Origin of the sequence: Nostocoides sp. F2B08 (assembly GCF_009184895.1) — a bacterium.
In the GTDB taxonomy this organism is placed as follows: domain Bacteria; phylum Actinomycetota; class Actinomycetes; order Actinomycetales; family Dermatophilaceae; genus F2B08.
Window position 1 is genome coordinate 1 of the sequence record NZ_WESE01000013.1, and the last position, 57086, is coordinate 57086.

Genomic DNA, 57086 nt, shown 5'->3' on the forward strand with positions numbered 1-57086 from the left:
CCGGAGGGACACCCACATCGGCAACGACACGAACAAACAGCTGTCCATCGACAGGGAGATCAACTGTCCGCAGAAAGGGACACCACCTGTCCGCCTACAAGGAGACTGGCATGTCCGCCGTCAGGCAGGACTAGCGTCGCAGGTCTGGCCCAACCTGCGACCTGCATGCAGCCACGACTGAGGGAGCCTCCATGAACGTGGGGCGCATACTGTCATTTCGGATCCTCTTGGCGATGTTGGTCACCGGCATCACGGCACTGGTCCTGGGTGCGCCAGCCACTGCCCAGCCGCTCACCGGCAGCGGTACGGGAACCATCACCCGCCTCGACGTCGATATCGTCCGTGAGGCCGGTGGCAACGTCACCGAGGTGCGGACGGTCGAAGGCGTCGTCGAGGGCGCGATCAACGGCACGTTCGTGGAGACGGTCACCGGTGTTGTGCACAAGTCCGGTCTGGTCACCTTCCACGGCACGATGACCTTTGAGGGTGTGGTTTCTGGCTGCGGTCAAGGCACGTTCATGGTGGGAGTCACGGGCCGTGCGCAGGCCGGTGTGCCGACGGCAGATGCCTCGTTCAGGGTCGTCGGTCAGCCCACAGACACCCTCGCGATCACTGGGACGGGCAGCCTGCGGCAGGTGGGCGCTCAGCTCAGCTACGACGTTCGCTACCACTGCAGTTAACTCGCGCTGTCCACCGATGGCCTCCGGTCGGGCGGAGTCGGGATCCTCGTACGACGCCACGCTCATGGCGCTCGGTCAGTGGTTCATCGAACGGACCGGCCTACGGGTGCGCGTGGCGTCAGGTCCCGCAGAGTTGCAGGCCGTCCAGCAGCTTCGCCGCCATCAGGTCGACACCGCGGGGTGGGAGCCCGGCAGTCGCAGCACCGCCGCCGAAGAGGCCGACGACTATGACCATGACGCCGTGCACCTGGCTGCGTGGGACGGCACCGAGTTGGCGGGAACGGCCAGGGTTCTCCTGCCCGCACCTGGGGTGCTGCTGCCCACCGAGGCTGCCTTCGACTTGCGGTTCGAGCCGGCCGGTGCGGTCGTCGAGTGCGGCCGTTGGGTGGTCTCGGACGGCTACCGTGACGGGGACCACCGCGTCTCGATGGGCCTCTCCGGGCTCGCCTGCCTCGAGGTCGTCTCGCGCGGATACTCGGTTTGGGGAGGCATGACGACGCCCCCGATCATCGAACTGTGGCGCGGCATCGGCGTGCAAATGGAGACGTTAGCCCCGCCGCGCACGGTCCTCGGTGAGCAACGTCTGGCAGTGCGATGCGACCTACGGGCCAGTCTCCCGGGGATGATCAGTGTGCTTGGCCCGCTGGGCGCCCCGGTCCCGCCCGACACACCAGTCTGAGGCATGTATCTGTACACCCCGCCCCGATACACAGCCTTCTCGCCAAGCCCTCGTCAAGGGCCGATACAACGCCACCGACAAACCGCGACGCTCCTATGCTTCGTCAAGCGCCTGGGGCGCCGTTTTCGAGTAGGCGGTAGAGGTCGCGGGCGACGTAGCGTGCGAGGCAGCGTTTGATCTCTCGGCTGGTCTTGCCTTCGGCGGTGCGGCGTGCGACGTAGTCGCGGGTGGCGGGCTGGTACTGGATCCGGCTGCGGACCACGGTGTGCAACGCTCGGTTGAGTTGTCGGTCGCCGTACCGGTTGAGTCGGTAGCGGGTGGTGACCTGGCCGCTGTTGGCGGGGATGGGTGCGACGCCGGCGAGCATCGCGAACGCGGCCTCGGAGTGGACGCGGCCGGGGTGGGACCAGGCGCACAGCACCGTCGCGGCCACGATTGGTCCGACGCCGAACTGCTCGAGCAGGTCGGGGCGCCAGGAGCGGATGATGGCCACCAGCGCCTTCTCCAGTTCCCGGGCCTCTTTCAGCATCGCGTGCGCCCTGCGGGCCAGGGTGCGCAGCGCGACGACTGTGCTGGTTGTTTCGATGTCCCAGGAAGAGTGCACGCGCAGGCCCGCGGCGGTGGTGAGCATCGCGGCAAGCTTCTGGCCACGGAGCCTGGCCCGGATCGTCTCGGGCGCGGCGATGACCAGGCTGAAGACCTGCAGTTGGGCCTCGGTGGAGGCATTTATCGCGGAGCGGCGGGCGGCCAACAGTACTGAGAGTGCTTGGCGTTCGGCGCCGCTGCGGGGCGTTCCCAGCTGGGGGCGAGCCATCGCTTCACGTGCGGCTCTGATTGCGTCGAGGGGGTCGGACTTCGCGCCGTTGCGGCGTGCGGCCCGCTTCGGGCGGTCCAGCTCGATGACGAGCTCGCCGGCCTGCAGCAGGTGACGGCTCAGGCCGGCGCCGTGGCCGCCGGTCCCCTCGATGGCCCAGGCCCGCAACATCGGATACGTGTTGGCCAACTCCACCAGCTCGGCATAGCCCTCGGTGGTCGCCTCGACGGTGATCTCGGCCAGGACACCGCCGGTCGCAGTGTCGACTACGGCCGCGGAGTGGGTGTGGACGTGGGTGTCGACGCCGATGACGACATCGACCACCTCGCGTAGATCGGTCAGACTGGTCATGCGTTCTCTCCTTCGCCGGATGGGACGTGGTTCCGGTCCGGGACGGAGGTTTCGGCAGGACTGTGATGAGACACGCCAGGCGGTGCTAACGCCGGGCGGTCAAGCTCCTGATCAGGCCAGCTCCTCCAGCCGGGCCGGGGCCGGTGACCACGAGTGGACAAGTCGCAGCAGGGCACAAGGGCCAGTCACACCGTGGGTCACGCTCGTGGTCACCAACCACAGCCCAGCACCATCAGGCTGTGAACGCCATCCTCACAGTCACACCGCCGGGGTATGGCTCGTCAAGCACATGCCCTGGTCAGCGCGAGTGGTATCGTTTGATATCGGAGGTGGTTCTGATGGCCGACGTGCTGATCCGCGACATCCCGGAGTCGGTGCTGGCGGCGGTGGATGCACACGCGTCACGGTTGGGCCTGTCACGCGTGGAGTACATCCGTCGACGACTTGCCGCGGACGCGGCGACCTCGGGAGCCTCGGTCTCCGCCGCTGATCTGCGCTCCTTCGCCGACAAGATCACCGATCTCGCTGATCCGCAGGTGATGGGCGCAGCGTGGCAGTAACCGAGTGGCTGATCGACAAATCGGCCCTGGTTCGTCTGGCAGTTAGCCCCGATGCCGAGCTGTGGGCAGAGCGCATCGAGCGAGGCCTGGTCCGGATCACGACCGTGACGCGCCTCGAGGTCGGCTACTCCGCCCGCACCGCCAAGGACGCCCGCTCGATGTTCACCAGCCCGCCCGTCTCGGCGATGCCGGTTGAGTACCTGACCCCGAGCATCGAGGACCGCGCCGTGCAGGTGCAGCTTCTCCTGGCCGGGCAGGGTCAACATCGCGCGCCCTCCATCCCCGACATCATCATCGCCGCAGCAGCCGAACTGGCCGGGCTGACCGTCCTACACATGGACAAAGACTTCGAGCTCATCGCCACCATCACCGGCCAACCCACCGAGCGCCTTCGAACGTAGGGCATTCCGCCGGAAGTCGCCCCTGGGCGCTGAGGTCGTGCCCAGGGCCCAATAGATACGCAACTCGTCAAGACACCGGACGTGACACTTCTTGAGTACGTTGCAAATTATGACTCGAATCGCGTTGAGCGGAGCCAATGAGTTCCGCGACCTCCAACTCCTTTGCGAGGACTACAACCGCCCCAAGGGCGCAAGCCTGGGCCGATCGCGCTGATGAATATGCACTCTGCGACAAACGCCATCCCAGTGCGCGACATGTGGGGTGAAGCGGCATTTGACGAGCGACAACGAGCCCTGAGGCGCTGGGCCAAACTCCAAGCGGTCGACACGGACAGGCTTCTGGCTGTGGAGCGTGCCTTGCGCCACCACGGTTGGCACCCGGCGGACAGCATGCCAGATAGGGCTGCCTACCCAACCTCGAAAGGCGCACCCGCGCGGGCCGCGAAGGAAGCGGTGCTGGCGGGGGTGCTGCCGCGCGAGTGCTTCAACGGCTGGTCGGGTGATAGCGGCGTGCGCACTACCACGGGTGAGCAGGTGTATGCCTGTTTTCTACGACTACAGGCGGCAGATGCTCCGCCCGAAGTACTGGGTCCCCTGGTCGAGGCCTACGGCGTGACACTGCCGGCCGACGCGGCCGGCGCAAATCGGGTCGTCGTCCCTGCGTCCGACGACGTCCTTGCTGAGTCCAGACCTGCGGACGATGCCGAGGTTGCGGCGTTGGCTGCCCAAGTCGCAGAGGGCAACTATGCGGTCGCGGACGAGCGTGTGACAGCCAAGACTCGCGGGAGTGCCCAGCGTGTGTTCGCGGCCCGGGTGAAAGGGAACTACGGCTGGAAGTGTGCCCTAACTGGTATCGCGACCCGCGACTTCCTGGTGGCGGCGCACATCGTCCCGTGGAGTGAAGACGAGTCCATCCGACTCGATCCTGCGAACGGCCTTTGCCTGTCCACCTTTGTGGACCGCGCCTTCGATACTGGCTTCATCCTCATCCACGACGACTACTCGGTTCACGTCAATTGGGATCGGGTCGGTCCCGACGATTCGCTCCGCGATGCGCTCGAGCCGCTGGATGGTCAAAGGCTGACCGTCCCGACGACGGCGCCGCCGAACCCCCAGTTCCTCAGGAGACGATTGGGCGAGTCCTAAAGGCCGCGGCGTCGGCTCAGCTGGGCCATCGCCATCGCCATCACCCTCAACCTCACCGCCACCAGCATCACGATAGAGCAGGCCAGCGAGTTCATACTGCGTCTCACCGCCGGGAGCTGGTCTAGGCGATGGATCGGGTGGCATGGGAGGTGCCGGGGGCGCGAGACCTTCTACTTCTTGATCTACTTGGGGCGCTGCTGGGGCTGCTCGCACGATGCGAAGTACCAGGGTGATGATCAACGAGGCGAAAGGGGTTCTGATGGCCGAGCAGGCGCCTTCAGCGGCCGAGAGGCGCCGTGGTGAGACCGACAGGGTAAAGGCGTTCACCGACGGAGTGTTCGCGATCATCATCACCATCCTGGTGCTGGAGATCAGCGTGCCGCCGAACTTGAGCGAGCAGTCGCTGGCCGAGGCCCTGCGCGAGGTCGAGCCCGAGCTCTCGGCGTGGGTGATCAGCTTCCTGATCACCGGAATGTACTGGGTCTGGCACCGCGACCTGTTCAACCAGATTCGGATCGTCAACCGAGACGTTGTCTGGCTGAACCTGCTCTTCATGTTGCCGGCCGCGCTGATCCCGTTCGCCGCATCCGTGCTGGGGGAGTATCCCGACCAGCCCATCGCGCTGCACGTCTACGGTGCGGTGCTCATCGCCGTATCGCTGCTGCGTTGGGTCCTTTACGCCTACGTCACTCGACGTCCGCAGTTGCTGTACGAGCCACTGACCGATCGGCATCGCCGCATCGGCGGCATGCTCGCCGCCGCCCCCATCGTGGTGTATCTCCTCGCTATGGCTCTGGCCGATGCCGCCCCTACAGTCAGTCGAGGCTTGTACTTCGTCGTGCCGCTGCTGTACTTCGGCCTCATCACCATCCTGCGGCAACGCCCCGGCACACGAGCCGAGGCCGAGAACTACGGCTGAACCGCCACGACCAGGATCGTGCTGCCAGTGCCGCACCCCGCCGTCAATCGGAGTGCGTCATAGCGCCGGATATCGACCGCGGCAGCGGCTCTCTACGGGTTTTGGATCAGCCGCAGGAGTGTGCAGTCGGGGTCGATGAGCGCGCCGATGTACAGTCCGGAATCCTCGAGGGCCGGCCGGTGGACGCGTGGCCAGCCCCGCGACGCCTCGGGGATGCCCGCTGCTAGACATTCCTCGAAGAAGGCAGTCACGTCATCAAGGCGAAGACAACAGGAGAACGCACTGGTTGCCGGGTCGAGCTCTGGGAAGGGGAAGAACTCCAGGGTGACCTCGCCCCGCTGCAGGATCATCCACCCCGGGTCGCGGTACGCGCCCGCGAAGCCCACGTCGGCGAAGAACGCGGCCGTCGTGTCGAAGTCTCGCGACGGCAGATTCGGCGTGGCGCGATCGACCATAAGGGCAGAGTAGCGCTGGGCCGTCCCTGGGCTCTCCTCACAGGCGACGCCTGGCCACGTACACCCTTTTTCCACCGGAAGCTGATGGTGGTCGGAGCGGCACGGCGACAACCCCTTTACGTTGGGATGGAGGGCCGCCTGGAAGGACAGGTTCCGGGTCTGGAGGTAGCAAAGCAGACTCGTCGTCGAGCTCGGTGGGGCCGCGACCCTGTGCGCAGCCGCCGCCCACCGGAAGGTCCGCGTCTTTCCCGGTCGCCTGCTGTGCCTGACGGCGCGGCCGAGGCGAGCCGCCGCTACCCTCAGCTTAGGAACTTGACCGGTGCAGCAGTTTCTCCGTCGTGGCCAGCACCCGGAACGCGGCGCGTTGCAGGGGCACCGGCGGTCCCGCCAGGTACATGTCGTGCGCGAGACCAAGGCGAGCCGTCACCGGCAACGAGGGCATCCCCTTGGAGTTGACCCGCCCCTGGCGGGCGAGGCGGAAGAACTCATCGAAGAACTCCTCGATGCCGGCCCCCGGAGTAAAGGTGATGCGCACCCGGGCAGCGCCATTGTGCGGAGCCCAGGCGTGCGGGGCGCCCGGAGGCACCGCAACGGTCTCCCCCGGCCGCTCATCGACTCCTGACCACGGCAGCGCAACAAGATCTGGCCCTCGAGAACCTGGAACTCCTCCTCCTGGGATCGATGAATGTGTTCAGCCGCCAGAAACGCCATCGGACTCAGCTCGAGGTCCAACTCCGCGAGTGCACCACCGGTCTGTTCGCTCGTGCGAACGAACGTGATCCGCTCACCGGTGACCGGGTTCTCGATGACATCACCAGCGTTGACCACAAACCGAAAGTACACGGCACACCAAGCCCCCCGCGCGCACACGCCCTCCGCGTCCGACAACGTGACCCTTTTCGCCGGCTGCCGGGCTATCCGCTGGGAGGCGAGGGCTGCGGGATTGCCGGGTCCGACTCCGTCCGAACAGTCGACTGTCGTCTCATACGGCTGCGCGTCCTGTCGCGGAATGCCCGTTTCGCGATGATGAAAGGTCCATCACAGGTGGCCGCTTCACTGCGCGGCTGACCTGCCAGGTGGGCCGTGGATTGGCGTCGGGAGCGCCCCACATGGAGCGCAGCGCAGCAGACCTCTTACCAAACAGGACTAACGGTGTTAGTCTGAAACTATCACCGTTAGTTTACGGTCCAGAGAGTGAAGAAGGTGCAGCGATGAAGCTGCGCATACGACTACACAACGCGGGAGCATGCCGAACGACTGCGACAGCCTTCGGCGTCCTCGCCGGACTCGGGGGGATCACCCACGGGGTTGGAGAAGTGCTCCAAGGCGACGTCAGGGTCACCGGCGTCGCGCTCGACTCGTGGACGACCGGCCCGATCGCCGAGCACATGGGCGGGGAGCCGGGGTTCACCGTGCTTCCGACCGCACTGTCCGCAGGTTTGGTGACGCTGGTCCTCGCGACAGCAGTCGTGGGCTGGTCGATCGCTGGCCTAGGTCGTGACCACGGCGGCTCAGCCCTCGTCTTGTTGTCCTTCGGGATGCTCCTTTCGGGCGGGGGCGTCGGTCCGCCGGTCATCGGGATCCTCGCCGGCGCCGTGGGGAGGTGGAGCGCCGACCGGCCGCCGCGTTGGCTCGCTAGGGCGGGGCGTGGCACGGTTTACGGCCTTGCCCAAGCGTGGCTGCCGGTGTTCGTCCTGTCTCTGGTCAACGCGCTGTTCCTCGTGGTGGGGTCGGTGGTCCTCGTCTACGCGACCGGCCTGCACGCACCGACGCTGTTCGAAGGCAGCTTCTACCTGACCGTCGTCCTTCTGTTGGTGCACCTGTTTGCGGCGCCGGCCCACGACGCCGCTCGGTCCATGGCTGGGGATGCGGTCGGGCTGGGAGGCAGCCAGCGCGAGACCGACGTGAGAGCCAGGGCGTCGCGGCCAGCCGTGCCTGTCGCCGGCCTCAGGACCGAGGAGTGAGGAGTCGAGCAGCCCGGGCTCTGAGCCCGGAGTTGCTCGCCGAGCGTGCGCTGGCCATCATCGACGCCGACGGCCTGGAGGCGCTGACGATGCGTCGGCTTGCCGCCGACGTGGGCGTGAAGGCCCCATCCCTGTATAACCACGTCGCCAACAAGGACGAGCTCATCGACGGTGCCCTACGGGTCATGCGCGCCGAGTTCCGTCTCCCGTCACCGGCCCCCGAACACTGGAAACCGCTGCTGGTGGCGATCTTCATCGAGTACCGGCGGGTCCTCGCCGCCCATCCGAACATGATCCCTCTGGCAGGGCGTCGCCTACCCGGGGAGAGCCAGAGCGGACTGGTCTACCTCACCAGCCAAGGCTTCACCACCGAGGAGTCGGTCGAGATCTGGCAATCGCTGCTCGCCCTGACCGTCGGGTTCTCGATGTTCTCCTCCGGGCAGGCCGACACCGACACCCGCGAACTACCAGCGCCCCTGCACGAGCGCGCGGCCCACTGGCGAGACGAAACCTTCGTCCTCGCCCTGGTCAACCTGCTGGCGCCCTACGACCCCGGAGCCGGGGACAGTCCGGTTGCCTTCCGGGGTGAACCCGTCCAATGATGGATTCTCAGGGGAGGTTGATGCCCATGCTGATCGTGCTACGAGTCCTCGTCGGCGTGCTTCTGGTGGCGCACGGTCTGGTGCACCTGCTGTATCTGGCCTCGGATGTCACGGAGTTCTCTCTTGATCGGTCCTGGCTGGTCCCGGAGGCCGGTCGTCGCCCGGTCGCGTATGTGCTGATGGCGGCGACGATCGTCGCATTCGTCCTCGTGGCGTTGTGTGTGTGGCAGGTTGCCGGACTCACGAGTGCGTGGCCGACCATCACCGTCATCGCCGCGGGCCTGTCGACGGTGTTGCTGTTGCTGTTCTGGAACTGGCACCTGGTCTTCGGGCTTGTCATCAACGCGGCGCTCGTGGTCGGGGCCGTGGTGCGGCCTGCGTGGCTCGAACAGTTCATGGGCGGTGGCTGACCCATGCCCATGATGAGTCTGGTGACCGACCGAGGGCCGCTGCCGGTGTATCTGGCCCGTCCCGATACCGCCCCGCCATGGCCCGGCGTTGTGGTGATCCATGACGCCCTGGGGATGACCAGTGACGCGCGGCGGCAGTGTGAGTGGCTGGCCGAGCACGGCTTCCTTGCCGCCGCGCCCGACCTGCTGCACTGGGGTGGGCGCCTGCGGTGCATGATCGCCGCCATGCGGTCCTTGACGCGCCGGCAGGGTCGCAGCTTCGACGAGCGCGAGTCGACGCGAGCCTGGCTGGCCGCTCGCGAGGACTGTACCGGCCGGGTGGGAGTGATCGGCTTCTGTCTTGGTGGCGGTTTCGCCGTGCTGCTCGCCGGCAGTGGCCGCTACCAGGCAGCCAGCGTCAACTACGGCAACGTTCCCGACGACGCGGACGATCTGCTCACCGACGCGTGCCCGGTGATCGGCAGCTACGGCGCGCGCGACCGTAGCCTCAGAGGCGATCCCGCCAGGCTCGAACGTGCTCTGACCACGGCCGGGGTCCCCCATGATGTGAGGGTCTATCCCGAGGCCGGGCACTCCTTCCTCAACGATCACCCGCGCGAGGAGATGCCGGCCTGGGCGGTCGTCGCCGGCCGGTTCGCCACGATGGACTACCACGCCCCCTCCGCCGCCGAGGCTCGCAGTCGCATCGTCGAGTTCCTCCACGAGCACCTCCACCCGGCACGCGGGGTCGACGGACGTGATGGACGGGGATGAACGGTGGGCGTGAACAGGCCAGGGCCGCAGAGCTACTCCTCCCGGGTGGCGTATCGGTCACCCGCGCGATGGTACGCCTGGCTAAACCACCATCTCGGGGCCGCTCTGGCTCGCCTCGGTCTGCTGCCCTCCGGGGTGGTCGCGCTCGAGGTCACCGGCCGAAGGTCCGGCACCACCCGTAGGACTCTGGTCGTCCTGACCGACCATGATGGCGACACCTACCTCGTCGCGCTGGCCGGCGAATCACAGTGGGTGCGGAACGTCCGCGCAGCCAGCGGCCACGCGGTCCTGCGTCGCCGAGCCGCGCATCCAGTACGGCTGGAAGAGCTCGACGCCGAGCATCGAGCCCCCGTCATCCTCGCCTACCTCGCCCAGGCCGAACGTCGGGGCGGGCAGCGCTCCCGGGCCCTCCAGGCCGAGTCCTACTTCGGCCTCGACCCTGAACCCACGGTCGCGGACGTGGAGGCGATCGCCTCCTACTACCCGGTCTTCCGGGTGCACCCCGCGGCAGGGTGAGAAGCACTCAGGTCTCGAGGAACCCGGAGATCTCCTCCCGCACCCGGCCGGTCTGCCCGAGTCCGAGGTGACCGCCCGAGGGCAAGCTCACCAGGGTCGCTGCCGGTATGCGGCCGGCGGCCGCCGCGGCAGCCTCCGGAGAGGCCAGTGGGTCGTCAGCCGCATGGATGACCAACGTCGGCACCGTGATGTCCTCCAGCGGGTACTCGCCCACCTGCGGGTTGGAGACGAAGGCGTCAAAGACGGCACCCTCACGACGAGGCTCCAGCGGGAAGATGCTCTCGAGCATCTCCTCCATCCGGCGCGCGTCGTTCTCGTCCCGCGGGAACCCCACCGGCACGCCCATCAGGCGACCCATCATCGGCGGGACGAAGGTGCGCATCGCCCACATCGCCGGATCGGAATAGAACGCCTTAGCCCACTGCGGCGGCGCCTGCGCGGTCGGGCTGCCCGGCCAGTTCCCCGAGCTGACCACCAGATGCCCCACCCGACCCGGATGCCGCAGCGCGGTCTGCAGCGCAGCCCCGGTGCCGGCCGAGATACCCACCACATCAGCCCGCGTGATCTCCAAAAGGTCGAGAAGCGCGACGAAGGCGTCAGCCTGCTCCGCTGCTGACGCATCAGCAGGCATCGCCGACCCGAGGTACCCGAACCGCGACGGCACGATCACCCGCAGGCCGGTGATCTCCTCCCGCGTGGCCAGCAAGCCACCGTCGCAGCCGTGGAAGATCCCATGACTGACCAGGACCGGCTCACCCGCGCCACGCTCGGCGTACTCCACCAACCCCCAATCGGTGCGCACCGTCTTCCGGTCCACCCTTGCCAGGCGAGCGCGCGCGTTGCCGAGGTCGCGACGGTAGCGATAAGCAACGATCCCAGCCCCGACGGTCGCAACAGCAGTGACACCAACCATCGAACGCATACACCAATGCTGGCAAATGTCATCGCCCTGGCGGGGCCAAACGACTCAGAAGTGACCTGTGTCCTTCCGCCGGGTGCTGAGCGTGCACGTCTCTCGCCGGCAATCCAGCGTCGACCCCAGCGGAGCCGAGTCGGGCGAGCGTCTTGAGTCCTCCCATGAACCGACATAGGTGAACGGGCTTGAGACTTGCGAGCCGGCCGCCCTCTACAAGGTCGGGTCGTTCCCGGCCATGAACGCCAGCCCACTAGTTGACATCCACGTCTCGCCGTGTGGCCCGTCCTGGGAGCCAGCGCTGTACGTGCTTCGGCAGGGCCTCAAGGAAAGAAGGGCCCGACAGCGCGGTGCCTCAGCGGCTGGGGTCGATCCCAGCGTGGATGTCAGCGGCCAGATGGTCCCCGATGACATCGAAATGCGCGGAGTGCTCATCGAAGTGGGACAACAAGGCCCGCGCTTGCGCGGGAACGACGCTGCCGTGGCCATCGCCGCCGGCGAACTCGCGCACGGCATCCCAGTCGTCGAAGGTCATGATCGTCACGAACTGAACTTCCGTTCCCGACGGCTCGCGTTCCCGCAGAATCTCCGTGCCGCGATGGCCCGCGATCCGCCGAGCCGTGATGCCGGGAACGATCGTGGTAGTCAGCAGGTGCTCGTAGGCGTCGGCGTTGTCCACGCTCGTCCAACCATGCCAGACCCGCTTGATCATGACTCCTCCTCACCACGCCATTCCGCTCAAGTGTCCAGGTACGGCCCCAGGCGTGGCAACTATTCGCTTCCGCCCCCCACGGCTCTCGGTTTGCCACCTCGAGGCCCCGTCACGCAAGGCCTAGGAACGCCTCCACGCATGTGAGTCACAGCGCCGGGAGCAGACGCTGTCCTGCCTGACCTCAAAGCGTGGCCCGGTGAACCCGGACATTCAACCCATCGTCGCTAGATCGGACCCACCATGCGTGGCCGGTCCCACTGATGAGCGGCCGACCCTGCCCGATGACGTGCAGGGCCGTGTCCTCATCCAGTGCCACGACATCAACGCGGCGGTCCCTGACCGCCACCGCCATCGCTCTGCCGAGCGTGCCGGCCTGAGCGGCGTGCACGTCCACCGTCCACGGCACCAGATCAAGACCGGCGTCCACGACGATGTCATCTACCCCCTCAGACCAGTCGCGGGGCGAGACCACGGCGCCATCCCAGTGGTACCCACCGAGGATTGCCCTGGTGGACGCCAGCATCGCCCCTGCCGAGAACCCAAGGTAGGGAGCACCCGAGACGACCCGGCCTCGAATGATTGCGGCAACCGGGGCAAGGTGCCGGTGATACTCCCGAACCGGGCCGCCGGCCACGATGAACGCGTCGAACCGCGCGAGATCGCCCAACCCCTCCTCGAGCGGGACCACCTCGACCTGATCCCAAAGCTGCGCAAGGAGCCCTCGGTAGGCGTCGATGAAGCGTGCGCTCCCAGCGCGATCCCCAGCTAGGAACAGGGCGATGTTCGACGCGCCAGTGCGATGGCAAGCGTTGATGAACGGAGCGATGCAGGACGTCGAGGTAGTGGTGTCCGGTCCGCCACCGACAAGAACGATGCTCATCTCCGCACGCTACAAGACCGCATTCTCTTGGCCAGGCCTGTCACCTCGACGTCCCTGGAGCAGCGGCACTCCGCCGGATATCGCCGTGCCGTAGTGCGGGCGGCTGGGGTCAGGCCACTGTGGACGCGAGTGCCTCGAGGTCGGCGCGGAGCCTGGCGATCATGGCCTGGGGCGTGCTCTCTCCTGCCGCGATCTGGGTCATCAGCAACTCCCGGGCGAGCGTCGATGCCGGCACCCCGCGTCGGTCCGCGAGCTGCGCCAAAGCCTGCATCTCATCCTCGTTCAGACGCACCTGCAGAGTCTTGGTCCGGCCGTGCCCCCGGGTCAGCGTCGACCCCGGCTTCAGCTCGGCATCCTTGTGTGCCTCAGATGCGGCGGCCTCGGCCGCGATCAGGTCCTCAACTCCCATCGTGAGCCTCCTCTCGATATCGCCGCCGGTCCGTGGGATTCGACGGCCATGCGTTCACGCCCCACACGGTCTCGCCATCCGGCAGGACGATGACGGTCACCAGGTTGCCCATCGAGGGCGACCAGCCGACCACCCGCACCGTCCTGCCCGACACCGATGACGGGTCCGGTGTGATGACCAGACGGTTCGGATCATCCAGGGCTTCGTTGGCGAGATCCGGCGTCATGGAGTGCTTGGCGATGTAATCGCCGCGATGGCTCCAGTCAGCCGGCCCCTCCATCACTCGACTGTACTACACGCGCACTACGTGGTTGAGGTAGAGGCGACGTCCCCGTCCGTTCACGTCCTCGCAGAAGAGATGGCGCCGAGCGACCTCGATACCTTCACGGACGTACTGCACACCGCCGGGGGCTGGCCAGTGTTATCGCCAGCGTGATGTCTGGTATCAACGCTGATTCGCGAGGGCCTTCGCCGGCTTGTCGCTCAAGCGCCGCCCTGGGTTCGCTCTTAACTACTTCTTCCCGGTCTTCGGCGGCTTGGCCCGCGCTCTGTCCACTGCTGGGCGAACCCACGCATCGAGGGCATCGGCGTCGGAAACGTCCTCGGCGGCCACCAGCACCATGCCGCCCATGGTTCTCTGTCCCATCGTTGCCGGGCGAGCACCGGCCTTGAGCGCCTGGTCAGTGCCGTCCTTGCCGACATGAACCATCAGATCATCAGCGCTGATCCCCACGGTCATGTGGGTGTTGACGGTCCAACAAAGGCCACCGAACATCTTGATCTCTCGAAAGCCCTGCGGACCCGCAGCCGCGGACACCGCGGAACGGATCCGCTCAGCCAGAACATCGTTATAGGACATTGGGTGCCTCCAGCTGCCTGCAGGTTTTGCTCTAGGGAGGAGATGTGCCGACCCTCGTCGGACACATCGCGAATCCGCCGTGGCGAAGTCGCATCGAATTGAGCGTAGCCCCGGTGCGCGCCGTTCCAGCTGGGCGCGGCGGAATGGGGGGATGATCCGACCCTGCGACGCTACCCCGGTCGACGTCGAGGCGCGCGCCGAACGACGAGCCCCCCCCGTCGGTGGGCCCGCATACCCTCTCGTCATGGAGCCCGCCTGGCAGTACACGACTAGGGACTACGACCCGGCGACCGACCTAGACGAGGTGGACTGGGCGCGCGCTGTGGCTCTCGAAGGCTGGCGCATCTGGCATCCATCGGGGGTGTGGGTATAGGTCAACGGGCGCCGGGTGCGCCGGTGGTCGCTGCGCCGCGCCTGCTATCGCCCCGGGAGCGTGCACGACCACGAGAGCCAGTGCCGGGACGCCACAAGAGACGACGCCCCCGACCCGTGAGCGGCCAAGGGTGCCCGTGCCCGCTACGACCTCGTCCGTCTTGTATGGAGTTCCACGGCTCATCTCGAGGGTGTGTCGACGATGGCTCAGGGTCAAGGCGATGAGGATCTTCATCCTCCTCGTTCCCGGGGCGTGACCCGTCTCGAGGTGGGCGCGGCGTCAGCACCATCCATAGGGACGGGCGAAAAACTGTGCCGCACAACACAACTCGCGGGGCAAACATTAGGATCAACGAGTGACCGGCGTCTACGTCAACACGTCACGAACCGTATTCGACTTCCGGGTTCTTGATCCAGATCTCCCCACGGCCACGTCGCGTATGCGTGCCGCGCGCCGAGGCCGAGTCCGCGGTGAGGAGAATCCTCAGGAGGCGCGCTCAACCGAGGCACACTGAACCAATGACACGCTTGATCGCCGTCGAGGGAGACATCACGACCCAGGAGGTCGACGCGCTCGTCAACGCGGCAAACACCGCCATGCGGGGCGGCGGGGGTGTCGACGGCGCCATCCACAGCGCGGGAGGGCCGGCCGTGCTGCGGGACTGCATCGAGCGCTTCCCCCACGGCCTCGGCACCGGCGACGCCGGGTGGACGACGGCCGGTGACCTGCCGGCGCGCTGGGTCATCCACACCGTAGGGCCCAACTATGCGGCAGGACAGCGGGACCGCGCGCTCCTCGTGTCCTGCTACCGACGCGCACTCGAAGTCGCGGACGAGCTCGGCGCCCGGACGGTCGCCTTCCCGCTGATCAGCGCCGGGATCTACGGCTGGCCGCGCGAGGACGCAATCCGGGCCGCCGCCGACACCATCCGTGCGTCCGACTCTGCCGTCGAGGAGGCGCGGCTGGTCGCGTTCGGGACCACCGCATACCGGGAGATCATGGCCGTCATCGGCGAGGACGGCTGACCCGGGGGACCGACCTCAGAGCGGCGGCAGGAGCGGGTGGAATTCCTGGAGAGCGAGAACAGTCGCGAGGGCGGCGGTGGCGGCCTCGTGCCCCTTGTCCTCGCGGGAGCCGGGCAGCCCGGCGCGGGCGAGGGCCTGCTCTTCGGTGTCGCAGGTGAGGACGCCGAAGCCGACGGGGGTCCCCGTGCGGACCGAGACGTCGGTCAGCCCCATCGTCGCCGCCTGGCAGACGTAGTCGAAGTGCGGGGTGTCCCCGCGGATGACGACCCCGAGGGCGACCACGGCGTCGTGCGTCGGCGCGATCCGCGCCGCCGCCACCGGCAGCTCGAAGCTGCCCGGCACCCGCACGACCGGCACGTCCCCGACCCCGGCGTCCGTCAGGGCCCGCAGGGCACCGTCGACGAGGCCGTTCATGACAGTGGTGTGCCACTGCGCGGCGACCACGGCGACCTTCAGGCCGGTCCCGTCCACGCTGATCCTCGGTGCTCCCTCGCCGCTCACGCGCTGGCTCCTCTGTCGTCGGTGTCGATCGGAAGATCATGGCCGAGCCGGTCGCGCTTGGTGCGCAGGTAGCCCCGGTTCTCGACGTTGGCACCGGCGACGAGTCGCTCCACGGCGACGACGTCGATGCCCAGCTGCCGCAGGCCGGCAGCCTTGTCAGGATTGTTGGTCAGCAGGCGAATGCTGTCCATGCCGAGGTCGTGAAGGATACCCGCGGCCGCGGCGTACTCACGGGCGTCGACGGGCAGGCCCAGCCGCACCTGTGCCTCGACGGTGTCGGCGCCCGCGTCCTGCTCGGCGTACGCGCGCAGCTTGGCGAGCAGCCCCACTCCCCTGCCCTCGTGGCCCTGGAGGTAGACGACTGCGCCACCCTCGGCCGCGACCCTCGCCAGCGACCGCTGCAGCTGCGGACCGCAGTCGCACCGCAGCGAACCGAACGCATCACCCGTCAGGCACTCCGAGTGCACGCGGACGAGCGGGGTGCGGCCGGCCTGGGTGCCCAGGGCGACAAGGGCGACGTGCTCGTCGCCGGTCTCGACGTCGGCGTACCCGTGCATCGTGAAAGTGCCGTGCTCGGTCGGGAGCCGGGTCGTCGCACTTCGGATCACCCGGTCGTGCCGGCGCCGCCACGTCGCGAGCTCGTCGATCGTCAGCATCGGCGCTCCCAGCTCGACCGCGAGGCGCTCGGCCTCCGGCCGGCGCATCATCCGGCCGTCGTCGTGGACGAGCTCGGCGATGACCCCGACCGGAGCGAGACCAGCGAGCCGGCACAGGTCGACGGCCGCCTCGGTGTGTCCGCGCCGCGTCAGGACTCCGCCCGGTCGGGCGCGCAGCGGCAGGATGTGTCCAGGGCGCACGAAACTCGTGGGTGTCGCGTCCGGGTCGGCGAGCAGGCGCAGGGTGCGCGCCCGGTCCGCCGCGCTGATGCCGGTGCTCACCCCGTCGGCGGCGTCGACCGAAACCGTGTATGCGGTGCGCAGGGGATCGGTGTTCTCCGTCACCATGAGCGGAAGCGCGAGCCGGTCGGCCACCTCGGCGGGCATCGGCGCGCAGACGTAGCCGCTGGTGTTGCGGATCGTCCAGGCCATCCACTCCGTCGTCAGGGTCTGCGCGGAGAGGATGACGTCGGCCTCGTTTTCGCGGGACTCGTCATCGGTGACGATGACCGGCTTGCCGGACCGCAGCGCGGCCAGGGCGTCCTCGACCGTGTGATGCGCGGCGACCGGTGGTGGGCCGGCTGCGGCGTGGTTGCTGTTCACGGCGCTCCTGCTCATCGGTCCGATCCCGCCTCTCTGCTGTCGAGGAGCCGTTCGACGTACTTAGCAAGCACGTCCACCTCGAGATTGACGGTGTCGCCGACCCGCTTGTGTCCCAACGTCGTCAGCTCGAGCGTGGTCGGGATGAGCGAGACCGTGAAGGTCTTCTCGTCGACCGAGGCGACGGTCAGGCTCACCCCGTCGACGGTGATCGAGCCCTTCTCGACGACGTAGCGCGTGAGCGACTCCGGCAGGGTGAAGCGGACGACCTCCCACCGCTCCCCCGGCACCCGCTCCACGATGGTGGCGGTGCCGTCGACGTGTCCTTGGACGACGTGCCCGCCGAAGCGGCCGTCGGCCCGCATCGCCCGCTCGAGGTTGACCGGGTCACCGGGTCGCGCCGAGCCGAGGGACGAGCGGTCGAGGGTCTCGAGCATGACGTCGACGGTGAACTCCTCCGCGTCGGCCTCGACGACGGTCAGACAGACGCCGTTGACGGCGATCGAGGCGCCATGCACGGCGTCCTCGGTCACGAGCGGGCCGTGGAGCGTCAGCCGCGCCGACTCGGCGCCGTGCTCGACGGCCGCGACGCGGCCGAGCTCCTCGACGATTCCGGTGAACATCAGGATCCTCCACTGTCGGGGACGGACTGTGCGGTCAGGTATGCGGTGGCCCGGTCCGTCGTTCGGCTCTCGGACCGCGTGGCGCCGGTGCGGGCGGGGTCGGCTGCTGCGGCGCGGGGCAGCGGCCGGGCCGTGACCCGCACGTCGCCGCCGACGAGTGCGACGTCGCGGACGTCGAGGCGCAGGGTGTCGGCCATCGTCGTGATGCCGAGGTCGGCCACTGCGGGCCGGCCGGCGCCGAGCAGCGCGGGGGCGATCCAGGCGATGACCTCGTCGACGCAGCCCGCGCGCAAGAAGGCGGCGGCCAGGGTCGGCCCGCCCTCGAGCCAGACCCGGTGCACCCCGCGCCCGGCGAGTGCGGTCAGCACCTCGTGCGGATCGTGGGTGCGCAGGTGGAGCGTCTCTGCGGTGTCGTCGAGCACCGATGCGCCGAAGGGGATCTCGCGCTCACCGACGACGACACGGAGCGGCTGCCGGCCGAGCGGGCGGTCGTCCTCGTCGCGCACGGTGAGCCGCGCGTCGTCCGCCAGGACCGTTCCCGTTCCCACGATGACGGCCCCGCACCTAGCACGCTCGGCGTGGACGTCGCGCCGGGCTTGCGGGCCCGTGATCCACCGGCTCGTCCCGTCGGCTGCGGCCGAGCGCCCGTCGAGGGTCGCCGCGAACTTCCAGACGACCCACGGCCGGCCGGTGCGGACGCGGTGCCGCCATGTCGCGGTCACCTCCGCCGCCTCGTCGGCCAGGAGTCCGGACCCGACCGCGAGACCTTCTGCGGCGAGCCACGCCCCGCCTCCGGTAGCGGCCGGGTTGGGGTCGGCCACCGCATACACGACCCGGCGGACGCCGGCGTCGCGCAGCGCGAGGGTGCACGGACCGGTGCGACCCGTGTGGTGGCACGGCTCGAGGGTGATGTATGCGGTGGTCCCCCGAGCCCGCTCCCCCGCCTGGGCGAGGGCGTCGGCTTCGGCATGGGGTGTGCCCGCACCGCGGTGATGGCCGACCGCGATGACCCGGTCGCCGTCGGCGAGGACGCAGCCGACGCGAGGGTTCGGGTCGTTCTCGGGACCGAGGAGGGCAGCCTCGACGGCACGGCGCATGTGGCGCTCGTCGCTGCGTTCGATGCTCATCTCGTCCTCGTGCTCGACATCTGCGGTCGGCTCCGGGCGAGGGTCGGACGCGCCGCCTGTGCGCAGGCGTCGCCTCGACGGGTCGGCGCGAACGCTCGCGTCGACCCTGCGCGCTGCCTCCCATCCGGACTCTCACCGTCGGTCGCGGAGTTTCACCGCATCCCCCGACCGCTGGCTGCGATCGACGTCGTGGACTGTCACCACCGGTTCGGAATTGCACCGACCCCGGAGCACGCTAGGTGCAAGTATGCCGGATGGGCGGCCGGACGGGTGTTACGGGTGACCGGCCCCACTCACGGCCAGCCGCGAACAGCACCGGGGTCACCGCTCACTCCGCCGTCGCCGCTGCACCCGTGGTTAGGCTCGACGGGTCGACGACGAGAGGAACACCATGAGCACCGACTCCCGATTCGCCGGACTGCGCGCGGCGTTCATCAACTGCACGCTCAAGCGCTCCCCCGAGGAGTCGAACACCGCGGGGCTGATGGCCGTCAGTGCCCGGATCATGCGGGAGCAGGGCGTGAGCGTCGACGAAATCCGCGCCGTCGACCACGACATCGCCCCGGGCGTCCAGCCCGACATGCGCGAGCACGGCTGGGAGCGCGACGAGTGGCCGGCGCTGGCCGAGCGGATCCTCGCCGCCGACATCCTCGTCATCGGCACTCCGATCTGGCTCGGCGACAAGTCGAGCGTATGCACGCGGGTCGTCGAGCGGCTCTACGCCCTCTCCGGCGAGCTCAACGACAAGGGCCAGTCGCTCTTCTACGGCCGCGTGGGCGGGGTGGTCGTCACGGGCAACGAGGACGGCATCAAGCACGTCGCGATGAACGTCCTGTTCTCCCTACAGCACCTGGGCTACCTCGTCCCGCCCCAGGTCGACACCGGCTGGGTCGGCGAGGCCGGGCCCGGTCCTTCCTACCTCGACGAGGGGTCGGGAGGACCGGAGAACGACTTCACCCAGCGCAACACGGAGATCATGACCTGGAACCTCATGCACCTCGCGGTGATGCTCCGAGACGCCGGCGGCATCCCCGCCGCGGGCAACAGCCGCGACGAGGAGGACTCGGACGAGGCGGACCAGGGCGGCGGCACAAGGTCGACGTCGAGTTCTGCAGCCGATACCTCCCGGTCGGACCCGAACCCCGAGTACCGCTCGTGAGCGACGCGACCCGGTCTCCGCGTCACGCACTGCGAACCGGGTCAGGGTGGCCTCAGACGCGCACCGACCCCGCGATATAGGCACTGGCCGGGGTCGGGTCGATCCCGGCGTCACGCAGCGGTGCGTCGTCCCACTCGCCGGGATGCAGGTCCGTGTGCAGGGCCATGCCCATGAGCGAGGCGAGGGCAGGCTTCGGGCGGCCCAGCAGGCGGGAGGCCACCGCGAGCACGACGCGGGGTACGTGCCGAACGGTCATCCGCCGACCGGTTGCCGCCTCGAAGGCCGCCACGACCTCGTTGCGCGTCAGCTGTTCGGGCCCGCCGACCTCGACGATTCGCGGAGGGTCGTCGGCCACGGCCAGCTTGGCGACGAGCCGGGCGACGTCCTCGACCGCGACATAGCGCTGCGGCGTGTTCCCCTTGCCGTAGACGAGTGCCGTGCCCTTGGCCGGGTCGATACCCGAGGCAGGGGCGAGCCAGACCTCCTGGAACATGTCCGGGCGAGCGAGCACAACCTCCATCCCGCTGTCCCGCAGCAGTCGCTCGGTGGCCCGCTTGGCCGCGACGAGCGGTGCCCGATCGGCCATTCCCCGGTCGACCCCCGCCGCCGAGACGAACACGAAGCGGTGGACGCCCGCCTCCCGCGCCGCTGCCACCAGGTTGCGGTTCCCGGTGAGGTCGACCGAGGCGATGCTCACGTCCTTGGCCCCTGCGAGCACGCGCGAGATGGCGTTCGCGGTGGTGACGACCGTGTCCACCCCGACGAGGGCGGCGGCCAGGCTCGCCTCGTCGCGCAGGTCACCCCTCGCGATCTCGACCCCCAGGTCCTCGAGCGCATCGGCGGACGTCTCCGGCCGCACGAGCGCTCTGACGGCGTGATCGGCGTCCACCAGGTGCTGCACGATGCGTCCGCCGAGGTCCCCGGTCGCCCCGCATACGAGAATCATGACCATCCCTCCTGTCGCCGTCGACACGGCTAGGGACGGCTGCCGTCCTGGCGGACGACCACGCGCCGTCCACGTCGCAGGCTACTCCCGACGGCGCGGGCGCGGGCGAGCTTCAGGCCGTTCCTGGCCGGACGGATGACCTGGGTGCCTCTGTGTATGCGATGGTCGGGCGACCCGACAGGTCACGAGGGGTCCTCGGGGCGGCGAACGTCCTGGACCACCTCGTTCCGGCGCAGGAACCACGGAGTGCAGGGGGCGTTGAAGCGGGCGTAGCGGGGCGAGCCGTCCGGCACGAGTCCGGCCCGCTGCACGTCGTCGACCAACCGGGCCGCGTGGTGTCGGAAGGTGGCCTCGGTCCAGCGGCCGGAGTAGCGGCGGGCCGCGGCGAGTCGCTCCGGCACCGTGCGGACCCTCACGTCGGGGTCGACCGGCACGGGTGCGGTCGCCTCGGTGAGGTCGGCCGGCAGGACGAAGGCCACGACGAACTCCCCCTCGGCGGACTCGGTCTGGACCACGGGTGCGGTCATCGACACCTTCCTCGACCCGCCCTGCTGGGCGACGGCCTCCTGGACGACCGGCGCCGTCATCGCGACCGACCGGTTGGAGCGGTTGTTCCCCGAGATGTACCTGAACAGCGGACGAAAGGCCCGGTTGCCGGCCTCGTCGAACGCACCGCGGACGGTGACCTCGGCGACGACATGCTCGGGATAGCGGCGAAGCTCGAACCGGTCGTGCTCCTCGACGACGTCGTACGGCTGCTGCTCGGTCACGCTCCCGACGGTACGCCTGTGCCGGCTCTACCCGGATTGGGTTCGCGGGATTCGCGCGGGCATACTCGCTTCGATGAGGAACCTCGACGACCGGATGCCGGCCGACGCCGACCCCGACAGTCTGTACGAGGTCTTCGGCGAGTGGGCGGGCGAGCAGGGTCTGCTGCTCTACCCGCACCAGGAGGAGGCCTTCCTCGAGATCCTCAGCGGCAGCAACGTGATCCTGTCCACGCCGACGGGTTCGGGCAAGTCCCTCGTGGCGACCGCGGCCCACTTCACGGCCCTCGCCGAGGACCGGGTCTCCTTCTACACCGCGCCGATCAAGGCCCTGGTGTCCGAGAAGTTCTTCGCCCTGTGCGCGCAGTTCGGCGCGGAGAACGTCGGCATGATCACCGGGGATGCGTCGGTGAACGCCGACGCCCCGATCATCTGCTGCACGGCAGAGATCCTCGCCAACATCGCCCTTCGTGAGGGTCCCGCCGCCGACATCGGGCTTGTCGTCATGGACGAGTTCCACTTCTACTCCGACCCCGAGCGCGGCTGGGCCTGGCAGGTCCCCATCCTCGAGCTCCCGCAGGCGCAGTTCATTCTCATGTCGGCGACCCTCGGGGACGTCACGATGTTCCGCGACGACCTGACGCGGCGCACCGGGCGTTCGACGGCGGTCATCGGCGGCACCGAACGACCTGTCCCGCTCGAGTTCTCGTATGCGGTCACCCCCATCCACGAGACCATCGAGTCGCTCCTGGAGCAGGACCGCGCGCCGATCTACGTCGTCCACTTCACCCAGGCGGCGGCCCTCGAGCGCGCCCAGAGTCTCATGGCCGCGAAGATCACGACGCGCGAGGAGCGCGACGCGATCGCCGACCGGATCGGCGGGTTCCGTTTCGGGACGGGCTTCGGCAAGACCCTGTCGAGGCTGGTCAGGCACGGCATCGGCGTCCACCACGCCGGCATGCTCCCCAAGTACCGCCGCCTCGTCGAGCAGCTCGCCCAGGACGGGCTGCTCAAGGTCATCTGCGGCACCGACACTCTCGGCGTCGGCATCAACGTGCCGATCCGGACTGTGCTGCTCACCGGCCTGTCGAAGTTCGACGGCACCAAGCAGCGGCTACTCAAGGCCCGCGAGTTCCACCAGGTCGTCGGCCGTGCGGGCAGGGCCGGCTTCGACACGCGGGGCTGGGTGGTGGCGCAGGCGCCGGAGCACGTCGTCGACAATCTCAAGGCCCTCACGAAGGCGGGTGACGACCCGAAGAAGCAACGCAAGGTCCAGCGCAAGAAGGCGCCCGAGGGATTCGTGGGCTGGTCCGAGGAGACCTTCGCCAAGCTCGTCGAGGCCGAGCCCGAACCGCTGCAACCGCGACTGCGGATGTCCCACGCGATGCTCATCAACCTCCTCGGACGAGAGGGCAACCCGGTGGCCCACACGGCTCGACTCATCCGGGGGAGCCACCACGACGACTCGGACCAACGGCGTCTCGGCCGGCACGCGCTCGTCCTGGCCAAGGAACTGCTCACGTCCGGGGTCGTCGAGCGCCTCCCGGTGGCGGACTCCTCCGGCAGGCGACACGCCCTGACCGTCGACCTCCAACGCGACTTCGCCCTCAACCAACCACTCGCGCCCTTCGCGCTCGCTGTGATGGACACCCTCGACCCGGAGTCCGAGTCCTATGCCCGGGACATCGTCTCGGTCGTCGAGGCGGTCCTCGAGGATCCGCGCCAGGTGCTCTGGGCCCAGGAGTCCAAGGCCCGCGGGGAGGCTGTGGCGGCCATGAAGCTCGACGGGATCGAGTACGAGGAACGGATGGACCGCCTCGAGGAGGTCAGCTGGCCCAAGCCTCTGGCCGACCTGCTCGGGGTCACCCTCACGGCGTACCGCGTCACCCACCCGTGGCTGTCCCCCGAGGCCCTCTCACCCAAGTCCGTCGTGCGCGAGATGTACGAGCGCGGGATGACGTTCACCGAGATCGTCTCCGCCTACGGCCTGACCCGCTCGGAGGGGCTGCTCCTGCGCTACCTGACCGACGCATACCGGACCCTGCGGCACACCGTCCCGGACTCGATGCGCACCGATGAGCTCGACGACATCATCGAATGGCTCGGCGAGCTCGTCCGACAGACCGACTCGAGTCTGCTCGACGAGTGGGAGGACCTCGTCAACCCGGCCGAGGCGGTTCTCGCCGGGGGCGAGGTCGCACCGCCGGTGCGGCCGATCACCGGCAACGTGCGCGCGTTCACGGTGCTGATCCGCAACGCGATGTTCCACCGTGTGGAGCTGGCCGCCCGGGACCGGTGGGAGGACCTCGGCGAGCTCGAGGCGCGGGTCGCTGAGCTCACCGACCCGCCGCAGAAGGTCGTCATGGACGCGCCGGCCTGGAACGACGCGCTCGGCGCCTACTACGACACGCACGACTCCATCGCCACCGACCAGGCCGCGCGCTCCCCCGCCCTGCTCCAGCTCGAGCGGACCCCGGACTCGTGGCGGCTCCGCCAGGTCGTCGTCGATCCCGACGGCGACCTCGACTGGGGCATCACCGCCGAGGTGGACCTGGCCGCCAGTGACGACGTCGGCGCGGCCGTGCTCACCGTCACCGGATTCGCCCCGCTCGGCGGCTGAACCAGCCCCCAGAGCAGTCTCACTAGACCGGCGTGTTCGTCGCGCGGTCCGCAGTTCCGGAGGTCACGCAGGCATGCGAACCGGTCGATCGGAAGCGGTTGCCTGGGAAACCGCCTCGTCGATGCTCAGCGCCGCTCCCCGCTCCCGTGCATCGCGCCACGCCCCTGCAGGGGAGGCTTGGTGAACCGGTTCGATGAAGCGGTCGAGAAGCCGCTGATCGGGAGCCCGCCGGGGGATACCCGCCAGCTGTCGCTCCTTCTCGGCCACGCCCAGCAGAGTAGCCGCCAGCTGCGGATCCCCCAGCCCGGCCCAGATCGCCGCGGCGGCGTCGAGCAGCTCGATCGAGAGCTCGACGTCGCCGAGGGCGATCACCTCCACGGCGACCTCCCGGAGGGTGTGGTGCGCTCGTTCCGGCCCCTCCGAGTGCAACAGAGCCACGACGAGGTTGACCTGGTTGACTGCGACGCCCCACGGGTCGCCCAGCTGGGTGTCCGCGGCGATCGCGGTTCGAGCGGCCTCGACGGCTGCGGAGTAGTCGCCGATGTCCATCTGCACATGGACCATGTTGCTCAGAGCGGTCGCTTCCCGATGCGGATCCGCGATCTCACGAGAGATGGACAGGCTGCGTTCGATCAGGGTGCGAGCCTCCTCGACATCGCCGGCCTCGCGGCGGGCAATGCCGAGGCTGTTCGACTCCCGCGCCTCCCTGTCCAGGTCACCGAGGCGGTGGGCCATCGCGAGGGCGCGTTCGAGCGCCGGCAGGGCCGACGTCAGGTCGAGCTGCTGGACGGCGAGCACGCCCACTCCATGGAGGGCATCGACCACCTCGGTGCTGTCCGGAACGTCGGCGGCCGCCAGGAGCCGGAGGGCGCGTTCGTGCCATGCGCGGCCCTCCGAGATCCGGCCGAAGCGGTACCAGTAGGAGTTCATCGGCTCCAGCAGGGCGTATCCGCAGGCCGCGCGCTCGCCCGCCGGCTCAACCGTGGACGCCAGGCACCACTCGAGGGCTGCGCGGATGTCCTCCTCGACGACCTTCATCCGGTCCAGCGCGCTCATCTGCATGGGCCCGTTGAGCAGGCCCTTGATCTGGGTCGCGACGTGCACACACCACCGGGAGTGCGCCATACGCACGTCGTCATGCTCGGCGGACTCTTGAAGGCGCGCGCGGGCGAAGCGGCGGACCGTCTCGAGCATGAAGATCATCGGTTCGCCGTCGGGCCCCTCCACGATCTCCAGCAAGCTGACGTCGACCAGGTGGGCCACGACATCCAAGGGATCACGATCCTCCGCGACCACGACCTGCGCCACAGCGTCGAGGTCGAACCGGCTCGAGAAGGCCCCGAGCTGGTGGAAGATCCTCTGGTCCCGCGAGTCGAGGAGGTCGTAGCTCCAGGCGATCGTGGCCCACAGCGTCCGCTGCCGCTGCGAGCGATCCGCTGCCGGGACGGTCTCCGAGGGACGCTCGTCGATTCGCGCCAGAAGGGCCCTGGGGCTGAGGAGGCGGCACCGTGCCGCAGCGAGCTCGACGGCCAACGGCAGCCCGTCGAGGCGCGCACAGAGTGCCACGACGTCGGCGACGTTGTCACGGCTCAGGGAGAAGGTCGGCTTGACCATCCTGGCCCGCTGGACGAAGAGATCCACCGCACCGGTCTGCACCTCCTCCAGCCGGAGGCCGTCGACATCGTCCGGGACCGGAAGAGGAGACACGGGGTACTGCTGCTCGTCGACGAGGTGCAACGGCCGGCGTGACGTGGCAAGGATCCGCAGCCGGGGGGCCGCGCTCAGCAGTCGACCCACGACCAGGTCGGCCTCCGTGATCTGCTCGAGGTTGTCCAGAACGAGGAGCGCCTCACGGTCCTCGAGGAAGCGGAGAGCCCGCTCATCGGGTGAGCCGTTCGCGTCGGCAGGTGCACTCAGTGCGTCGGAGATCTCCGACCACATCAGGTCGGCGCGATCATGAGCGTGCAGCGGAACGAAGTAGACGTCGCGGGAGAACTGCCCTTCGAGCTCGCGAGCCACCGAGACCGCCAGACGCGTCTTGCCGGTCCCGCCCGTGCCGGTCAGGGTCACGAGCCGACAGCCGTCGGCGACCATCGAGCAGAGCTCGGCCACCTCCCGGTCGCGACCGAGCAGCGGCGTGGCGTAGCTCGGCAGGCTCACTCCGGCTCCCAGGCTGCGCAGCGGTGGATGGGCATCGTCGAGGCCGGGCGCCCCGACGTCGAAGAGGTGCTCCGGCTCCCTGAGATCCTTCAGCCGGTGCCACCCCAGATCTCGCAGCCGATAGCCGTCCCCACGGCCCCCGACGAGTTCCTGGGTGGCTGCCGACACGACGATCTGGCCCCCGTGTGCGGCACCGGCGATCCGGGCGGCCCGGTGAACGTCGAGGCCGATGTAGTCATCCTCGTGCCGTTCGGGCTCTCCTGTGTGAAGGCCCATCCTCACCCGCATGCGGGCACCCCCGGGCCACGCGTACTCCCCGAGGCCTCGCTGGCCCTCGACGGCCGCCGACAGCGCCTCGCGCGCCGAGGTGAACACGACGAAGAAGCTGTCGCCCTCGGTTCCGATCTCTTGTCCGCCGTGCGCCTCGAAGGCGGCGCGAAGGATCCGACGCTGAGCTGACAGCGCCTCACCCCAACGAGGCCCCAACCCGTTGAGGAGCGACGTCGATCCCTCGATGTCACTGAAAAGCATCGTCAGCGTCCCCGTCGGCAGCGGGCTCATGCCCGTCAGTATCGCCCCTTCCAGCACTGGTGTCACCGATCTTTCGACCACTCGAACGGTCGGCGCAGGGTGACCGCCGGGCCTGTTCACGAGCCCCGCGTGCGACGTATCATGGCCCAGGCAGGACCGCCTGCGAGGAGTTCCACAATGTCTCGTTCTCTCCGACTCACAGTTGGCGCAGCGACCATCGCCGCGGCCCTGGCCGCAGCGATCTTGCCGCCGGCGTCCGCGGCGCCACCCGGCGGTTCCCTGCGAGGTCTCCTGCTGACGGGTGCGGACACCTGTGGGTTCAAGACCGTATACGTCGCTCCCCAGGCGCCCTACCTGTTCGCCCCGGTTCGGCTGTTGGGCGAGGACTTCTCCCCGACGGGTGGTCTCCTCCACCCCTACCAGGTCACCATCGTGACCGGTGAGGGCCTGAAAGCCCGCCACCTGGCTCCCGGCGAGACCTACACCGGACCGGGCCGACCGCCGAAGGAACCCGTGACCTGCTCCTTCGCGGGCGCGACCAAGGAGGAGGGCGAGTTCGAGATCATGATCACCGGCACCATCCGTGGCTGATGATCGTTTGCCACGGTTGTCGGTCAACCGCACGTCGTGCCGCCATCCCGCTTCGTTGCCGTGTGCGTCACATCGGCGCCGTTCATAGCGTCGGCACACGGCCAGCATGCTTTTATCGAGGTAGGGCCACGCTCAGCGGGGAGTGTGGCCATCGGTGAGGGAGGGAACATGCGTACGCGGTCTGTGCGCCTCGCTCTTGCGGCAGCGACGCTCGGGGTGGTGACGCTCGCAAGCGCATCCGCGGTTGCGGAGCCGATGCACGATCCGCCGCCGGCCGAACTGGGTAGCTGCCCGACCGGCTGGGAGCTCTGGTGGGTGCCGGACCACCTCGGGTGGTTCGAGTACACGATCAACCACTACGCCGACAAGGACCACAACGGCAACGGGGTGCTCTGTCGGAAGGTCGTTAAGGGGGTGGGCGTCCAGGACGAGCACCACGACCAGGTCTGGGTGACCAAGGACGACGCCGCCTATCGCCCGTGACCGATGCGTGCCATCCCTCGGGCGCGGAGCAAGCGTCGTTCCTCGGCACCGTCTACGAGTTGAAGCCCCCAACAGGGGCAGCGTCGCCGTTCCGCGAACCGTCGGAGTGGAAATCACGACACCCGCGTCCGCCCTTGCTTCACAGGCGTTTCCCGGGTTTCGCAGGTCAGCAGGTAGCCAGTGGTGGACGTGAAGGGACTCGAAGCAATTGAGGGCTCCTGCCTGATCCTGCACGAAAGGGAACTCGAGGATCAGCCAGTACCGGCTGGCGCGGGCAACCGGCCTGAGTCAGACCCGCATCGGGGAGATCGTTCGCGGCAGGCGGCGGATCACCACCGAAACCGGACTGCGACTCTCCCGAGCTCTGCGGACCAGCGAGCGCTTCTGGATCAACATCCAGGCCGACTACGACATCGAAGTCGAACACGACACCCACGAGGACGACCTGATCCGCATCGAGAGCCTGGTCAGCTAGGGCCCTCTGCTCGTTCGTCCATCCGCCGCCTGTGGATGCACCGCGACGCCGGGATCGGTGTTTCAGGGTCGATGCTGGAGGACAGTGAGGGCATCAGCCACGGTTCGTGGGGCGGGCGGCCGTGCTGCGGTGATGGTGGCGAGCCAGTCGGCGATGATCGGTGCGGTGACCTCGGCGCTGTACACGGTGTCGTGGGTGACGCGATCGGGGTAGACGGTTGTGACGTCGTGTCCACCGCGGCGCAGCGCGGCGGCGAAGTCGTCGGTGAACCTGACCGGCACAACGGTGTCGGCCGTGCCGTGGACCAGCAGGACGGGCAGGTCGGGGCGGCGGTCGTTCAGGATGAGCGGGTCACCGTCGAGCCAGGTCGTCGGGTCGGGCCGATCAGGGCCGAACAGATTGGCCGCCAGGGGCCCGATCTCGGTGATGTCGTAGGGGCCGGCGAGACCGACGAGCGCGGTCGGGGCGACTGCCGCGTAGGGGCAGGCCGGGTCGGTGAACGTGTCGGGGGCAAGGGCCACGAGAGCCGCCAGGTGAGCGCCGGCGGAGTGCCCCACGATCACGACCGGCGAGCCCTCCACGCCCTCGGCGTGCAGGACTCCGGCGGCGTAGCCCACCCCACAGGCGACGTCCTGGACGGGCACCGGGAAGAACGCCCCGTCGGCGGCGGTGCGGTAGGCCACCATGACCACCGCAGCACCGCGGCTGGCCAGATCGTGGGCCAGTGGAGCCAGGCCGCTCGGGTCCGCCGACGCCCAGCCACCACCGGGGACGAGCACGACCAACGGCATCCCACCGGCGGGCTCGGTTGGGAGCACGAGCGTGGCGTCCAGGCCGGGCAGGAACTCCGCCGTGCTGCCCGGCAGGACCCCAGCTGGTGCGTCCGTGGCATTCGCCGACCGCGACGCCGTGGCGCCGGTGTCGCTGGAGGACCCGCACGCCACCATCGTCCCCACAACCAGCAGCACAGCGGCTGCCCACCGCGCCAGGCGCCCAAGGCGTGCATCGTCGTCGGTTCGCGTGCCCACCATCATCGGCCACGTCATGCCGTCATGGTCCGCCTCGGTGGCGCACTGCTGACGGCGCCCGGTGCGCACACCCTTTCGTCTGCGGCTGAGTCCACCAGCCACGGCATGGTGAACTTTGACCATCAGAGTCGGTCGTTGCGGCTGGTGACAAGGACCGCGATTGGCCGGTCAGGTGCTGTCGTGCTGGGTCGAGTGCCACGATTAGACCCGGTGGGCGGCGCGCTCATCGCGGATTGCTGTGGATGCCGCCTCGGTGGTCTTGGGCCAGGTCCAGGCGTAGTAGACGATGCCGGCGAGTAGGGCGACTTCGATGGCGCTGCCGAGGATGTAGTAGTTCCATTCGCCGACGGCAGCTCCGGCGATGGTCACGGCGTAGATGGCCGCTAGGACGATGTTCGCCATGCGCGTGGTCTTGGCTGGCAGGACGAGGCTGAGGAACACCATCAGGCTGGGGAGTGCGATGTAGAGGGTCACGCCGAGCAGGAAGCCTTGCCCGATCGAGAACACGAACATCTCGCCGGCCTCGATGTCGGCACGAATGTCGGGGCGGTACAGGCTGAACAGGTCGACGTAGGCGAAGATGAACATCGTCGATGTCCACAGTGCAGCGATCTTGATGCGGGGGTTGATCCACGAGTCCCGGTAGTCGGTGTTGGTGTGCATGGGGTTGTCATCCCGATTCGACTGAGTAGGAAGCCGGCGATCCGGCCCACTTCCCCCTTCCTGCATTGTCCCGCCGACCGGAAGTGCGTGACGGGCGCCCGTGGCAGACCTCACGTGCCCTGAGACTCTGCCGGCCGCCTGCCACCTCAGGCCGTCACCGCGGCGCAGGTCCGCGGTTCGCCGAGCGAGAGTGGCGGCTCATCTTGTGGACACGTCGTGCCCCAAGCCCACGGCACACTCCCCGACCCTCGGCTCAGACAGTCCAAACGCCGCTACGTAGCGCACTGAAGGTGCTGCACACCGCCGGGCGCTGGGCGCTCTCGGTCACCCTTTGCGCATGGGGTGGCGGGGGCCGTGGAGGTCATACCCTGATTCCCCTGATTCCCCTGATTCCGTGCTGGATCTCGACGCTCTCGACGTTGAGGAGATCGTGACCGCCTTGAACGACCAGACCGACTACGAGCACCGATGGCTGATCGACCCGAGGACCGGCGAGATCGCGTTCAGGACCAGCGACACCGGCATCGACGGTGAGAACCCGGTCGACCTCGACGATCTCGACCTGATACCCATCGACCCCGCGCGGCTGCTCGTCAGCGGCTCCCACGTCAGATGGCGAACACGACCTTCCCAGCGACCCGAACGTGCCCTATGCGATATGCGTCGACGGGGAAGGGCGGATACTCGACGTCGCAATCTTTTACAGCCACAGGGGGTTCCAGCAGTTCGGGACGCCGCAGAACGACACGCTTCGACAGGGAGAATGGGCTGACCGCCATCGTCGAAGTGGGTGACGCCCCGACACACAGCGACCGTTCAGCCCAGATGTACGTCAACGTCCTCTGCCGCTGCCTGGATCCCAACATCAGTCCACCGGAGGTCCCAGACCTCTTCGACTTCACACTCCCTCGCGACTGAGTCGCGGCCCCGGCCGGCTCACGCTTGCACTGACTCTAGACAGGTCGTGTCCGACGAGAGGATGCTGGACCGGAAGCGCCGGTGCGGCGTCGACAACCGGATAGCAGGCAGGGGCAGGGGCCATGGCAGGCATGCGCGATGACGGATCGACGACGTTCACGGTCGAGGGGGTGCGCGAACACGCCATCCCGCGGGCGCGGGCGATGCTGACCCAGATGGGGATGACCGGGATCTCCGAGAACGCCGGTATCGCCGAGGGTCACGGCGGGCGCGTGGACTACCGCTACGATCCTGCGGCCGGCAGCGTCGCCTGCGACGTGCTCGCCCTCCCCGAGCCCTTCAAGGTTTTCTCCGGACCTGCAGGGGTACGAGCCGTGCGCGAGATCGTCGAGGGTGCGCTACACCCGGCGGTCGGTGACGAAGGCGGACTGAGCCGGCCCGGCAAGGCGGGCGTGTACTGCTACGTCATCCCCACCCTGACCAACAATGCCGGCCTGGACCTCTCATACGCCACCAGCGACTTCTCCCACGGTTCGCTGGCGAGCTACACCTCGACGGTCTCCGCCGGTGGGACGGAGTCCCTGTTCGAGGCGCATTCCGGCAATGCCTCGGGGTTGGGGGTGTCCGGGTCGGTGACCTACCAGCTCACCGACGGGACTCCGCTGACCTTCACGTTCAACCTGCTGAGCACGTGTGACTACAGTTTCGCCGCCGGGTTCACAGGCCCAAACGCAGGTCGCTACAAGCCCCCAAGCATCTCGGAGAACGAGGCCAGCCTCGACGGCTACACGTATCTCGAACCCGTCGTCGTCATCGAGAAGAAATAGCCGACCGTGCCGGGCTCGGCGGGGCCGTCGTCCACCGCGTGGGGCACCCCCCTGACCTCTCCGGTGATCGTGCGTCATCAGGATCGACTGGTCATGCTCGCCCGAGCGTCCGATGCCGCAACCGATGAGCTGTACCTCCAGGTCCTCGACCCTTCGGCCACCCTGGACGCCGCGGACGAGGCCGCATGGAACGGGTGGTACCGCTTCTCATTCCCCGAGGCGCCGACCGACCCGTCATCCCCCGTCACCACCGGGGCGACGGCCGCTCCCACTCCGGAGCTGCGCGTCAGCGGCATGGATCTACTCACGGTCCTGCCCGTGACTGCCGCGGTGAGTCCGGCCGACGCCGCCTTCCAGGTCGTCAGCGACGACCGGCACCTGTGGTGCTTCCGAGCCTCGGCCACTGGCACGGTGTACCTCAACCGGCTCGCACTCACCAGTCACACCGAGACGGTCGGCGAAAGCGAGGAGACCCGCTACGCGCTCGAACCCGCACACGAAGCCCGGTACCAGCGCAGCGGGCTGCGGGACGTGGCCCTGGACGACACCGACACCTGGTCGACGGTGGACCTAACCGGCGCACCCTTCCTCGAGCCGACCATCGAGCTGACGACCATCGGACACGCGAGCACAGGACGGTTCGCGGTCACCCGTGTCCCCACAGCAACAGCGGGAGCCGTCGCCTGGTACGTCGCGGTCTCGACCGGCAACGGAGTGCACCTGCACCGATTCACCCAGACCGACGACACGCTCCTGATCCCTGCCGATGACCCGATCACCACCCTGACACCCTCGCTGCACGTCCACGGCGGGAGCACAGCAGCCCTGACCGTGTCTACAGACATCGCGCCCGCCGTGGCGTTCTACGCCGAGCACGACACGGTGCCCACCGGTGCGGGCACCGACGTCGACGTGCCTCGGCAGGGCCGGCTCCTGGTCACCGTCCCGGTCTCAGGCACCGGCCTCGGCTCGGCGATGGCGGTCTATGACTTCTGCGTCGGAGCCGACGGCCAGATCAGCGTCCTCACTGCCGAGCAGCAGGTGGTGCAGCTCGTCGACGGGACCCTGCGCGAGGGGACGTTCACGCCGGACCGGACCGCCCCGTTCTACCCGACCGGCGCCCAGGCGGCGGACTGCGTCCAGGTCGTCGACGGACTGGTCGTCAACCTGATGCTGCTCGGACAGGTCGCCCCGGCCGCTGATCCCGCGGTCGACATGCTGCTCCGGCCTGGCGACGACGGCCTGGTGCACCTGTACTACGGCGGCCCCCCAGTCCCGGTCGACACCGCAGAGGTGACCGGCTGGCATGCGCTGGTGCCCGGCCAGCCACAGGCCCTGGTGGCCCACTTCGACCCGAGAGTCAGCCGACTCGTCCTCGACCTGCCGTGGGCACAGCTGGTCAGCAGCGAGCAGCCACCAGGGGCGGTCCACCTGGCCGCCAGAGCCGCGGGGGCGATCATGACGGGAACGACGGTGACCGTCTCGCCCGCCACCTTCACCAACGATGCGCGCACCGACCAAAGCGACCTGTGCGACCTGACGATCAGCTACCCCGCGGCCAGTCACCTGCCATCCGAGCGCTGGGTCGGGCTCCCCCGGCAGACAGACGTCCTCATGGCCGTCCTCAACGGTGGCGCCACCGACGACAGCGCCGACCCGAGCGTCACCAGCGGGGCCCGACCCTTCTTCGACTTCGACGGACTCCACCCACAGCTGAGGCTGCCTTTGAGCACGGGGGTTCCCGCCACGCAGGAACACACCGCGTACGCGGTGCTCACCTCGACCCGCACCGGTGTCCCCCTGCGCAGCGGCTCGGTCGGCGTCGATGGCGACACCGCGCGGCTCGAACTGCGCTACACCACCGGCTCCGATGACCTCGTCCAGGTCTGGAGCGGGCTGCCCACCAACCTCGCCGAGGCACTGACCGTGCTCAGCGGAAGCGCCGCGACTTCGACCTACGACTACACCCCCGGCCCCGGCTCGACGCCCCTCTTCGCCCTACCCACGACAGGCTCGCCCATCCTCACCCCGCTGCTCCTCCTCCCGACGGCCCAGGCACCGGGTGACATCGCGGGCATGACCATCGACGTCACCGTCTCAGCCCTCGACCGCGCCCTGCTCGACGTCCACTTCGCTCACGTCACCGGTGCGGGCACGATCCAAGGCGTGCGAGCGGAGGTCGTCGGCTTCGTCGCCGACCTGGGCAAGGACGCGGTGTTCCAGGCCCTCGGGCTGCACGTCGACGCGACAGGCGCCGCCGGTACCGTGGCCCTGACCCGCGACCCGGCCGGACGGGTCGACTTGCGCGACGCCGCATGCCTCTTCGACCTACGTCAGCCACCCGACCTGCCCGATGCCACCACCCTGGCGGCCTCCACAGCCCCCTTGTCGGCCGGCCGCCAACGCCACACGTTCGAGCCGGCCCAGGCCGGCCCGTCGCGCGTGGAGATGATCGGCCTCGTCGCCTCCGGCGACGTCCCTGACGACGGAGCCCCCGCCTACATCCTGGACACCCCCTCGCCGGCGGCATCGAGGGCCAGCCGCAGTCTCGGGAACACGGCCGCCGGCAACGAGCAGCCGCGCTCGGGGGTCTGGCTGAGGGAGAACCCCCACCAGGCGGTCACCTTCGACGGCACCGACAGCCTCTTAGTGCCGATCCTGGAGAACGGCCACCCGACCCAACGCAGCGCCCGGCTGCGACCATCGCCACAGTGGACGCTGGAGACGTGGCTGCAGCCGACCGGACGCAACCCGCAACGTGTCATCACCTTCGCCGACACAACGACACCCGTCGCCGCCGATGCACCCGCCCTCGACTACCGAGTAGCCCTGGACGGCCAGGACGTGCTCGACCTCGGCTCCTACGACCACGGCCCCGGAGTCCCGGACAGCTCCTACGCGCAGGGCTCGGTCTCCCCCGGGCACACCCCCCTCCCCCCGGACGCCTTCACCTGGGAGGTCTGGGTCCAGCCGGACCAGGCAGCCGCTCCCCGCGGCGCCGACGAGGCACCCCTGGGCGGCATCCTGGCTGTCGAGATCCCCGGCTTCTCGGTGCCCGCGGTGGCACTCGGCCTCCGGGCCGACCGTCGCATCCTGCTCGAGGTCAGCGTCGACGGGTCACAGACCACGCCGTATCTCAGCCAGGGCGCACTCCCCCACGTCGACGAAGACGACACGCCGCAGTGGAACCATGTCGCGCTGCGCGGCACACGCGCCGCTGACGCAACGACCTGGACCGTCGACCTCGTCGTCAACGCCGTGATCGACGCGACCTTCACCGACGTCACCCTGCCAGCGGGCGACGACGGCGCCACCGTCGTCATCGGCAGCAAGAGCCCGTACGGAGCGTCGGTCTTCGGCAAGCTCACCCAGCTGCGACTGTGGTCCACCCGGCGCTCGATCGCGGAGATCCGACGCAGCGCCTTCGTGGCCGTCGCCGGCACCGAACCCGGGCTGCTCGGCGCCTGGCCGCTGACCGCCATCGTCGCGGGGAGCGGAAGCGACCGCTTCCTGTGCAACGTCGCCACGACCACCGGAGCACCCTGGGACGCCCTCGTCGTCACCGGCAAGCAGCCGCTGGACCTTGTCACGGACGACGTGTTCCTCTCCGTGCTCGCCACCGTCGGTGGGCTGGACCCGGTGGCCGCCGATGCGCTCCTGGCAACCGGCCGATGGAACCATCTCGCGATCACGTTCGAGGCCGGTGGCGCCCTCGATCTCAACCCCCGCGACCGCACCGATGCCGGACTCATCGACTCGATGAGCTGTGCCCACAGTGACGACCTGGACGCCGGATCGGGGTTCTCCATCGACGCCTGGCTACGGCTACCCACCGAGGAACGCCTCACCGGCACGATCGCCGGGCGGTGGGCCTGGGACGAGGACCCGCACGACCAGAGCTACCGCTTCGGGGTCACCTCCGCCGGCGAGCTCACCCTGGAGCTGCGGCTCGTGACCGACTCCGCGGGGGTCACCGACTCGGTCAGCACCACGTCCGAGGGCGCAGGACTCGCCGACGGGAAGGTGCACCACGTTGCCGTCACGTTCCGCACCGCACCGCGCGAACAGGAGGACGAGAAGTCCACCTGGACCGTGACCTTCTGGGTCGACGGGAAACCCGTCGGCACCCCCGAGACCGGCGAGCAGGACCGCGCGAGCATCCAGGTCCAGGCCACCCAGGTGGAGTTCCTCGCCGGGCGCGGCGTCTCCGTCCCCGCCGGTGCCGCGCCGCAGACCCTCGACTCGCTGCGACCCCTGCGGGCAGCCCTCGGCCGGCTCCGGTTCTGGGGCAGCGTCGCCACAAAGGAGGACCTGTTCCCCGAGGAGTACGCCCGCTGGCCGCGCTTCGGCCCACCCGAAGGGCTCGCCGCTCAGTGGGACTTCCTCGAGCAGGAAGGCCGCACCGCCACCGACACCATCGGTGGCAACGACGGCGTCCTCAGCAGCTCCGCCCCGTGGCAGCTGCTGCGGGACACCTCCACCATGACCGTCTACGCCAACGGGGCCATGGTCTCCAGCACCAAGCCCTACACAGGAACGCTCACACCGTCGGCGAGCACCGGGTGGTGGATCGGAGCCTCCGACGGCGACGTCCGCGGCCTCTCGGGCGACGTCGCGTCGGTGACCCTGTGGGACACCGCGCGCACTCTCGAAACGATCCAGGACCAGCAGTTCACCCCGCGCTTCGGCACCGAGGCGGACCTGCTCGCCGGGTGGACGTTCAGCCCAGGCGGTCGAGACATCACCGGCGGAGGCAACGACATCACCGTCCCTACCGCACGGAACGTTCCGTCCACCGTGCCGGTCACCATCGAAGGGGCCGTCACGCGCGCCATCTACGGCGGCGTCATCACCGAACGCAGCCGATCCCTCGCCGACAGGCCCGCCATCGGATCCGCCGTCGACGTCCAGCGCCTATCCGGACGTACGCCCGCCGCAGTCGTCAAACGCACCTACGTCGTCGACGCCAGCGAGTCGCCCGACCGGCCCATCTACGTCGGCGACCTCGCCCTCGTCTGGGTCGGCCAGGTGCAAACCGACCCCACGCTCATCGGCTTCATCGAAGGCGCCCCACCGGTGCCGTCAGAGAACCTCACCCGGCCCTACTACCTCCAACCGGCCGGACCCGGCTACATGCGCTACCTCGACACGGCCACCGTCTCCCTCGTCCAGCAAGCCGGGAACCAGGTCAGCTACACCTCCTCCACCAACGACAACGGCAGCCTGAACGTCAGCGCCGCCCTCGGCATCTTCGGCACCTACCAATCGACGCTCGCCAACCTGGTGGCCATCTCTGACAACACCTACGAATTCAAGAACCAGGTGCAGGCCAGGTTCGCCTTCCAGGGGCAGTGGGGCACCCAAGACGGCACCCAGTACGACGCGGCATGGACGGCCGGCCAACGCGACACGCTCGGTATCAGCGGTGACTGGGAACCCTACGAAGAAGAGCAGACCGACTACCTCAACCCTCAGGTCGGCCGCCGGTTCGTCCCCGACAACCTCGGCTGCGCCCTCGTCGAGTCCCTCACAGCCGACCTGTACGCGGTCACCTTCGCCGCCACCGGTCAGGCACTCGGGACCGTGGTCGTGCCCAACCCGACCATCCCACCCGACCGGAACATCCTCATGTTCCCCATGAACAAGCAGAACACGCTCGCCGGATGCCTCGACGGCAAAATCGGCCTCGTCAACGACCCCGCCTACCCCTCGGCCGACCGGCAACGCGGCAGCTTCTACAAACCCATCCAGGGATACGCCCTCGCCGAACAGATCACCCGAGAAGCCGAACAACAGCGAGCCTACGCCGAACAGCTCGACGTCGAGAGCCTCGGCAAGGAAGGCGACGCGTCCCTGACCGACGTACCCGCCAACCTTCCCGTCGACTTCGAGACCGCACCAGGGGACCAAGGCCAGGTCGCCACCGGTCGCAGCGGGCTCGTCAACCGGTACACCTGGTCCGCCGACGGCGGTCTGCACACCGAAACCCAAACTCTCGCGGCCACCACCACCAAGTCCTTCAGCGGCTTCCGCAGTCTCGCCGTCGGCGGCGGCATCAGCGCCGGGGGGGAGTTCTACCTCAAACTCGGATGGGCCTGGTCCCTGGACCTTCTCGGCACCCACACCGTCGAGGTGACCGTCGGCCACTCCGAGGGACTCAGCCAGGCGCTCTCCCTCGAGGTCACGCTTGAGGGCGAGGCATACCTGAGAGCCTGGGACCCCACTGCGCCGGCCGAGTACGGCCCTGGCATCGGCGCATTCCTGCCCGGTCCCGCCCCCGGCAAGGTCCGCCAGTACCGGTTCATGTCGATCTACCTCCCACCCCGGACCGCCAACGCCTCTGCATTCGACACCATCGTCGACCACAGCTGGAAACAGCTCTCCAACGACCCCACCGCCCGCGCACTGCGCGAGATCGATTCCACCAACCCCGTCTGGCGAGTCCTCCACCGGGTCACCTACGTCGAACGCATCCCGCCCTCGGTCGCATCCGGGCCCCTCTTTCTCACCTCGCCGGTCGAGCGTGAGCCCGTCAACCTCACCAACAACGCAACCCTTCTCAGGCTCATCGACGCCGCCATCCCCGACACAGTGCCGATCAGCCGAATCAGCATTGGAGCCGCCGTGGCTGCGGTGATGAACCCCGCACCCACCGCTCCAGGGACCTACCCACCAGCAGTCCTCGAACTACACATCTCCTGGTGGAGCCAGTTCCTGCAACGCGCCAGGCCCGACCCGTCCGGCGTCATCGTCGACCCCGCCGCCGCGACCGCCCTCGCCGCGCTCACTCGTGACACTGTCGACTACGCGTGGGCCGGATACGCGACCCACGTGCTGCCCATATCGCCCGAGGAGGGCAAAGAGACCCCTGCCTGACCCGCAGGGAAGATCCCTGCTCCGCGTGCCGGCAGGTGAATCCATCAAGGTCGCCAGTGAGTCGATGCGTCGTCCGGCAGACCGCAGCACCGAATCGCCACACTCGAAGGCTCACAGCACTCGTCTCAGTCCGGGGGCCACGGTGGCCAGGTGACCCACGGCGAAGCACAGGGGTACCCCGAGAGCGGCGACGAGGAGGAACTTCGCCTCCGGGGGTAGGGCAAGCCAGCCAAGACCGACCATGAGCGAGGTCAGGACGAGCGGGTGCATCAGGTAGGTGGCGTACGACGCGCGCCCGGCCGCGCGCGACCAGCGCCGCTCCCCCGTCCATCTCCGCCGGAACCAGGCGAGGCACCACATCGTGAACGACACGGACACGATCCCGTATGCGACGGCGAACCCGATCCCGCGCCACCCCATCTCGTGCAGCATGTCCTCCAGCGGCGCATCCCCCGAGGAGGCGATAAAGCCGATGGCCGCCGCCCCGCCCACCACCGTTGCCCACCCCCAGGCGCGCTCGGTGCGCCGCTGGAGAAAGGGCACACCTTCGCCGTCCGCGGTCTCAGCGGCCATCGCGCCGAGGCCGAAGAGGACGCCGCCCTGCAGCCACGCCCCCGGGCGAGCGCTCATGAGGTGCTCATCGAGCAGCGACGACGTCGGCCACAGCGCGACTGCTCCCGCCGTGATCACAACCGCGGCGGCCAGGTGAGATCGCCAACCCGGCCGCCGCGTGAGGGGCTGCGGACGGACCGACCGGAGCAGCGCATACAGCGTCGAGCAGAGGATGAGGGCCACAACGAACCAGGTCACCCCGAACTCCGACTCGCCGAGGTAGTCCACGAAGGATCCGTGCTCGCGGCGCAGGCTCCCCACCAGGTCGGCGAGCGGGTTGATCACGAAAACGAAGACCGCCACCGGGACACCGAGCCGGATCAGCCGGTCGACGACGAAACGTCCGGGTCCGCGCCGGTGCAGCGACCCGGCCGAGAACCACCCAGCCAGCCAGAACAGCGGCCCCAGACCGAAGACGGCGCCGAAGAGGGCGGGCACGGCGAAGACCGCGAATCCCACCGGCGTGGGATCGAGCTCGTCGTGGTAGTACCAGTCCGCGATGTCCGTGACGTAGGCCGTCGCGGTGTGCACGACGATGACGCCCGCGATCGCGGCCACCCTGAGATTGTCGACCCAGGTCAGCCGACCTGTCATTACGGCGGTTTGCGGTGGTGCGCTCATCCCAGCGCCTCCTGCATCTATCGTCGCACCACCACGACGACGCCACCCGCCACTTGCGAGATCCACCGCTGGGTGACCGCCCTCACCGTCCGTCCCCGCACGCGGCCTCCATGGCCAACCCGGTGCGACACCGTAGGCCGCAGCAGTCCCTGTGGAGAACTATCATCCTCGACGCAACCGCGGGACCTCTCCCCCAATGCGGCCGTGATTCCTCCCCTCCCCTGTACGAGGGCCGAGGTAGGAGTTGGACTAGCGCGTACCGCGAAACCTCGGCTTGTGCCGCAGGTCCCGACGCAGAGCCCACGCTTGCATGAGCGCTCGCCTCCGGCATCGCTGGAATGTCTCAGACGATCCTGCACGCGGCGGCCTGCCAGCCGTGCCCTCCTCGACATTTTGCCTGATCAGAAGGCTATACGTGTGGTGGACGTGAAGGGACTCGAACCCCTGACCTCTCGCGTGTGAAGCGAGCGCTCTAACCAGCTGAGCTACACGTCCGTCGGTGCGGACACCACCGGGAGACTCTACATCACAGCCAGAGGTGCTCCTGCATCCAATCCTCGTACGGCTGGGGCAGCAGAACGACCGATCCGGACAGCCTCAGAACGGCCCAGACGATGAGGAGGACGAACGCGAACGTCAGCAGTCCGAGCACCCCGCGGACGAACCAGTTCTGGGTCATCACCCACGCGTTCCACACCGTCAGCCGGTCCTTGACGAAGTCGAGCAGCTGCTGGGCGCGCTCGAACTCGGAGGCCCAGATGAGCAGGCCCAGGATGACGATGAACCACCCCGGGCCGGGCAGCGGGACCAGGACGAGGCCGAGGCAGACGATCGTGAGCCCCACGAAGAAGACGATCCACCGGTAGATCAGGTAGCTCTGGGCGTTGGCCCGAATCTTGGCCCGCCAGGCGAAGTCGTGCTCGGGCTGGTAGCGCGGGTCCGAGGGGCGGAACCGTCGCGGGCGCCGGGTCGGCTTCTCCGTCACGGGTCCATCGACTCGGCGCTGTGCCGCGCGAACGACTCCGCCGCGGCCTTCGTCAAGGGCCCCACGGACAGGACCCGCTCGTCCACCCGGTCCACCGGCATGACGTCGCGGGTCGAGGAGGTGATGAACACCTCGTCGGCATCCCGGAGGATCTCGATCGGCAGATCGACCTCCCGGACGGGGACGCCGTCGGCGAGGCACCACTGCAGGACGAGCTCGCGCGTGATGCCGGCCAGGGCGCCACTCCTCAGCGGCGGAGTAAGGATCTCGTCGCCGACGACCACGAAGATGTTACTGCCGGTTCCCTCGCACAACTCACCGCGGGTGTTGGCGAAGATCGCCTCACTCGCCCCGCGAGCCTTGGCGTGCGCGAGCGCGACGACATTGTCGGCGTACGACGTGGTCTTCAACCCAGCGGTAGCCGCCCGCTCGTTGCGGGTCCACGGCACGACGACGACACCGCCGCTGGCAGGCGGCCGCGGCATCGGCCCGGCCGTGACGACGTAGGTGTAGCCGCCATCGCCGCGGTCCGAGCCGAGAGGGCCGATCCCGGCGGTGACGGTCCACCGCACCCGACCGAACGCGAGCGGCTCCTCGAGCACCGCGGCGATGCCGGCCTCGATCACCCCTCGGTTCGCCGGCGGCAGCCCCAGGCCGTCGAGACTCCGATCGAGGCGGTCGGCGTGCCGGGTCAGGGCGAATACCCGACCCGCCTCAGCCTTCGCGGTCTCGAAGACCCCGTCGCCGACCGTAATGCCGTGGTCGACGGCGCTGATCGCAGGGGCGCCGGGCTCAACCCGAGCGCCGTCGACCCACACGCGGATGTCGGTGCTCATGCGTCCTACCCTTCCAGATCCATCCCGCTGCGGGCGAGGCGTCACCGGGCCGAGGCGAGTCCGACGAGCCGGGCCGCCTTGAGCTCGGTCTCGGCCCACTCGAGGGCGGGGTCGGAGTCCCAGGTGATACCCGCGCCGGTCCCGAAGCACAGCTCCACGGCCGATGTACCGCCGGACTGCGCGCTGGGCCGGACGAAGAACGTGCGGATGCCCACTGCGAGTTCCGCCCGGAGGTGGTCCGGATCACGGGTATCGATCCAGCCGATCGCCCCGCAGTATGCGCCGCGCACCTCCGGCTCCAGGTCGCCGATAGTGCGCAGTGCACTGGACTTAGGAGCTCCGCTGACGGAGCCCGGAGGGAAGGTCGCCTCGAGGATCTCGCCCCAGCCGGTGGCGTCGCGTAGGTCGCCGGCGACGTAGGAGGTCAGGTGCACCAGGCCGGGGTGGTTCTCGACCGCGCACAGTGCCTCGACCTCGACGGTGCCCGGCTCACACACATGCGACAGGTCGTTGCGCACGAGGTCGACGATCATGACGTTCTCGGCGACGTCCTTCGGCAGGAGTGCATCGGCCGTCGTCGCCGTCCCCTTGATCGGCCCGGAGGTCACCCGCCGGCCGTCCACCCGCAGGTACAGCTCGGGCGACGCGCAGACGACCCCGACACCGGCCGATCGCACGTCGACCAGCCCCGCGTAGGGAGCCGGATTACCCTGCTCGAGGACGGCCGACAACGCGGCAAGATCGGGCCAGCCGGCGAGGTCGTGGCTGAGGACGCGGCAGAGGTTGACCTGGTACACCGTGCCGGCTGCGATCCGCCGCCGGATCTCCGCGACACCCTTCTCGTATGCGTCGCGCCCCATCGACGTTCGCCACCGCCCGGTGAGACCCGCCCAGGGTGAGCCCGACCGCGGGTGAACGGCGGCGTGAGCGGCACCACCGCATACCTCCTCGAAGCGGAGCGCGGTGATCTGCCCCTCGAAGGTCACGACGATCGCCCACCAGCCGGGCGGCAGGTCGCTCAGGTCCTCCCTGACCTCGGCGAGCCCTCGCGCCTCAACGGTGCCGAAGCGCGCGTGATCCACCCGAGCCATGGTACGGGCGGCCGAGCCCGACCCACCCACTGTGGGTGGCCCCGTCCGAACACCGCACACCGCGCCGGTCGACTGAACTAGCGTGTCCCGAGCGGGCCGAACCCGGTCGCACAGAGCGCGCATGCAGAGGAGATGCAGGTGTCGACCGAGGCCACCATCGTCTTCGTCATCGTGGTCGCGGCACGCTTCCTCGTCCCACTGCTCATCCCGCGCTACCCGCTGCCCGCGATCATCGCCTGTCTCGTCATCGACGGCGTCGACCAGACGGTGTTCCAGCTGTTCGGGTTCGACCCGCCCGGCTACCAGGGCTACGACAAGGCGATGGACCTGTTCTACCTGTCGATCGCGTTCCTCAGCACCCTGCAGAACTGGACCCGGACCGCCGCGGTCCAGATCGCCCGGTTCCTGTTCTTCTACCGGATGGTCGGCGTGCTCTTGTTCGAGCTGACGGGCATCCGCACACTCCTGTTGATCTTCCCGAACACCTTCGAGTACTTCTTCATCTTCTACGAGCTCGTGCGGCTGCGCTGGGATCCGCGCCGATTCGGCCTCCGCTTCTGGCTGCTGTCCGCCGCCGCGATCTGGATCTTCATCAAACTCCCCCAGGAGTACTGGATCCACGTCGCCCAGCTCGACCTGACGGACACGATGCGCAACGTGCCATGGTTCACTCCGGCACTCATCGTCGCGGTCATCGCGCTGGTGGCAGTGGTCTGGTTCGTCGTCATCCCGCGGATGCCCACGCCGGACTGGTCCTGGAGGATCGCCCCGGAGCCATTGCCCGAGGAGATGGACACCGCCCGCGAGCGGGACGCCTGGATGGCGCGCAACCTCAAGGTGATCTCCTGGTGGTCGCTGGAGAAGGTCGCCCTCATCGGGCTGCTCGCAACGGTGTACGCCCGTATCTTGCCCGGCCTGAACGTCTCTGACCTGCGCATGTTCGTCGGCATCTCGATCTTCGTCCTCGCCAACGTCGTCGTGTCGCTGCTCGTCGCGCGACACGTGGGCAGTCGCTCGGGTCTGTTCGCCGCCTTCATGGCCCGCGTCGGCGTCAACATCGGCCTCGTCCTCATCGCCGGTCAGTTCGTGGGTGCTCGGGCCCTGTCGGTGAGCGACACGCTGTTCTTCGTCATGCTCCTGTCGCTGCTCATCACCTACCACGACCGGTTCGCCCCGGTCGGGGCGGTGCGAGTCGAGCACGACACGACCGACCCGGAGCCGGCCGGCCGCTGAGCGGCCGGCCCTGGGTCACTCCTCGCGACGTCCCAGTGGGCGCGTGGCCGGACCCTCGATGACGGCGCCCTCCATGGTGAACCGGGACGCGTGCAAGGGGCAGTCCCAGGTCTGCTCGGCGTCATTCCAGGACAGCACCCCGCCGAGGTGTGTGCAGACGGCGCTGACCGCACAGCGCCCCCGGTCGACCTCCGCCACCGCGGTCGGGGTGAGCGGGTTGCCCGTCACCCGCCCCTCCCCGTGGGCGATGTCCTTCGGCAGAGCCAACCGGGCTCGGTCACCGGCGAGGTGCGCCGCCACCCGCGCGTTGTGCTTCGCGGCATCGGCGACGCCGCGAATCGACGAGGTGTTGCCGCGGAACGCGCCCGCGTATGGAAGCGGGCTGCCCATGATGTCGGCGGTGATGATGTGGGCGGCGGCGGGGGCGTTCGTCAGGCCCCACTTGTTGTATCCCGTCGCAACGAAAAGCGCTTCGTCGGTGCCCGGCACCGGTCCGATGCGCGGCATGGCACCCGCGGCGCGGTAGTCCTGGGCGGACCAAGCCCAGCGAAGCTCCCCGACCTCGAGGTACTCGCGGGCCCACTGGTCCAAGTCGTCGATGCACGCGCGTGTCGAGATCCGCGCGCCGACGGTGTGACCGTTGCCTCCGACGAGGAGCAGGTCGCTCTCCCCCGCGGCGGTCGCCGGTGCCGTGCGCAGCGATCTCGTCCGCTTGTCGAGGGAGAGCGACATGCTGTGCGGCACCCGCGACAGGTCGGCCTCGTAGGCCAGGACGTAGGAGCGCTCACCGGTGAGGCGGGCGAAGTCGAGGGTCCGGTCCAGGATGGGTGTCTGGGTGGCGAGGACCACCCGCTCACAACGAACGGCTCCGGCCTCCGTCTCGAGCCGCCATGGACGCCGCCAGTTCAGACCGGTGACCCGCACACCCTCGACGACGCGACCGCCGAGGCTCTCGAGCTCCTCGCGCAGAGCCCGCACGAGCGCCAACGGGTCGACCTGAGCCTGGTCCTCCAGCGAGATCGCCGACCGGACGGCGAAGGGCAGGTCATGCTCAACGAGCGGCTGCGCGTCGAGCCCGGCCGCCTGCACCGCGGACAGCTCGTCGCGCACCTTCCGCTCGCCCGAAGGAGTGACCGCGTACGTCACGGCGGTGTGGGTCTGGACCTCCACGCCTCTCGCCTGAGCGAGTTCGAGCAGCCAGGCCTGTCCCTCGCGGTTCGCGGTGACGTATGCGCTGGCCGCCTCCGCCCCGGCCGCGCGGCGAATGCCCTGCACAAGTGATCCCTGGAGCAGGCTTACCTTGGCGTTCGTGCGACCCGACGTGCCCGACCCGACGCGGCGGGCCTCGATGACGAGGGGCTCGATGCCCTGCTGGGCCAACCGGACCGCCGTGCTCATCCCGGTGAGTCCGGCGCCGACGACGACGACCGTCGCCGACCGCGGCAGCTCCACCCGCGAGGAGACCTCCTCAGGCGACTCGCCCCGGCGAGCCCACCACACCGCGTCGAGTCCGATGGCCGTCCGGTCGAGGTCCTTCATGGTGTCTCCTCCGTCTCGTCGTGCGCCCGGCCGGTCCCCGCCTGGCGATCTCGTGCCGTCCACGTTCTCCCGGCTCCCAGGCATCGTCGCAGGTCCTCAGGGTCGACGGGTAGGTGAGCACCGCATACATCCCGATGCGTGCCGGGATCTGCAGAGTCCGGATCGGACGAGACCTCCGAGGTTCAAGCGGGGGACTCGCCCGAGGAGTCCCGTCCCCGGCGCAGACGGGGTGCCTGGTGATGGACCAGGGACTCGAGTATCTGGTCGATCAGCGACGCTCCACCGTCGTTCGCGGGGAACTCGACCTTGACATCGACCAGGTACTGGGTGAGGCCGTCGAGCCTGGCGGCCAACATCTGCAGCACGGCGAAGGCGGCCCGCGGCCGGTCGTGGAAGAACCGACCCGGATCCGCGATCACGTAGACCACCACATCGGTCTCGGCGCGGGCGGTCGCGGTCGCCGGCTTGCCGAGGATCCACGACATCTCGCCGAAGACGGCCCCCGGGAACTCGATCCTCGCGAACGGCGTGTGGTCGCGCTCGACCCTGACGCTGCCGGAGACGAGGACGAGAACGCGCTCCGGGCTGGAACCCTCGGCGACGAGAATGTCACCGGCTTGGATGCGCTCCTCGGGCAGCCCGGCGCACTCCTCGAGCAACGTGGTCACGGGTCCATTATGTCCACCCGGTCCTCGAGCGGACGACGTCGGCCAGATGACGTCACCCGGATAGACAGAACCCGAGATCGATGATCACGACCGTGCGCTAGCCTGGCCCCCGGGTCCACCGGTGGGCCCGAAGGAGGACGGATGTCCAGGGCCACGATCCTCGCTGTCGACGACGACCCACAGGTCTCGAGAGCGATCGCGCGGGATCTGCGTGCGCGCTACGGGTCGACATATCGAGTCGTCCGCGCGACGTCCGGAGAGGAGGCCCTCGGCATCGTCGCCGAGCTGGCCCTGCGCGCCCAGCAGATCGCCCTGCTGGTGTCCGACCAGCGGATGCCCGGGATGACCGGGATCGAGCTCATGTCACGGGTACGAGAGACCTCCCCCGAGACCCGCCTGCTCCTCCTCACCGCCTACGCGGACACCGACGTCGCCATTCGGGCCATCAACGACATCGGGCTGGACTACTACATGTTCAAGCCGTGGGAACCGCCCGAGAACACGCTGTACCCCGTGGTCGACGACCTGCTGGAGGCGTGGCGCCGCGCCAACCCCGACGATGACGGCACGGTGCGGGTCATCGGTCACCTCTGGTCCGACCGCAGCTACGACGTCAAGATGTTCCTCGCCCGCAACCACATCCCCTACCGCTGGCTCGACCTCGAGCGCGACGACGAGGCGCAGCGCCTCGTCTCCCTGGCCGGCCACGACGAGCCCGCCGACCTGCCGCTGGTGCTCCTGCCCGACGCCGAGCCGCTGTGCAACCCGTCGAGCGTCGAGCTGGCCGAGGCGCTCGGCCTGCGCACGCGCGCCCAGCAGCCCCTCTACGACCTCTGCATCGTCGGCGGCGGCCCCGCCGGGCTCGCCGCGGCGGTCTACGGGGCCTCCGAGGGACTGCGCACCGTGATCGTCGAGCGCGACGCCCCCGGGGGCCAGGCCGGGCAGAGCGCCGCGATCGAGAACTATCTGGGGTTCCCGAAGGGCGTGTCGGGGGCGGACCTGACGCACCGAGCTGTGGCGCAGGCGGCTCGGTTCGGGGCTGAGACGGTTTTGGCGAGGGAGGTCGAGGGCCTGGAGCAGCGCGGGCCGGTCCACGCCGTGCGACTCGCCGACGGCGGTGAGGTCGAGAGCCGCGCCGTCCTCATCGCGACCGGCGTGGCATACCGACGGCTCAACGCCGATGGGGTGGACCGCCTGGGATCGCGGGGGGTGTACTACGGCGCGTCAGCGAGCGAGGCGGCGCAGACGGTCGACCAGGTCGTCCACGTCGTCGGCGCGGCGAACTCGGCGGGACAGGCGGTCCTGAACTTCGCACGAGTCGCCCGCAAGGTCGTCATGCTCGTCCGGGGCAGCGGGCTCGCCGCGTCGATGTCGGAGTACCTCATCGACCGGATCTCTGCGTCGGAGAACGTCGAGGTGCGCTTCCAGACCGAGGTGGTCGCCGCGCACGGTGACGGTCACCTGGAGTCGGTCACCCTCGTCGACCGCGCCACAGGCACCGAGTATGACGAGGACACCAACTGGCTCTTCGTCTTCATCGGCGCGCTCCCCCGGACGGACTGGCTCGGGGACGACGTGGTCCGCGACGCCAAGGGCTTCCTCGTGACGGGACCGGACCTGCTTCGCGCCGAGTACCCGCAGCGATGGCCGCTGACCCGGCCGCCCTTCGCGCTCGAGACGAGCGTGCCCGGCGTCTTCGCCGCCGGGGACGTCCGGCTCGACTCGATGAAGCGGGTGGCGTCGGCGGTCGGCGAGGGTGCGATGTCGGTCTATCTCGTCCACCGATACCTCACCACGGTCTGATGGACCGCGCCGAGCTGCGAGACCTCGCTCTGTTCGACGGGCTCGACGACGCACGTCTCGACGCGCTGCTGAGCGCGGCCACCGAGCACAGGGCACGCCGCGGGGAGATCCTGTTCACGGAAGGGCGTCCGGCCGACAACTGGTGGGTCCTGCTCGAGGGCACGATCGCCCTCGTCCGACAGGTCGGCACCGAACGCTCGGTGCTGGGATACATGACCACTCCCGGCCAGTGGGCCGGGGGTTTCGCGGCCTGGGACGAGTCGGGGGTGTACTTCGCCTCCGGCCGGGTCGAGAACCCCGGGCGACTGCTGAAGCTTGATGCCGGCGACCTACGCCGACTCGCCGAGGAGTGGTTCCCTTTCGGGGTCCACTTCATCGAGGGCTTCGTGAACACCGTGCGCCGGATCGAGTCGACCGCGCGTCAACGCGAGGCCCTCGTCGCCTTGGGAACGCTTTCCGCCGGGTTGGCGCACGAGCTGAACAATCCCGCGTCCGCGGCGACCCGCGCCGCGGACGGCCTCGAGGACTCGACGACGAACCTCCTCGATGCCCTGTCTCGGCTGGCCAGTGCGGGCATCTCCGCCGAGGCGTTCCGGGCCCTGAACGACCTTCGGCTCCGGATCAGCGACGGCGAGTCGGGCCTCGGCGCCCTCGCGCTGTCGGACCGCGAGGATGAGCTGTCCGACTGGATGCTCGACCATGGGGTCGAGGAGTCGTGGCGCATCGCGCCGTCTCTGGCCGCAGCCGGGGCGGACCTGGCCTGGTGTGAGGAGCTGGCGAACAGCGTGCCGCCGACCTCACTCACACCCGCTCTGGAGTGGGTGTCCGCGGCCGTGGCGACGGGTGGGCTGCTCACGGAGGTCAAGGAGGCCACCGGCCGGATCTCCGCGCTCGTCTCCGCCGTACGCTCCTACTCGCAGATGGACCGGGCTTCGCTGCAGACCACGGACCTGGTCGAGGGTCTTGAGAGCACCCTCGTGATGATGGGGCACAAACTGGGCAGCGGCATCGAGGTCACGCGCCACTACGCCCCGGGGCTGCCCCCGATCGAGGCGATGGCAGGCGAGCTGAACCAGGTCTGGACGAACCTGGTCGACAACGCCATCGACGCGATGGAGGGGTCCGGCACGCTCGCCGTCTCAGCCCGCTCCGACGCCGTCGGATGGGTCGCCGTCGAGATCTCGGACACCGGGGGCGGCATGCCACCCGAGGTCCAGGCGCACGCGTTCGAGCCCTTCTATACGACCAAGGATGTCGGCAAGGGGACTGGACTCGGCCTGGACATCTCGCGGCGCATCATCGTCGAGCGGCACTCGGGTGAGATCACCATCGATTCCGGTTCGACGGGCACGACGGTGCGGGTCCGGCTACCGATCCGCCACGTCGGGCGGACCTGATCCGAATGCGGGGGGCTCGCGAGAGCGTCGGCCTGCGACGTCCGGGCCCTTGAGGCGCAGCCCCGGGACGAGGAGAATGGCGCGGTCACCACATCGGCCGTGCACCGCTCGGGGCGGCCGCGGCTGACATCTGTGAGGAGGATGCACCATGCTCGACCACGCAACCGTCACCGCCAACATCCCGGCCGCCGATCTCGATCGAGCCAGGACGTTCTACGCCGAGAAGCTCGGAATGACCCCCGACCAGGACATCGAGGGTGTCATGCTCGTGTACCGCACCGCGGGTGGTTCGACGTTCAGCATCTACCGGACCGACTACGCCGGGCAGGCCGGCCATACGATCGCCCAGTGGCACGTCGACGACGTCGACTCCTCGGTCCGGGACCTGCAGGCCAAGGGCGTCGCGTTCGAGCACTATGACGACATGCCGGGCGTCGAGTGGAACGGCGACGTCGCCTCTATGGGAGACATGGGCAAGGCAGCGTGGTTCAAGGACAGCGAAGGCAACATCCTGTGCATCGACGACGGCTTCCCCGAGTAGCGCCTCAGGACGCGAAGGCGCTGCACTTGCGCTGGCTGAGCTCGAGGTAGCTCGGTCAGTCCGCAGGGTTGGGGGGCGCTGGGTGCGATGTCCGATGTATCCATCGTGACCTCCCGTCCGTCTATGGGTGTTCGTCTCGAGCGATCTCCCATGGAGGACATCATGAACCGCAACGTCGGATGACCGGCCTGACCAGCGGCCTGGGACTGCTCCCCGTCATCGCCGCCGGCCAGATGCCGGGACTGCTCCGGTCCGCCCGGTCCCTGACGAGCGATCGAGGTCGCGCCGAGGACCTTGTCCAGAAGACGCTCGCACGAGCACTGCAGAAGCGCGATCAGCTCCGCGGCCAGTCGTCGCTCGCGACCTGGTTGCACCGGATCCTCCGCAACCTCGCGGTCGACACACCGCTCGGCGCGACCGCGAGCTGCCGGCCGACGTGCCGACGTGCCGATGTGAAGGCGTGCATACGGTCGATGCCGTGGAGGTCGCAGCGCGAGCCGAGACCCGCCCCGGGCTGCTGAGGCACTGACCCACCTCCCGGTCCGGCCGCAATGCGGTCTTGTTGCGCGACGCCGAAGGAACGACCATGACCGAGGTCGCCCGCATTCAGGGATCAGCCCGCCTGCCGCCAGACAACGGCTCCGCCGGGGACGGACGATGCTCATCACCGAGTCGGCCCGACGGCTCGCCCGTCGCGTTGAGCTGCACCTCGAGATCCCGACGCTCTGATCGACCGGCTCGGAACGGCCGGAGGCGCACGTGGTCGCATGAGCCCTCCCAGGAGGACATCCCTCACCTCGGGGAGGCGTCGTCGCGTCGCCCGACTCGCACGCAGTTCCATGTTCGCTCCGGCGCAAGGTGGACGCAAGGTCGGCCCGAGACACTCCGCGTGAGGCCAGACCGCCGACGGGTGGTCCGGGAGCAAGGAGCCCGCCATGGACGAACCGACACAGCGACACAGGGCACTTCTGCTCGCCCTGCTGCTCTCCTACGGCGGTGGGTTCTGGCTCGCCCTGACCCATCACGGTCTGCCCAGTACCTCATCCGGGGACCTCACCCTCGCCACCGACGGCTTCTGGGTCGCGACGCTCGCCCTCCTCCCGCTGAGGGGTGCGGTGGGTGTGGCACGACGTCTCGGCGCGGACCACGTGTCATGGGGCGTCCGCACCGGGATCGTCGTCGTGACCGCGGCCCCGGTCCTTGCATCGGTCTCGGTGCTCCGGCGGACCCTCTTCATGGCCGACCCACCGCAGTCCCCGCTCGCCGTGATCGCGATGCAGGACCTCATCATCGCCGCGACCGCCTGCCTTGTCATCGCGGGAGTCGCGACTCATCTGCAGGGGAGCAGAACCCGCCCTCGGAGCGACCTCCACGCAGGTCCTGCCCAGGTCAAGACCATGTCCCGTCGGGCGCCGGTGGCTGTGGGCATCACCGCGCTCACCGCGATCTCGCTCGCGGCGACACCAGTCGCTGCGGCTCCCCAGAGCACCGCAGCGGCCGCGGCGCAAGGCGTGTGCTCGGCAGCGACCCGCACCATCACGTACGAGGTGGAGGCGTTGTCGCTGGACCTCCCGCTCAACGGGTGGGGCGACCATGTGCCCGACGCCATGATGTACGCGCTCTCGAACGACGACGCGCTGGTCAGTGCGGATGACATCCGGGCCGAGCCGGGTCGGGCAACGCCGCTGGTCCTGCGCGCCGCCGTCGGTGACTGCATTCAAGTCACCCTCAAGAACAGTCTGTCGGGCAAACGCGTGGGCATGCACGTCGACGGTGTCGCAAAGGAGGTCACCGGCCCGAACGCGAGCGATGGTGCGAACATCGGCCGCAACGACGACTCCACCGTCGCTCCCGGCGGCTCCCGCACCTACACCTGGTACGCAGGACGCAAGGGACAGTTCGTCATCAACGACTACGGGTCCGGGACCGACTACGGGCGCACGGACCCCTCACAGGACACCACGAGCCGGGGACTCTACGGAGCACTCGTGGTCGTCGAGAAGGGCTTCACCTGGCACGACCCGGTGACCGGGACACAGCTGCTGTCGGGTGGCCGCGGTATCGGCGCGCCGGTTTTCGCCGATGTCCGCGGACCGGGTCAGGGGGACGACTACCGCGATATCGCTCTGCTCTTCCTCGACGAGCCGGAGGGTGTGCTCGACAAGAACGGTCGAACGCCCAGGTTCCCCCACACCGGGATCGAGGACGTCTCCTTCGGGTTCAACTACCGCACCGAGCCACTGCGCAACCGACTCCAGGCCGTCATCGACCACAATGACGGCAAGACCGTGACCCTGCCGAATGGCACCGTCATCCTGCCCGAGGACAACTGGTGCGACGGCTGGACCGTGGACCAGACGGATGAAGAGAACCTGGCTCGGCTGGCCAAGGACAGGGGGATCTCCGCCTGCCACGGGGAGGAGTCGCACCTGCAGTCCTGGCCCTTCGGAGACCCCGGCAAGCTCAGCACCACGGTGGACGAGACGGACGTCCTGGAGATTGCAGCGGGTGGGGGCACCTTCACCCTGACCTTGCAGGACCCCACGGTCCCGCGCCCTCTGGGCGACGACCTCTCCTCGCCGATCACCGGCCCTGCGTTCCCAGGTCAGCGCGCCACGACCGACCCAATCCCCTTCGACGCCTCCGCCGACGTGGTGGAGGACGCCCTCTTGGCCCTCAAGGTCCTCCCCCTCGCGGACCTCGCTCCCGGCGACATCTCCGTGACCAGCCCCGCCGCGGGACGCTATGTCATCGACTTCGCCCAGCACTTCGCCGGACGCGATGTCGAGCTGACCGTCGACGGCGACGGCCTCCTTCCCGTTCCCGGCGACGAGCCGGATGCTCCAGCCGTGGGTCCCACCGCGGAGGTCTCGGACACGGCGGAGGGCGCGAGGAAGGGTCGCATCGACGTTATGAGCGACGCTCTCATCCCCCACGCCTACCGCGGTGACCCCGTGCACGTCCGGCTCATCCATCCCGGGGTCAAGGAGACCCACCCGTTCCACCAGCACACGAACCGGTGGCGGCAGGAGTCCGAGGACGCCGGCTCGACGCGGTTGGACGTGCAGTCCATCAGCCCCGGCCAGGCCATGGACCTCGTCTACGAGGGCGGTGCAGGGGAAGCGATCACGTCCGACCCGGCGGACTCGAAGTCGAGCCAGAAGTCGGCGGCCGAGTGGCTCGAGGCAGGGCGGCCCGATCTCGCTGCCCTGGCGATCTCGAAGGCGAGCAACGGCGACCAGATCTTCCACTGCCATCTCTATCCGCACTTCGCCCAAGGATTCTGGGGGATGCTGCGCGTGTTCGACCGGCAGCGTCCGATCGACGCGGGTGCGTGGCCGGTAGACGTCCCGCGCACGTATCGCGACGGCACCCCGATGGAGCCGCTCGCGCTGCTGCCGGACCTCGACCTGTCGGCGACCAGGCCGGGCACCGACACGACGGTGCACGTCACGCCGCTGCCCGACGCCGCACACCCGGGCTTCCCCATCTTCGTCAAGGGTGAGTACGGGCAGCGTGCCTACCGCCCTCCGGGTGCCGTGGTGGCGGACCAGTTCGGCTCGCCGACCCTCAATTGGCGGCGCCCTGGGGACACCGTGCGCGGCTACGACTCGGCCTCCACGACCAACCTCGAGCGGGCGAACATGATCACGACGCAGAAGGGCGACACCAAGCAGGCCATTCCAGGGTCCTTCTTCATCGACCCGTGTCCGCAGGGAGTGCCCGTGCGTCGGTACTATCCCGCCGCGGTGGACGCCAAGATCGTCTACAACTCGGCGGGTTGGCACGATCCCAGTGGGAAGCTCTACGTGGAAGCTCCTCCGAAGGAGCGAGGCGATCCCCTTACAGCGATCGACGTGGCCGGTCAGATCCGCGACAGGATTGAGGCCGGTGAGGTCGCCACTGAGCCGTACAACATGCGGGCCAATCTCGGCGACTGCGTCATCATGCAGACGACCAATGCCACGCACCTCGACAACGACCCCAACGTGCCTGCCGACGTCCATGACGGCCAGTTCGACGGCGACGGCGCCCACGGCGTCACTGGGGGCAACGCGTTCCACCTGCCCATGCTCATGAGCGAGCTCAGCACCCACGTGCATCTCGTGCGCTTCGACGAACTGGGGACCGACGGCACCTCGGTGGGGTGGAACTACGTCCAGGCGCCCATGGTCGGACAGTCCTACTCCTACCGGTGGTTCGTCGACGTCCCCCTGCGCACCGTCTACTTCCACGACCACCAGAACCCGAACACCCACCAGCAGCACGGCCTCTGGGCCGCCATGAACGTCGAGCCGGCCACCTCCGTCTGGCACAGCTCCACGAGCGGCACCCCGCTCACTCCCGACTACTGCGAGGGTCTCGGCCTGCCGGGGTCGTCCTCTGAGCCCGCCTGCTACGGCGTCGGCGCGGTCGCGGACATCAAGGTTCCCGGCACCAAGTCCGGCACCTGGTCGGCCAGCTTCCGCGAGTTCACAGTGAACTACTCGGACTTCGTGCCGCTGCTTGACGCGGCTGGCGATGCGATCAACCCGCCCGGAGAGCCCGACGACTTCGCGACCGACCAGGGCGGTATGGCCATCAACTACCGCAACGAGCCGTTCCCCACCCGGATCAACTCGTCGACGTCCGGCCTACGCAACGAGCCGGCCTACATTTTCAGCTCGGCCGTCCACGGTGACCCATCGACCCCGCTGTTCCGCGCATATGCCGGCGATCCGGTGATCTTCCGGTTCATGGGAGGCGCCCACGAGGAGGGCCACAACTTCACCGTCTCCGGCCACCGATGGCTGCACGAGCCGGACGACCCGAACTCCAACCTGTACGACAGCCAGTTCGTCATGATCTCCGAGTTCTTCAACTTCGAGGTCAGCGGCACCCAAGTCGTCAAGCGAGGCACCAAGGACCAGGCTGTCGAGCGGGCGCGGGAGGTCGGCACCACAGAGTCGGGTGGCTCGATCATCCTCCCCACCGGCGCAGGGGCGCCCGGTGACTACATCTACTCATCACAGCCGCTCAACGATCTGTGGATGGGCATGTGGGGGATCTTCCGTGTCCAGGCGGCGAGAACGCCCGACTTGCAGCCGCTCCCGACACGAACAGCTCCTGCGACAGCGATGAACGGGTCCCAGTGGCCGGCCGTCAAGCCGGGCGAACCACTGCGCCCGCCGTTGGACAATCCGAAGCCGTGTCCGACCACAGCCGTGCAGCGGACCTACAACGTCAGCTTGGTGAACACACGCATCGACTACAACGAGTTCGGAGATCACGATCCGAACGGGGTCGCGTACGTCCTTGACCAGGACCTCGACTCGGCTGGGCGGCCGAAGGCCGGGACCACGTTGCGCCCCCTGTTCATCCGGGCCGCGGAGAATGAGTGCCTCAACCTCGTCCTGACCAACCGGCTTCCTGAGCGCGGCGTCAGCCTGGGCGTCGGCGACCCGGTTAACCCGGTCGAGAGGATCGGGAACACCGGGACGTCCCACGTGGCCAACCTCGTCGACGGACGACCGGAGAGGGTCACCCCGACCTGGCCGGCGGGGAACCGGGCATCGATCCATCCCTCTGGCCTGATCCGCTATAGCGTCATCGCCGGTGACGGCTCCGCAGTCGGCTACAACTTCGACTCGACCGTCGGCCCAGGCCAGAAGTACACGTACAAGTACCTCGTCGACAGCAGGAACATCGGAGTCGCCAATCTGGGCGATTGGGGCAACCTGCGCACGACTCGACACCACGGAGCCTGGGGTGCTCTGATCGCCGAGCCGAAGGACGCGACCTTCCACGAACCGGAGTCTCTGTCGACCCTGCGAAACGGTGCGGGTGAGCAGGCGGTTGTTCGCTACACCGACTCCACTGGGACAGTCCGCGCCTTCCGCGAGTTCGTCGTCGACATCCAGGACGGCCTCAACCTGTTCGACGCCGAAGGTGAACCGATCGTGGACCAGTTCGCTGGGGAGAACGAGGACATGGGTGAGATCGCAGTCAACTACCGCAACGCACCGTTCGACCACAGGCTGGCAGGCGGAGGCGACATCGCCGACGTCGTCAGTTCGCGAGCTTTCGGCGACCCCATGACGCCCATGCTCCGCGCATACCCCAACGAGCCGGTGATGGTGCGGATCCTCAACAGCCAAGACCTCCCGAGGGTGCACAGCTTCGGTATGAGCGGTCACGCGTGGCGCTACGAGCAGAACGACCCGAACAGCAACATCGTGACGAGTCAGGGCGGCTTGAACACCGGCCGCGCCTTCAACGCAGGTATCTGCGCCGGCTCGGTCACTCCTATGCACAACCTCCACGCAGCCGCCCTCTGTGACGGGACGAACGCCGTGGCGGGCGACTTCCTGTACAACGACCGCAACTTCTTCCACATGTTCAGCGGCGGCGCGTGGGGCATCGTGCGGGTCCACGGGCAGGCCCAGGCCGACCTCAGGCCGTTGTCCGACGTCCTGAACCTGCCGAAGAGCAGCACGCCGCCGAAGAAGAAGTGATGACGCAATGAGCGCCATGTCGATCACCGGATCCCCGCATCTCGCCGAGAGTGACACCACTCAGTCGTGGGTCCAGCGGACGCTCGTCGCGACGATGTTGGTGGTGGCCATGGTCGGTGCGTCGCTGACCGCATGGCTGGTGCTCATAGCGCCACCGGCCGTCTCCGTCACACAGGTCGGCGTCCCGGTGGACCTGTCGCAGGGCACCTTCGTCGTCACGCGCACGTCCACCACGATGGTCCCGCAGACGCAAGGCCCGCCGACGGCGGCCAAGATGGCGGGCACCGTCGGGAC

The 57086-nt window shown here is 68.7% G+C and carries 52 protein-coding genes, 1 tRNA gene and 1 riboswitch (1 of these 54 running past the window's edge); of the genes, 28 read left to right on the plus strand and 25 right to left on the minus strand.

Features of this window, described 5'->3' with window-relative positions; genetic code table 11:
* Positions 1-233 precede the first annotated feature (233 nt).
* Positions 234-680, plus strand: coding sequence for a hypothetical protein (locus GA707_RS18965; RefSeq protein WP_152180026.1), 447 nt, complete (start codon positions 234-236; stop codon positions 678-680).
* Between the two features lie 16 nt (positions 681-696).
* Entirely contained in the window at positions 697-1359 is a 663-nt protein-coding gene (locus tag GA707_RS18970; RefSeq protein ID WP_193315426.1) for a GNAT family N-acyltransferase, read from the plus strand.
* Between the two features lie 103 nt (positions 1360-1462).
* Here GA707_RS18970 and GA707_RS18975 read toward each other — a convergent pair whose 3' ends face one another.
* The gene (locus GA707_RS18975) at positions 1463-2524 is read right to left on the minus strand and encodes an IS110 family transposase (RefSeq protein WP_152180028.1); all 1062 of its coding nucleotides are present in this window, start codon (positions 2522-2524) and stop codon (positions 1463-1465) included.
* 239 nt (positions 2525-2763) lie between these two features.
* Between GA707_RS18975 and GA707_RS18980 the strand changes: the two genes are divergently transcribed.
* From GA707_RS18980 to GA707_RS18995, 4 genes are all read left to right on the plus strand, one after another.
* On the plus strand, positions 2764-3084 hold the full coding sequence (locus GA707_RS18980; protein ID WP_304650387.1) for a hypothetical protein: 321 nt from the start codon (positions 2764-2766) through the stop codon (positions 3082-3084).
* Positions 3075-3485, plus strand: coding sequence for a PIN domain nuclease (locus GA707_RS18985; RefSeq protein WP_152180029.1), 411 nt, complete (start codon positions 3075-3077; stop codon positions 3483-3485). Before GA707_RS18980 ends, GA707_RS18985 begins: the two co-directional genes overlap by 10 nt.
* Positions 3486-3740: 255 nt before the next feature.
* A complete protein-coding gene (locus GA707_RS18990; RefSeq protein WP_226963971.1) occupies positions 3741-4631 on the plus strand; it encodes an HNH endonuclease in 891 nt (296 codons plus the stop codon).
* Between the two features lie 232 nt (positions 4632-4863).
* Positions 4864-5550: a TMEM175 family protein gene (locus GA707_RS18995; RefSeq protein ID WP_193315427.1), complete on the plus strand. Its 687-nt coding sequence runs from the start codon at positions 4864-4866 to the stop codon at positions 5548-5550.
* 92 nt (positions 5551-5642) lie between these two features.
* Here the strand turns inward: GA707_RS18995 and GA707_RS19000 are convergent, their stop codons facing one another.
* Both GA707_RS19000 and GA707_RS19005 read right to left on the minus strand, forming a co-directional pair.
* Positions 5643-6005: a bleomycin resistance protein gene (locus GA707_RS19000; RefSeq protein ID WP_152180032.1), complete on the minus strand. Its 363-nt coding sequence runs from the start codon at positions 6003-6005 to the stop codon at positions 5643-5645.
* Positions 6006-6309: 304 nt separating this feature from the next.
* Positions 6310-6540, minus strand: coding sequence for a hypothetical protein (locus GA707_RS19005; RefSeq protein WP_152180033.1), 231 nt, complete (start codon positions 6538-6540; stop codon positions 6310-6312).
* A 676-nt stretch (positions 6541-7216) separates the two neighbouring features.
* On the opposite strand from GA707_RS19005, the gene GA707_RS19010 reads away from it, so the two are divergent.
* Genes GA707_RS19010 through GA707_RS19030 form a run of 5 tightly spaced genes read left to right on the plus strand, consistent with a single transcriptional unit; the run spans position 7217 to position 10250 of the window.
* Complete coding sequence (locus GA707_RS19010) at positions 7217-7969, plus strand: hypothetical protein (protein ID WP_152180034.1); 753 nt, start codon at positions 7217-7219, stop codon at positions 7967-7969.
* A complete protein-coding gene (locus GA707_RS19015) occupies positions 7966-8571 on the plus strand; it encodes a TetR family transcriptional regulator (RefSeq protein ID WP_152180035.1) in 606 nt (201 codons plus the stop codon). Before GA707_RS19010 ends, GA707_RS19015 begins: the two co-directional genes overlap by 4 nt.
* Before the next feature lie 20 nt (positions 8572-8591).
* Positions 8592-8981 carry a hypothetical protein gene (locus GA707_RS19020; RefSeq protein ID WP_226963963.1) on the plus strand — a complete coding sequence of 130 codons (390 nt, stop codon included), beginning with the start codon at positions 8592-8594 and terminating at the stop codon, positions 8979-8981.
* A 12-nt stretch (positions 8982-8993) separates the two neighbouring features.
* Complete coding sequence (locus tag GA707_RS19025; RefSeq protein WP_226963972.1) at positions 8994-9734, plus strand: dienelactone hydrolase family protein; 741 nt, start codon at positions 8994-8996, stop codon at positions 9732-9734.
* A 45-nt stretch (positions 9735-9779) separates the two neighbouring features.
* A complete protein-coding gene (locus tag GA707_RS19030) occupies positions 9780-10250 on the plus strand; it encodes a nitroreductase/quinone reductase family protein (protein WP_193315428.1) in 471 nt (156 codons plus the stop codon).
* Between the two features lie 7 nt (positions 10251-10257).
* Here the strand turns inward: GA707_RS19030 and GA707_RS19035 are convergent, their stop codons facing one another.
* The 6 genes from GA707_RS19035 to GA707_RS20990 all read right to left on the minus strand — a co-directional run bounded on the left by GA707_RS19035 (position 10258) and on the right by GA707_RS20990 (position 14023).
* Positions 10258-11052 carry an alpha/beta fold hydrolase gene (locus tag GA707_RS19035; RefSeq protein WP_226963964.1) on the minus strand — a complete coding sequence of 265 codons (795 nt, stop codon included), beginning with the start codon at positions 11050-11052 and terminating at the stop codon, positions 10258-10260.
* Positions 11053-11518: 466 nt separating this feature from the next.
* Positions 11519-11875 carry an antibiotic biosynthesis monooxygenase gene (locus tag GA707_RS19040; RefSeq protein ID WP_152180040.1) on the minus strand — a complete coding sequence of 119 codons (357 nt, stop codon included), beginning with the start codon at positions 11873-11875 and terminating at the stop codon, positions 11519-11521.
* Positions 11876-12056: 181 nt separating this feature from the next.
* Positions 12057-12755 carry a Type 1 glutamine amidotransferase-like domain-containing protein gene (locus GA707_RS19045; RefSeq protein ID WP_152180041.1) on the minus strand — a complete coding sequence of 233 codons (699 nt, stop codon included), beginning with the start codon at positions 12753-12755 and terminating at the stop codon, positions 12057-12059.
* 109 nt (positions 12756-12864) lie between these two features.
* Entirely contained in the window at positions 12865-13164 is a 300-nt protein-coding gene (locus tag GA707_RS19050; RefSeq protein ID WP_152180042.1) for a ribbon-helix-helix protein, CopG family, read from the minus strand.
* Entirely contained in the window at positions 13154-13444 is a 291-nt protein-coding gene (locus GA707_RS19055) for a transposase (RefSeq protein ID WP_152180043.1), read from the minus strand. Before GA707_RS19055 ends, GA707_RS19050 begins: the two co-directional genes overlap by 11 nt.
* 231 nt (positions 13445-13675) lie before the next feature.
* Entirely contained in the window at positions 13676-14023 is a 348-nt protein-coding gene (locus GA707_RS20990) for a TfoX/Sxy family protein (protein WP_193315429.1), read from the minus strand.
* A gap of 151 nt (positions 14024-14174) precedes the next feature.
* Here GA707_RS20990 and GA707_RS20995 point away from each other — a divergent pair, with 151 nt between their 5' ends.
* Both GA707_RS20995 and GA707_RS19065 read left to right on the plus strand, forming a co-directional pair.
* Positions 14175-14396, plus strand: a complete 222-nt coding sequence (locus GA707_RS20995; RefSeq protein ID WP_193315430.1) for a hypothetical protein — start codon at positions 14175-14177, stop codon at positions 14394-14396.
* Between the two features lie 518 nt (positions 14397-14914).
* Positions 14915-15421: an O-acetyl-ADP-ribose deacetylase gene (locus GA707_RS19065; protein ID WP_152180045.1), complete on the plus strand. Its 507-nt coding sequence runs from the start codon at positions 14915-14917 to the stop codon at positions 15419-15421.
* Between the two features lie 15 nt (positions 15422-15436).
* Here GA707_RS19065 and ribH read toward each other — a convergent pair whose 3' ends face one another.
* The 4 genes from ribH to ribD are packed head-to-tail and all read right to left on the minus strand — an operon-like array spanning position 15437 to position 18928.
* Positions 15437-15922: a 6,7-dimethyl-8-ribityllumazine synthase gene (ribH, locus tag GA707_RS19070; protein WP_152180046.1), complete on the minus strand. Its 486-nt coding sequence runs from the start codon at positions 15920-15922 to the stop codon at positions 15437-15439.
* The gene (gene ribB, locus GA707_RS19075) at positions 15919-17196 is read right to left on the minus strand and encodes a 3,4-dihydroxy-2-butanone-4-phosphate synthase (RefSeq protein WP_152180047.1); all 1278 of its coding nucleotides are present in this window, start codon (positions 17194-17196) and stop codon (positions 15919-15921) included. The genes ribH and ribB overlap by 4 nt, the downstream gene beginning before the upstream one ends.
* On the minus strand, positions 17193-17801 hold the full coding sequence (locus GA707_RS19080) for a riboflavin synthase (protein WP_152180048.1): 609 nt from the start codon (positions 17799-17801) through the stop codon (positions 17193-17195). Before GA707_RS19080 ends, ribB begins: the two co-directional genes overlap by 4 nt.
* Entirely contained in the window at positions 17801-18928 is a 1128-nt protein-coding gene (gene ribD, locus GA707_RS19085) for a bifunctional diaminohydroxyphosphoribosylaminopyrimidine deaminase/5-amino-6-(5-phosphoribosylamino)uracil reductase RibD (RefSeq protein ID WP_226963965.1), read from the minus strand. The genes GA707_RS19080 and ribD overlap by 1 nt, the downstream gene beginning before the upstream one ends.
* Positions 18929-19034: 106 nt before the next feature.
* Positions 19035-19166, minus strand: a riboswitch (FMN riboswitch).
* Positions 19167-19319: 153 nt separating this feature from the next.
* Between ribD and GA707_RS19090 the strand changes: the two genes are divergently transcribed.
* Positions 19320-20087, plus strand: coding sequence for a flavodoxin family protein (locus GA707_RS19090; RefSeq protein WP_152180049.1), 768 nt, complete (start codon positions 19320-19322; stop codon positions 20085-20087).
* Positions 20088-20139: 52 nt separating this feature from the next.
* On the opposite strand, the gene GA707_RS19095 is transcribed toward GA707_RS19090, so the two are convergent.
* A complete protein-coding gene (locus GA707_RS19095) occupies positions 20140-21033 on the minus strand; it encodes an SDR family oxidoreductase (protein WP_193315431.1) in 894 nt (297 codons plus the stop codon).
* 182 nt (positions 21034-21215) lie between these two features.
* Positions 21216-21803 carry a heme-binding protein gene (locus tag GA707_RS19100; protein WP_152180051.1) on the minus strand — a complete coding sequence of 196 codons (588 nt, stop codon included), beginning with the start codon at positions 21801-21803 and terminating at the stop codon, positions 21216-21218.
* A gap of 73 nt (positions 21804-21876) precedes the next feature.
* Here GA707_RS19100 and GA707_RS19105 point away from each other — a divergent pair, with 73 nt between their 5' ends.
* The gene (locus GA707_RS19105; RefSeq protein ID WP_152180052.1) at positions 21877-24420 is read left to right on the plus strand and encodes an RNA helicase; all 2544 of its coding nucleotides are present in this window, start codon (positions 21877-21879) and stop codon (positions 24418-24420) included.
* A gap of 63 nt (positions 24421-24483) precedes the next feature.
* Here the strand turns inward: GA707_RS19105 and GA707_RS19110 are convergent, their stop codons facing one another.
* The gene (locus tag GA707_RS19110) at positions 24484-27141 is read right to left on the minus strand and encodes a tetratricopeptide repeat protein (protein WP_193315432.1); all 2658 of its coding nucleotides are present in this window, start codon (positions 27139-27141) and stop codon (positions 24484-24486) included.
* Between the two features lie 147 nt (positions 27142-27288).
* On the opposite strand from GA707_RS19110, the gene GA707_RS21000 reads away from it, so the two are divergent.
* From GA707_RS21000 to GA707_RS21865, 3 genes are all read left to right on the plus strand, one after another.
* The gene (locus GA707_RS21000; protein WP_193315433.1) at positions 27289-27702 is read left to right on the plus strand and encodes a hypothetical protein; all 414 of its coding nucleotides are present in this window, start codon (positions 27289-27291) and stop codon (positions 27700-27702) included.
* Between the two features lie 168 nt (positions 27703-27870).
* Positions 27871-28185, plus strand: a complete 315-nt coding sequence (locus GA707_RS19115) for a hypothetical protein (protein ID WP_152180054.1) — start codon at positions 27871-27873, stop codon at positions 28183-28185.
* 250 nt (positions 28186-28435) lie between these two features.
* On the plus strand, positions 28436-28660 hold the full coding sequence (locus GA707_RS21865) for a HigA family addiction module antitoxin (RefSeq protein ID WP_152180087.1): 225 nt from the start codon (positions 28436-28438) through the stop codon (positions 28658-28660).
* 62 nt (positions 28661-28722) lie between these two features.
* Here GA707_RS21865 and GA707_RS19125 read toward each other — a convergent pair whose 3' ends face one another.
* Together GA707_RS19125 and GA707_RS19130 are read right to left on the minus strand one after the other, a co-directional pair.
* The gene (locus GA707_RS19125) at positions 28723-29706 is read right to left on the minus strand and encodes a S9 family peptidase (protein WP_193315434.1); all 984 of its coding nucleotides are present in this window, start codon (positions 29704-29706) and stop codon (positions 28723-28725) included.
* 183 nt (positions 29707-29889) lie between these two features.
* Entirely contained in the window at positions 29890-30351 is a 462-nt protein-coding gene (locus GA707_RS19130) for a DUF6326 family protein (protein WP_152180056.1), read from the minus strand.
* A 394-nt stretch (positions 30352-30745) separates the two neighbouring features.
* Here GA707_RS19130 and GA707_RS21005 point away from each other — a divergent pair, with 394 nt between their 5' ends.
* The 3 genes from GA707_RS21005 to GA707_RS19145 all read left to right on the plus strand — a co-directional run bounded on the left by GA707_RS21005 (position 30746) and on the right by GA707_RS19145 (position 38972).
* Positions 30746-31123 (plus strand): hypothetical protein, encoded by a 378-nt coding sequence (locus tag GA707_RS21005; RefSeq protein ID WP_193315435.1) that lies wholly within the window; start codon positions 30746-30748, stop codon positions 31121-31123.
* A gap of 268 nt (positions 31124-31391) precedes the next feature.
* Positions 31392-32096: a hypothetical protein gene (locus tag GA707_RS19140; protein WP_152180057.1), complete on the plus strand. Its 705-nt coding sequence runs from the start codon at positions 31392-31394 to the stop codon at positions 32094-32096.
* A 93-nt stretch (positions 32097-32189) separates the two neighbouring features.
* The gene (locus tag GA707_RS19145) at positions 32190-38972 is read left to right on the plus strand and encodes a LamG-like jellyroll fold domain-containing protein (RefSeq protein ID WP_152180058.1); all 6783 of its coding nucleotides are present in this window, start codon (positions 32190-32192) and stop codon (positions 38970-38972) included.
* Between the two features lie 111 nt (positions 38973-39083).
* Here GA707_RS19145 and GA707_RS19150 read toward each other — a convergent pair whose 3' ends face one another.
* From GA707_RS19150 to GA707_RS19170, 5 genes are all read right to left on the minus strand, one after another.
* Positions 39084-40205 (minus strand): acyltransferase, encoded by a 1122-nt coding sequence (locus tag GA707_RS19150; RefSeq protein ID WP_152180059.1) that lies wholly within the window; start codon positions 40203-40205, stop codon positions 39084-39086.
* 418 nt (positions 40206-40623) lie between these two features.
* Positions 40624-40700: transfer RNA gene (locus GA707_RS19155), tRNA-Val, on the minus strand.
* Positions 40701-40731: 31 nt separating this feature from the next.
* Positions 40732-41190: a PGPGW domain-containing protein gene (locus GA707_RS19160; protein ID WP_226963966.1), complete on the minus strand. Its 459-nt coding sequence runs from the start codon at positions 41188-41190 to the stop codon at positions 40732-40734.
* Positions 41187-42026 carry an aminotransferase class IV gene (locus tag GA707_RS19165; RefSeq protein ID WP_193315437.1) on the minus strand — a complete coding sequence of 280 codons (840 nt, stop codon included), beginning with the start codon at positions 42024-42026 and terminating at the stop codon, positions 41187-41189. The genes GA707_RS19160 and GA707_RS19165 overlap by 4 nt, the downstream gene beginning before the upstream one ends.
* Positions 42027-42067: 41 nt before the next feature.
* Positions 42068-43117, minus strand: coding sequence for a chorismate-binding protein (locus tag GA707_RS19170; RefSeq protein ID WP_152180060.1), 1050 nt, complete (start codon positions 43115-43117; stop codon positions 42068-42070).
* A gap of 138 nt (positions 43118-43255) precedes the next feature.
* Between GA707_RS19170 and GA707_RS19175 the strand changes: the two genes are divergently transcribed.
* On the plus strand, positions 43256-44350 hold the full coding sequence (locus GA707_RS19175; protein WP_152180061.1) for a hypothetical protein: 1095 nt from the start codon (positions 43256-43258) through the stop codon (positions 44348-44350).
* A 15-nt stretch (positions 44351-44365) separates the two neighbouring features.
* Here GA707_RS19175 and GA707_RS19180 read toward each other — a convergent pair whose 3' ends face one another.
* Positions 44366-45889: an FAD-dependent oxidoreductase gene (locus tag GA707_RS19180; RefSeq protein ID WP_193315439.1), complete on the minus strand. Its 1524-nt coding sequence runs from the start codon at positions 45887-45889 to the stop codon at positions 44366-44368.
* A gap of 182 nt (positions 45890-46071) precedes the next feature.
* Complete coding sequence (locus GA707_RS19185) at positions 46072-46557, minus strand: Crp/Fnr family transcriptional regulator (RefSeq protein ID WP_193315440.1); 486 nt, start codon at positions 46555-46557, stop codon at positions 46072-46074.
* A 141-nt stretch (positions 46558-46698) separates the two neighbouring features.
* Here GA707_RS19185 and GA707_RS19190 point away from each other — a divergent pair, with 141 nt between their 5' ends.
* The 6 genes from GA707_RS19190 to GA707_RS19215 all read left to right on the plus strand — a co-directional run.
* Positions 46699-48360, plus strand: a complete 1662-nt coding sequence (locus tag GA707_RS19190; RefSeq protein ID WP_152180064.1) for an FAD-dependent oxidoreductase — start codon at positions 46699-46701, stop codon at positions 48358-48360.
* Positions 48360-49757: a sensor histidine kinase gene (locus GA707_RS19195; RefSeq protein ID WP_152180065.1), complete on the plus strand. Its 1398-nt coding sequence runs from the start codon at positions 48360-48362 to the stop codon at positions 49755-49757. The genes GA707_RS19190 and GA707_RS19195 overlap by 1 nt, the downstream gene beginning before the upstream one ends.
* 148 nt (positions 49758-49905) lie before the next feature.
* On the plus strand, positions 49906-50298 hold the full coding sequence (locus tag GA707_RS19200; RefSeq protein WP_152180066.1) for a VOC family protein: 393 nt from the start codon (positions 49906-49908) through the stop codon (positions 50296-50298).
* Positions 50299-50477: 179 nt separating this feature from the next.
* On the plus strand, positions 50478-50819 hold the full coding sequence (locus GA707_RS21580; RefSeq protein WP_152180067.1) for an RNA polymerase sigma factor: 342 nt from the start codon (positions 50478-50480) through the stop codon (positions 50817-50819).
* Between the two features lie 414 nt (positions 50820-51233).
* Positions 51234-56792 carry a hypothetical protein gene (locus GA707_RS19210; protein WP_152180068.1) on the plus strand — a complete coding sequence of 1853 codons (5559 nt, stop codon included), beginning with the start codon at positions 51234-51236 and terminating at the stop codon, positions 56790-56792.
* Between the two features lie 7 nt (positions 56793-56799).
* On the plus strand, positions 56800-57086 hold the 5' portion of the coding sequence (locus GA707_RS19215) for a hypothetical protein (RefSeq protein WP_152180069.1). 295 nt of this gene lie beyond the right edge of the window; 287 of the gene's 582 nt are visible here — the first part of the coding sequence; it begins with the start codon at positions 56800-56802; its stop codon lies off the right edge, out of view.

Bases quoted from the DNA above. Each gene is read 5' to 3' on its own strand.
- GA707_RS19125 (WP_193315434.1), bottom strand. From the start codon at position 29,706: ATGACGTGGCCGATGATGGTGGGCACGCGAACCGACGACGATGCACGC.
- GA707_RS19140 (WP_152180057.1), top strand. From the start codon at position 31,392: ATGGCAGGCATGCGCGATGACGGATCGACGACGTTCACGGTCGAGGGG.
- GA707_RS19145 (WP_152180058.1), top strand. From the start codon at position 32,190: ATGCTCGCCCGAGCGTCCGATGCCGCAACCGATGAGCTGTACCTCCAG.
- GA707_RS19040 (WP_152180040.1), bottom strand. From the start codon at position 11,875: ATGATCAAGCGGGTCTGGCATGGTTGGACGAGCGTGGACAACGCCGAC.
- GA707_RS19200 (WP_152180066.1), top strand. From the start codon at position 49,906: ATGCTCGACCACGCAACCGTCACCGCCAACATCCCGGCCGCCGATCTC.
- GA707_RS19170 (WP_152180060.1), bottom strand. From the start codon at position 43,117: ATGGCTCGGGTGGATCACGCGCGCTTCGGCACCGTTGAGGCGCGAGGG.
- GA707_RS19010 (WP_152180034.1), top strand. From the start codon at position 7,217: ATGAAGCTGCGCATACGACTACACAACGCGGGAGCATGCCGAACGACT.
- GA707_RS19130 (WP_152180056.1), bottom strand. From the start codon at position 30,351: ATGCACACCAACACCGACTACCGGGACTCGTGGATCAACCCCCGCATC.
- GA707_RS19080 (WP_152180048.1), bottom strand. From the start codon at position 17,801: ATGTTCACCGGAATCGTCGAGGAGCTCGGCCGCGTCGCGGCCGTCGAG.
- GA707_RS18965 (WP_152180026.1), top strand. From the start codon at position 234: ATGTTGGTCACCGGCATCACGGCACTGGTCCTGGGTGCGCCAGCCACT.
- GA707_RS18975 (WP_152180028.1), bottom strand. From the start codon at position 2,524: ATGACCAGTCTGACCGATCTACGCGAGGTGGTCGATGTCGTCATCGGC.
- GA707_RS18970 (WP_193315426.1), top strand. From the start codon at position 697: ATGGCCTCCGGTCGGGCGGAGTCGGGATCCTCGTACGACGCCACGCTC.
- GA707_RS18995 (WP_193315427.1), top strand. From the start codon at position 4,864: ATGATCAACGAGGCGAAAGGGGTTCTGATGGCCGAGCAGGCGCCTTCA.
- GA707_RS19095 (WP_193315431.1), bottom strand. From the start codon at position 21,033: ATGATTCTCGTATGCGGGGCGACCGGGGACCTCGGCGGACGCATCGTG.
- GA707_RS19000 (WP_152180032.1), bottom strand. From the start codon at position 6,005: ATGGTCGATCGCGCCACGCCGAATCTGCCGTCGCGAGACTTCGACACG.
- GA707_RS19105 (WP_152180052.1), top strand. From the start codon at position 21,877: ATGAGGAACCTCGACGACCGGATGCCGGCCGACGCCGACCCCGACAGT.
- ribB (WP_152180047.1), bottom strand. From the start codon at position 17,196: ATGAGCAGGAGCGCCGTGAACAGCAACCACGCCGCAGCCGGCCCACCA.
- GA707_RS19190 (WP_152180064.1), top strand. From the start codon at position 46,699: ATGTCCAGGGCCACGATCCTCGCTGTCGACGACGACCCACAGGTCTCG.
- GA707_RS19065 (WP_152180045.1), top strand. From the start codon at position 14,915: ATGACACGCTTGATCGCCGTCGAGGGAGACATCACGACCCAGGAGGTC.
- GA707_RS19045 (WP_152180041.1), bottom strand. From the start codon at position 12,755: ATGAGCATCGTTCTTGTCGGTGGCGGACCGGACACCACTACCTCGACG.
- GA707_RS20990 (WP_193315429.1), bottom strand. From the start codon at position 14,023: ATGTCCTATAACGATGTTCTGGCTGAGCGGATCCGTTCCGCGGTGTCC.
- GA707_RS18990 (WP_226963971.1), top strand. From the start codon at position 3,741: ATGTGGGGTGAAGCGGCATTTGACGAGCGACAACGAGCCCTGAGGCGC.
- GA707_RS19025 (WP_226963972.1), top strand. From the start codon at position 8,994: ATGAGTCTGGTGACCGACCGAGGGCCGCTGCCGGTGTATCTGGCCCGT.
- GA707_RS19050 (WP_152180042.1), bottom strand. From the start codon at position 13,164: ATGGGAGTTGAGGACCTGATCGCGGCCGAGGCCGCCGCATCTGAGGCA.
- GA707_RS21580 (WP_152180067.1), top strand. From the start codon at position 50,478: ATGACCGGCCTGACCAGCGGCCTGGGACTGCTCCCCGTCATCGCCGCC.
- GA707_RS19195 (WP_152180065.1), top strand. From the start codon at position 48,360: ATGGACCGCGCCGAGCTGCGAGACCTCGCTCTGTTCGACGGGCTCGAC.
- GA707_RS19210 (WP_152180068.1), top strand. From the start codon at position 51,234: ATGGACGAACCGACACAGCGACACAGGGCACTTCTGCTCGCCCTGCTG.
- ribD (WP_226963965.1), bottom strand. From the start codon at position 18,928: ATGAGCATCGAACGCAGCGACGAGCGCCACATGCGCCGTGCCGTCGAG.
- GA707_RS20995 (WP_193315430.1), top strand. From the start codon at position 14,175: ATGATCCGACCCTGCGACGCTACCCCGGTCGACGTCGAGGCGCGCGCC.
- GA707_RS19055 (WP_152180043.1), bottom strand. From the start codon at position 13,444: ATGGAGGGGCCGGCTGACTGGAGCCATCGCGGCGATTACATCGCCAAG.
- GA707_RS19150 (WP_152180059.1), bottom strand. From the start codon at position 40,205: ATGAGCGCACCACCGCAAACCGCCGTAATGACAGGTCGGCTGACCTGG.
- GA707_RS19115 (WP_152180054.1), top strand. From the start codon at position 27,871: ATGCGTACGCGGTCTGTGCGCCTCGCTCTTGCGGCAGCGACGCTCGGG.
- GA707_RS19110 (WP_193315432.1), bottom strand. From the start codon at position 27,141: ATGAGCCCGCTGCCGACGGGGACGCTGACGATGCTTTTCAGTGACATC.
- GA707_RS21000 (WP_193315433.1), top strand. From the start codon at position 27,289: ATGTCTCGTTCTCTCCGACTCACAGTTGGCGCAGCGACCATCGCCGCG.
- GA707_RS19180 (WP_193315439.1), bottom strand. From the start codon at position 45,889: ATGAAGGACCTCGACCGGACGGCCATCGGACTCGACGCGGTGTGGTGG.
- GA707_RS19020 (WP_226963963.1), top strand. From the start codon at position 8,592: ATGCCCATGCTGATCGTGCTACGAGTCCTCGTCGGCGTGCTTCTGGTG.
- GA707_RS19165 (WP_193315437.1), bottom strand. From the start codon at position 42,026: ATGAGCACCGACATCCGCGTGTGGGTCGACGGCGCTCGGGTTGAGCCC.
- GA707_RS19090 (WP_152180049.1), top strand. From the start codon at position 19,320: ATGAGCACCGACTCCCGATTCGCCGGACTGCGCGCGGCGTTCATCAAC.